At 71.8% G+C, this 55051-nt stretch carries 53 protein-coding genes and 1 tRNA gene (2 of these 54 running past the window's edge); 32 read left to right on the plus strand and 22 right to left on the minus strand.

From position 1 onward, the window contains the following. Window positions 1-335: the 3' end of a Ppx/GppA phosphatase family protein gene (locus ACZ6MA_RS23885; RefSeq protein WP_469435956.1), read on the plus strand. 631 nt of this gene lie to the left of the window's left edge; the window shows 335 of its 966 coding nt (coding positions 632-966); its start codon lies beyond the left edge, outside the window; the stop codon is at window positions 333-335. Window positions 336-424: 89 nt separating this feature from the next. Here the strand turns inward: ACZ6MA_RS23885 and ACZ6MA_RS23890 are convergent, their stop codons facing one another. Continuing rightward, window positions 425-1498: an alpha/beta hydrolase family protein gene (locus ACZ6MA_RS23890; RefSeq protein ID WP_469435957.1), complete on the minus strand. Its 1074-nt coding sequence runs from the start codon at window positions 1496-1498 to the stop codon at window positions 425-427. An 85-nt stretch (window positions 1499-1583) separates the two neighbouring features. On the opposite strand from ACZ6MA_RS23890, the gene ACZ6MA_RS23895 reads away from it, so the two are divergent. Continuing rightward, on the plus strand, window positions 1584-2555 hold the full coding sequence (locus ACZ6MA_RS23895; protein ID WP_469435958.1) for an ArsR/SmtB family transcription factor: 972 nt from the start codon (window positions 1584-1586) through the stop codon (window positions 2553-2555). 1 nt (window position 2556) lies between these two features. Here ACZ6MA_RS23895 and ACZ6MA_RS23900 read toward each other — a convergent pair whose 3' ends face one another. Then, window positions 2557-3288: a YqeB family protein gene (locus tag ACZ6MA_RS23900; protein WP_469435959.1), complete on the minus strand. Its 732-nt coding sequence runs from the start codon at window positions 3286-3288 to the stop codon at window positions 2557-2559. A 109-nt stretch (window positions 3289-3397) separates the two neighbouring features. Between ACZ6MA_RS23900 and ACZ6MA_RS23905 the strand changes: the two genes are divergently transcribed. Then, window positions 3398-4024 (plus strand): TetR/AcrR family transcriptional regulator, encoded by a 627-nt coding sequence (locus tag ACZ6MA_RS23905; RefSeq protein WP_469435960.1) that lies wholly within the window; start codon window positions 3398-3400, stop codon window positions 4022-4024. A gap of 50 nt (window positions 4025-4074) precedes the next feature. On the opposite strand, the gene ACZ6MA_RS23910 is transcribed toward ACZ6MA_RS23905, so the two are convergent. Both ACZ6MA_RS23910 and ACZ6MA_RS23915 read right to left on the minus strand, forming a co-directional pair. Beyond that, complete coding sequence (locus ACZ6MA_RS23910) at window positions 4075-4359, minus strand: DUF6255 family natural product biosynthesis protein (protein WP_469435961.1); 285 nt, start codon at window positions 4357-4359, stop codon at window positions 4075-4077. Continuing rightward, window positions 4350-4784: an ATP-binding protein gene (locus ACZ6MA_RS23915; protein WP_469436043.1), complete on the minus strand. Its 435-nt coding sequence runs from the start codon at window positions 4782-4784 to the stop codon at window positions 4350-4352. The genes ACZ6MA_RS23910 and ACZ6MA_RS23915 overlap by 10 nt, the downstream gene beginning before the upstream one ends. Window positions 4785-5030: 246 nt before the next feature. Here ACZ6MA_RS23915 and ACZ6MA_RS23920 point away from each other — a divergent pair, with 246 nt between their 5' ends. The 3 genes from ACZ6MA_RS23920 to ACZ6MA_RS23930 all read left to right on the plus strand — a co-directional run bounded on the left by ACZ6MA_RS23920 (window position 5031) and on the right by ACZ6MA_RS23930 (window position 6965). Then, the gene (locus tag ACZ6MA_RS23920; RefSeq protein ID WP_469435962.1) at window positions 5031-5891 is read left to right on the plus strand and encodes a helix-turn-helix domain-containing protein; all 861 of its coding nucleotides are present in this window, start codon (window positions 5031-5033) and stop codon (window positions 5889-5891) included. After that, window positions 5888-6100: a DUF397 domain-containing protein gene (locus tag ACZ6MA_RS23925; RefSeq protein ID WP_469435963.1), complete on the plus strand. Its 213-nt coding sequence runs from the start codon at window positions 5888-5890 to the stop codon at window positions 6098-6100. The genes ACZ6MA_RS23920 and ACZ6MA_RS23925 overlap by 4 nt, the downstream gene beginning before the upstream one ends. A 289-nt stretch (window positions 6101-6389) precedes the next feature. Continuing rightward, on the plus strand, window positions 6390-6965 hold the full coding sequence (locus tag ACZ6MA_RS23930) for an HD domain-containing protein (RefSeq protein WP_469435964.1): 576 nt from the start codon (window positions 6390-6392) through the stop codon (window positions 6963-6965). A gap of 154 nt (window positions 6966-7119) precedes the next feature. On the opposite strand, the gene ACZ6MA_RS23935 is transcribed toward ACZ6MA_RS23930, so the two are convergent. Beyond that, window positions 7120-7389: a type II toxin-antitoxin system RelE family toxin gene (locus tag ACZ6MA_RS23935; RefSeq protein WP_469435965.1), complete on the minus strand. Its 270-nt coding sequence runs from the start codon at window positions 7387-7389 to the stop codon at window positions 7120-7122. Then, window positions 7386-7655 carry a type II toxin-antitoxin system Phd/YefM family antitoxin gene (locus tag ACZ6MA_RS23940; protein WP_469435966.1) on the minus strand — a complete coding sequence of 90 codons (270 nt, stop codon included), beginning with the start codon at window positions 7653-7655 and terminating at the stop codon, window positions 7386-7388. Before ACZ6MA_RS23940 ends, ACZ6MA_RS23935 begins: the two co-directional genes overlap by 4 nt. A 462-nt stretch (window positions 7656-8117) precedes the next feature. On the opposite strand from ACZ6MA_RS23940, the gene ACZ6MA_RS23945 reads away from it, so the two are divergent. After that, complete coding sequence (locus tag ACZ6MA_RS23945; RefSeq protein WP_469435967.1) at window positions 8118-9500, plus strand: NAD(P)/FAD-dependent oxidoreductase; 1383 nt, start codon at window positions 8118-8120, stop codon at window positions 9498-9500. Window positions 9501-9697: 197 nt separating this feature from the next. Then, window positions 9698-11023 (plus strand): class I SAM-dependent methyltransferase, encoded by a 1326-nt coding sequence (locus tag ACZ6MA_RS23950; protein WP_469435968.1) that lies wholly within the window; start codon window positions 9698-9700, stop codon window positions 11021-11023. 142 nt (window positions 11024-11165) lie between these two features. Here ACZ6MA_RS23950 and ACZ6MA_RS23955 read toward each other — a convergent pair whose 3' ends face one another. After that, on the minus strand, window positions 11166-13685 hold the full coding sequence (locus ACZ6MA_RS23955) for an ABC transporter permease (RefSeq protein ID WP_469435969.1): 2520 nt from the start codon (window positions 13683-13685) through the stop codon (window positions 11166-11168). Between the two features lie 99 nt (window positions 13686-13784). Next, on the minus strand, window positions 13785-14567 hold the full coding sequence (locus tag ACZ6MA_RS23960; RefSeq protein WP_469435970.1) for an ABC transporter ATP-binding protein: 783 nt from the start codon (window positions 14565-14567) through the stop codon (window positions 13785-13787). A gap of 397 nt (window positions 14568-14964) precedes the next feature. Between ACZ6MA_RS23960 and ACZ6MA_RS23965 the strand changes: the two genes are divergently transcribed. Both ACZ6MA_RS23965 and ACZ6MA_RS23970 read left to right on the plus strand, forming a co-directional pair. Then, a tRNA-Leu gene (locus ACZ6MA_RS23965) sits at window positions 14965-15049 on the plus strand. Between the two features lie 226 nt (window positions 15050-15275). After that, window positions 15276-16148, plus strand: coding sequence for a Bax inhibitor-1/YccA family protein (locus ACZ6MA_RS23970; RefSeq protein ID WP_469435971.1), 873 nt, complete (start codon window positions 15276-15278; stop codon window positions 16146-16148). Between the two features lie 102 nt (window positions 16149-16250). On the opposite strand, the gene ACZ6MA_RS23975 is transcribed toward ACZ6MA_RS23970, so the two are convergent. Continuing rightward, window positions 16251-16481 carry a DUF4287 domain-containing protein gene (locus tag ACZ6MA_RS23975; RefSeq protein WP_130878224.1) on the minus strand — a complete coding sequence of 77 codons (231 nt, stop codon included), beginning with the start codon at window positions 16479-16481 and terminating at the stop codon, window positions 16251-16253. 98 nt (window positions 16482-16579) lie between these two features. Here ACZ6MA_RS23975 and ACZ6MA_RS23980 point away from each other — a divergent pair, with 98 nt between their 5' ends. Next, a complete protein-coding gene (locus ACZ6MA_RS23980; RefSeq protein WP_469435972.1) occupies window positions 16580-16918 on the plus strand; it encodes a hypothetical protein in 339 nt (112 codons plus the stop codon). An 84-nt stretch (window positions 16919-17002) separates the two neighbouring features. Here ACZ6MA_RS23980 and ACZ6MA_RS23985 read toward each other — a convergent pair whose 3' ends face one another. From ACZ6MA_RS23985 to ACZ6MA_RS23995, 3 genes are all read right to left on the minus strand, one after another. Then, window positions 17003-17848, minus strand: coding sequence for a hypothetical protein (locus ACZ6MA_RS23985; protein WP_469435973.1), 846 nt, complete (start codon window positions 17846-17848; stop codon window positions 17003-17005). 374 nt (window positions 17849-18222) lie between these two features. Continuing rightward, entirely contained in the window at window positions 18223-19443 is a 1221-nt protein-coding gene (locus ACZ6MA_RS23990; RefSeq protein ID WP_469435974.1) for an acetyl-CoA C-acetyltransferase, read from the minus strand. Between the two features lie 159 nt (window positions 19444-19602). Beyond that, window positions 19603-20631, minus strand: coding sequence for an SGNH/GDSL hydrolase family protein (locus ACZ6MA_RS23995; protein ID WP_469435975.1), 1029 nt, complete (start codon window positions 20629-20631; stop codon window positions 19603-19605). 171 nt (window positions 20632-20802) lie between these two features. Between ACZ6MA_RS23995 and ACZ6MA_RS24000 the strand changes: the two genes are divergently transcribed. After that, entirely contained in the window at window positions 20803-22188 is a 1386-nt protein-coding gene (locus ACZ6MA_RS24000) for a cystathionine beta-synthase (protein ID WP_469435976.1), read from the plus strand. Window positions 22189-22936: 748 nt separating this feature from the next. Here the strand turns inward: ACZ6MA_RS24000 and ACZ6MA_RS24005 are convergent. Continuing rightward, a complete protein-coding gene (locus ACZ6MA_RS24005) occupies window positions 22937-23365 on the minus strand; it encodes a hypothetical protein (RefSeq protein ID WP_469435977.1) in 429 nt (142 codons plus the stop codon). Window positions 23366-23474: 109 nt separating this feature from the next. Between ACZ6MA_RS24005 and ACZ6MA_RS24010 the strand changes: the two genes are divergently transcribed. Both ACZ6MA_RS24010 and ACZ6MA_RS24015 read left to right on the plus strand, forming a co-directional pair. Beyond that, entirely contained in the window at window positions 23475-24845 is a 1371-nt protein-coding gene (locus tag ACZ6MA_RS24010) for an acyl-CoA synthetase (protein ID WP_469435978.1), read from the plus strand. Window positions 24846-24953: 108 nt separating this feature from the next. Further along, complete coding sequence (locus ACZ6MA_RS24015; protein WP_469435979.1) at window positions 24954-25805, plus strand: MurR/RpiR family transcriptional regulator; 852 nt, start codon at window positions 24954-24956, stop codon at window positions 25803-25805. Between the two features lie 247 nt (window positions 25806-26052). On the opposite strand, the gene ACZ6MA_RS24020 is transcribed toward ACZ6MA_RS24015, so the two are convergent. Then, window positions 26053-27327 (minus strand): alpha/beta hydrolase family protein, encoded by a 1275-nt coding sequence (locus ACZ6MA_RS24020; protein ID WP_469435980.1) that lies wholly within the window; start codon window positions 27325-27327, stop codon window positions 26053-26055. Between the two features lie 192 nt (window positions 27328-27519). Between ACZ6MA_RS24020 and ACZ6MA_RS24025 the strand changes: the two genes are divergently transcribed. After that, entirely contained in the window at window positions 27520-28098 is a 579-nt protein-coding gene (locus ACZ6MA_RS24025) for a hypothetical protein (protein WP_469435981.1), read from the plus strand. A gap of 78 nt (window positions 28099-28176) precedes the next feature. Here ACZ6MA_RS24025 and ACZ6MA_RS24030 read toward each other — a convergent pair whose 3' ends face one another. After that, the gene (locus ACZ6MA_RS24030; RefSeq protein ID WP_469435982.1) at window positions 28177-29469 is read right to left on the minus strand and encodes a helix-turn-helix domain-containing protein; all 1293 of its coding nucleotides are present in this window, start codon (window positions 29467-29469) and stop codon (window positions 28177-28179) included. Window positions 29470-29749: 280 nt separating this feature from the next. Between ACZ6MA_RS24030 and ACZ6MA_RS24035 the strand changes: the two genes are divergently transcribed. From ACZ6MA_RS24035 to ACZ6MA_RS24050, 4 genes are read left to right on the plus strand one after another with little or no spacing between them, the layout of a single operon-like run. Then, window positions 29750-30718: a dTDP-glucose 4,6-dehydratase gene (locus tag ACZ6MA_RS24035; protein ID WP_469435983.1), complete on the plus strand. Its 969-nt coding sequence runs from the start codon at window positions 29750-29752 to the stop codon at window positions 30716-30718. Beyond that, window positions 30705-31685, plus strand: a complete 981-nt coding sequence (locus ACZ6MA_RS24040; protein ID WP_469435984.1) for an ATP-grasp domain-containing protein — start codon at window positions 30705-30707, stop codon at window positions 31683-31685. The genes ACZ6MA_RS24035 and ACZ6MA_RS24040 overlap by 14 nt, the downstream gene beginning before the upstream one ends. Beyond that, window positions 31682-32821 (plus strand): DegT/DnrJ/EryC1/StrS family aminotransferase, encoded by a 1140-nt coding sequence (locus tag ACZ6MA_RS24045; RefSeq protein ID WP_469435985.1) that lies wholly within the window; start codon window positions 31682-31684, stop codon window positions 32819-32821. The genes ACZ6MA_RS24040 and ACZ6MA_RS24045 overlap by 4 nt, the downstream gene beginning before the upstream one ends. Beyond that, a complete protein-coding gene (locus ACZ6MA_RS24050; protein WP_469435986.1) occupies window positions 32818-33249 on the plus strand; it encodes an arsenate reductase/protein-tyrosine-phosphatase family protein in 432 nt (143 codons plus the stop codon). Before ACZ6MA_RS24045 ends, ACZ6MA_RS24050 begins: the two co-directional genes overlap by 4 nt. 12 nt (window positions 33250-33261) lie before the next feature. On the opposite strand, the gene ACZ6MA_RS24055 is transcribed toward ACZ6MA_RS24050, so the two are convergent. Both ACZ6MA_RS24055 and ACZ6MA_RS24060 read right to left on the minus strand, forming a co-directional pair. Further along, on the minus strand, window positions 33262-34398 hold the full coding sequence (locus ACZ6MA_RS24055) for a UDP-N-acetylglucosamine--N-acetylmuramyl-(pentapeptide) pyrophosphoryl-undecaprenol N-acetylglucosamine transferase (protein ID WP_469436044.1): 1137 nt from the start codon (window positions 34396-34398) through the stop codon (window positions 33262-33264). Between the two features lie 94 nt (window positions 34399-34492). Next, a complete protein-coding gene (locus ACZ6MA_RS24060) occupies window positions 34493-35839 on the minus strand; it encodes a type III PLP-dependent enzyme domain-containing protein (protein WP_469435987.1) in 1347 nt (448 codons plus the stop codon). 180 nt (window positions 35840-36019) lie between these two features. Here ACZ6MA_RS24060 and hutU point away from each other — a divergent pair, with 180 nt between their 5' ends. From hutU to hutI, 4 genes are read left to right on the plus strand one after another with little or no spacing between them, the layout of a single operon-like run. Then, on the plus strand, window positions 36020-37684 hold the full coding sequence (gene hutU, locus ACZ6MA_RS24065) for a urocanate hydratase (protein WP_469435988.1): 1665 nt from the start codon (window positions 36020-36022) through the stop codon (window positions 37682-37684). A gap of 53 nt (window positions 37685-37737) precedes the next feature. After that, complete coding sequence (locus ACZ6MA_RS24070; RefSeq protein ID WP_469436045.1) at window positions 37738-38925, plus strand: allantoate amidohydrolase; 1188 nt, start codon at window positions 37738-37740, stop codon at window positions 38923-38925. Further along, on the plus strand, window positions 38916-40310 hold the full coding sequence (locus ACZ6MA_RS24075; RefSeq protein WP_469435989.1) for a formimidoylglutamate deiminase: 1395 nt from the start codon (window positions 38916-38918) through the stop codon (window positions 40308-40310). The genes ACZ6MA_RS24070 and ACZ6MA_RS24075 overlap by 10 nt, the downstream gene beginning before the upstream one ends. A 20-nt stretch (window positions 40311-40330) precedes the next feature. Next, a complete protein-coding gene (gene hutI / locus ACZ6MA_RS24080; protein ID WP_469435990.1) occupies window positions 40331-41554 on the plus strand; it encodes an imidazolonepropionase in 1224 nt (407 codons plus the stop codon). Between the two features lie 45 nt (window positions 41555-41599). Here hutI and ACZ6MA_RS24085 read toward each other — a convergent pair whose 3' ends face one another. Both ACZ6MA_RS24085 and ACZ6MA_RS24090 read right to left on the minus strand, forming a co-directional pair. Continuing rightward, window positions 41600-42256, minus strand: coding sequence for a cutinase family protein (locus tag ACZ6MA_RS24085; protein WP_469435991.1), 657 nt, complete (start codon window positions 42254-42256; stop codon window positions 41600-41602). Between the two features lie 149 nt (window positions 42257-42405). Next, entirely contained in the window at window positions 42406-42876 is a 471-nt protein-coding gene (locus tag ACZ6MA_RS24090; RefSeq protein WP_469435992.1) for a nitroreductase/quinone reductase family protein, read from the minus strand. A 59-nt stretch (window positions 42877-42935) separates the two neighbouring features. Here ACZ6MA_RS24090 and ACZ6MA_RS24095 point away from each other — a divergent pair, with 59 nt between their 5' ends. Further along, window positions 42936-43298 (plus strand): MerR family transcriptional regulator, encoded by a 363-nt coding sequence (locus ACZ6MA_RS24095; RefSeq protein ID WP_469435993.1) that lies wholly within the window; start codon window positions 42936-42938, stop codon window positions 43296-43298. Between the two features lie 56 nt (window positions 43299-43354). Here ACZ6MA_RS24095 and ACZ6MA_RS24100 read toward each other — a convergent pair whose 3' ends face one another. Next, window positions 43355-45070, minus strand: a complete 1716-nt coding sequence (locus tag ACZ6MA_RS24100; RefSeq protein WP_469435994.1) for an FG-GAP-like repeat-containing protein — start codon at window positions 45068-45070, stop codon at window positions 43355-43357. A gap of 151 nt (window positions 45071-45221) precedes the next feature. After that, window positions 45222-46112, minus strand: a complete 891-nt coding sequence (locus ACZ6MA_RS24105; RefSeq protein ID WP_469435995.1) for an RNA polymerase sigma factor SigF — start codon at window positions 46110-46112, stop codon at window positions 45222-45224. Window positions 46113-46372: 260 nt separating this feature from the next. Here ACZ6MA_RS24105 and ACZ6MA_RS24110 point away from each other — a divergent pair, with 260 nt between their 5' ends. The 6 genes from ACZ6MA_RS24110 to ACZ6MA_RS24135 all read left to right on the plus strand — a co-directional run bounded on the left by ACZ6MA_RS24110 (window position 46373) and on the right by ACZ6MA_RS24135 (window position 52151). After that, window positions 46373-46741 carry an STAS domain-containing protein gene (locus ACZ6MA_RS24110; RefSeq protein WP_469435996.1) on the plus strand — a complete coding sequence of 123 codons (369 nt, stop codon included), beginning with the start codon at window positions 46373-46375 and terminating at the stop codon, window positions 46739-46741. A gap of 205 nt (window positions 46742-46946) precedes the next feature. Then, window positions 46947-47441, plus strand: coding sequence for an ATP-binding protein (locus ACZ6MA_RS24115; protein WP_398048827.1), 495 nt, complete (start codon window positions 46947-46949; stop codon window positions 47439-47441). A 214-nt stretch (window positions 47442-47655) separates the two neighbouring features. Next, window positions 47656-48411, plus strand: a complete 756-nt coding sequence (locus ACZ6MA_RS24120) for a peptidase (protein ID WP_469435997.1) — start codon at window positions 47656-47658, stop codon at window positions 48409-48411. A gap of 40 nt (window positions 48412-48451) precedes the next feature. Next, a complete protein-coding gene (locus ACZ6MA_RS24125) occupies window positions 48452-49351 on the plus strand; it encodes a COG1470 family protein (RefSeq protein WP_469435998.1) in 900 nt (299 codons plus the stop codon). Then, window positions 49348-50757 (plus strand): hypothetical protein, encoded by a 1410-nt coding sequence (locus ACZ6MA_RS24130; RefSeq protein WP_469435999.1) that lies wholly within the window; start codon window positions 49348-49350, stop codon window positions 50755-50757. The genes ACZ6MA_RS24125 and ACZ6MA_RS24130 overlap by 4 nt, the downstream gene beginning before the upstream one ends. Before the next feature lie 38 nt (window positions 50758-50795). Beyond that, window positions 50796-52151, plus strand: a complete 1356-nt coding sequence (locus ACZ6MA_RS24135) for a hypothetical protein (protein ID WP_469436046.1) — start codon at window positions 50796-50798, stop codon at window positions 52149-52151. 69 nt (window positions 52152-52220) lie between these two features. Here the strand turns inward: ACZ6MA_RS24135 and ACZ6MA_RS24140 are convergent, their stop codons facing one another. After that, window positions 52221-53753, minus strand: a complete 1533-nt coding sequence (locus tag ACZ6MA_RS24140) for a peptide MFS transporter (RefSeq protein ID WP_469436000.1) — start codon at window positions 53751-53753, stop codon at window positions 52221-52223. Between the two features lie 466 nt (window positions 53754-54219). On the opposite strand from ACZ6MA_RS24140, the gene ACZ6MA_RS24145 reads away from it, so the two are divergent. Next, on the plus strand, window positions 54220-54900 hold the full coding sequence (locus ACZ6MA_RS24145) for a response regulator transcription factor (RefSeq protein WP_469139750.1): 681 nt from the start codon (window positions 54220-54222) through the stop codon (window positions 54898-54900). Between the two features lie 47 nt (window positions 54901-54947). Further along, window positions 54948-55051, plus strand: the beginning of a protein-coding gene (locus tag ACZ6MA_RS24150) for an ATP-binding protein (protein ID WP_469436001.1). It continues 1174 nt past the right edge of the window; 104 of the gene's 1278 nt are visible here — the first part of the coding sequence; the start codon lies at window positions 54948-54950; its stop codon lies beyond the right edge, outside the window.

The following is a 55051-nucleotide window of genomic DNA, read 5'->3' on the forward strand; positions in this document are numbered from 1 at the left end:
CCCGCACCCTCGTCGGCCTGGCCGGCTCGGTCACCACGGTCGCGGCGATCGCGCTGGGCCTGCCGGAGTACGACTGGTCCGCGATCCACCACGCCCGGATCTCCCTGGAGCAGGTCCAGGAGGTCACCGGCATGCTGCTGTCCTCGACGCACGACCAGCGCGCGGCGATCCCGGTGATGCACCCGGGGCGCGTCGACGTCATCGGCGCCGGGGCGCTCGTCCTGCAGACGGTGATGGAGCGGACCGGCGCGCGGGAGGTCGTGGTGAGCGAACACGACATCCTGGACGGCATCGCGTGGTCGGTGGCGACCGGGGACGCGACGACGTCGGCCTGACCTGCGCAAATGTGAAGATCACGGTGCCCCCGGCGGACTCTCCGGGGGCACCGCTGTGTGTGTGCGGGAGAGACGGCGGGCGGGGCCCGCTACACCCGGTGGCGGGCGAAGAAGGCCCCCACCTCGTGCCGTACCCGGGCGAGCGTCACCGCCGGGTCGCCGGTGCCGACGAGCGCGGCCCGCGCCGCCGCCGTGACGAGACCGGCGGCCCGCAGCCGTGCGACGAGCGAGCCGTAGTCGGTGAACGCCCAGTGGTTCGCGTCGGGGAGCAGCGCACGGCGGCCGGGAAGGCCCGCCCACGAGGACTCGATACGGGCGGCGCCCTCGAATCCTTCGCTGCGGAACAGCAGCAGCGGCCGGTCGGAGCCGGCCGGCGCCGGGTACAGGTCGAGATACCCCTCCAGGTTCGCCACCGCGCGGACCCGGCGGTCGCCACGGGCCGCGTACACCGCCGCCGTGCCGCCCGCCGAGTGCCCGTACAGCCCGACCCGGGCCGGGTCCATGACCGGGGCGAGCGGCAGGCCGCCGAGCCGGTCCAGCACCAGGCGGAGGTCCGCGATCCGTGTGTCCACCATCGTGCGGAAGGTCGCCGGATCCGGCGGTCCGGCCAGGGCGGTCGTCCGCATCCCCGTCGGCAGCTCCACCTGGGAGGCGTCACCGGGGTGGTCGACGAGGACGACCACCCGGCCGTGGCTCGCCAGGTCCTCGGCGAGGCTCGTGCCGAGCGTGCGGGAGTCGCCGCCGCCCGGTGAGTACACCAGCACCGGCCGCCGGCCGGGCAGCGGCGGCGCGCCCACGTACCCGTGGGTGCGGACCGCGCCCCAGTCCACCGCGCCCGGCCCCGGCAGCCCCGGGTGGACGCGCGGCGCGTACTGGGCGAACTCCTCGGCCTCGGCCGGGGTGAGCTGCGGGGCCCGGGGGAAGCCGCGCACCGACCGGGCCGGGTACAGGACGGTCAGCATCAACTCCCGCACACCGCCGACCCACGGGTCGGTACGGGCCGGGTCCGTCAGATGGACCGTCCGCAGGCCGACGGGGTACGGGCCGGCGGGCGCGGGCAGCCTCAGGCGCGGGTCACCGCCGGAGGCGGACGCGGCCGTGGGCAACAGGGCGGCGGCACTCCCGAATAGGGTGCCTTTCAGCAGAGCGCGTCGAGAAGTCATACGCACATCCTTGGGCGGGGGCCGTCACGACGCGAAGGTTCAGGCCCTTGCCGAAAGGATGGCCGGGAACGGGGAGTTGTGAGCCGTGCAGGCGCTGCGCATCCACTTCACCGCGGCGGACTTCGCCCGCGTCCGCTTCGCACCCCGCCCGGCGCCGCTCCAGGAACTGCACGCCGCCCTGACGACAGCCGTGACCCCGCGCGGCGCACCGCTGTTCACACCGTGGCGCGGCCGTGTCCTGCGCTCCCTCCCGGCTGCCGCCGACCCGCTCGCCGACCTGGTTCCCACGGGCCGCCCGCCCTCCTTCCTCGACGTCCTCGGCGACACCCTGGCCGACGGCTTCGCGCACATCCGTGCCACCGGCCCGGGCATCGTCCGTTCCGAACTGGAGCGGGTCTACGGGCCGGTGCCCGCGCCGCACTGGATCCGCGGCCTGCACGCGGGCGACGAGACGGCCTGGCGCACGCTGTACCGCGCCCAGCGGTCCGCGTACGAGACGGTCCTCGCCCCGGTCTGGCCCGTCGTGCAGGATCTGCACCGGGAGGAGTTCACCCGCTACGCGCTGGCCGTCGCCGAGCACGGCGTGGCCGCCGCGCTGACCGGTCTGGCCCCGGGCAGCCGGCTCCACGAGGGCGTGTGGGAGTGGCCCGGCGGGGCGCCGCCCCGGGACGTCCACCTCGACGGGCGCGGCCTGGTTCTGCTGCCGACCTTCCACCATCCGGCGGGCCCGCTGCTTCAGGACGCCCCGGGCCGTCCCGTGGTCCTGACGTACCCGGCCGGACCCGGGCTCCCGCCCACCGCGGAACACCGGGCCGTCCCCGCCGAGGCGCTGGCCGCCGTCCTGGGCCGCACCCGGCTCGAAGCCCTGCGCCTCCTCGCCGAGCCGCACACCACGTCATCCCTGGCCCGCGCCCTGCGCGTCAGTAACGCGACGGCCTCGTCCCACGCGGCGACGCTCAGATCTGCGGGCCTGGCGACGACGATTCGCACGGGCCGCTCGGTCACCCACCGGCGCACGGCTCTGGGCACTCTGGTCGCGGGCGGCGGGCCGCCGTAATTCACTCACCGGGGCCGGGGGTGGCCGGACCGGGCGTCCGGAACGTCCTCCAGTACTGGCGTCGCTTCTCGTCCCGCACGACGACGCCGAGTCGGGCCAGTTCCGCACGGAGTTCTTGAACGTCGTCGTCGGAGGAACCCTTCTTTTCCAACGACTGCTGGCGGGCTGCGAGGACGGCGTTCGCTCCCTCCGGGAGGCCCGGAGCGCCGGGGACCCAGCGGCGGAACTCGTCCCGGTGCGGATCGGCGTCCGCCCACCCGTAACCGTGCTCGGCAAAGGCGTCGGCAACGCGGCCGGCGTCGAGGTCGCACTCCTGGCGGGTGAGTTCGCCACCGTCGTGGCCGAGCAGGACGAGTTGCTTGCCGTCCCGGAACACCACGGAGACGGCGTCGCGCGAGAACCCCCGCTCACGCCCCTTGCGGGTGAGCACGACGCGGTCGTCCGACAGCCGGATCACCAACTGCTCGTACTGCGCGACCAGCCCGAGGACCAGCCCGGCCACCGCACCCACGGCGAGCAGCCACGGAGCGGGGACCGACGAGAGGAGTTCGGCCGGTCCCTGCAACGGTGCCCAGGGAAGCGTCACGAACCAGGCGGCCAGCAGGCCGGCCAGCCGGCCGACACCCGCTCCCATCAGCATGAAGACCACATAGACGCACACGGTGATCCACGCCGGCTGGCCGAGCACGGTGATCCGGCCGCCTCGCGGGCTTCGCTCAAGACTCTTGCGCATGCTCTTGTTCCCCCTCGCTCCTGCTGTTCCCGTAATAATAGACCGAGCGCTCGGTCTATTATTACGGGAAGGGTCGGAACGGCCCGCAGGCGACCAGAAAGGGACCACGATGAGGACAGTCGATCCGGCCAGGCACCAGGCCCGGCGCCGGCACATCGTCAACACCGCGGCCGGACTCTTCGCCGCCAAGGGCTTCGAGCGCACCACCACGGCGGAGATCTGCAAGGCCGCCGGCATGAGCGCGGGCAACCTGTTCCACTATTTCCCCAACAAGCGCGCGATCTTTTACGCCGTCTTCGAGGACGAGGAGCACGAGGGCGCCACCAAGGCCGAGCGTCTCGCCGCCGCCCGCGTCGCCGACGACCCGTGGACCGCCCTCCTCGACACCGTCGACCTCCTCGCCGCCCCGGCCACGGAACCCTTGGTTCCCGCCCTCGTGATGGAGGCGATGACCCAGGCCTACCGCGACCCCGAACTCGAAGCGCTGCTGAGCCGCGACAACGACGAGGAACGGTCCACCGTCACCACCCTCCTGCGGAGGGCGGCCGCGGCGGGCCGGATCGACCCCGCCCTGGACCCGGACGACACCGCGGCCTGGGTCATGGCCCTCATCGCCGCTCTCTACACCACCGCCGCCACGGACCCGTCCTTCGCCCCGGCCGCCCAACTCCCCACGTTGCGCCTGATCCTTGAGCGCTTCCTGCGGCCTGACGCGGAGCGGGAACCGGGGCGGTGAGCGGTGCCCGGTAGAGCCCAACGCGGCGGCAGAGGGGCCATCGTTTGGTGTCAACCGAGCCCAATGGGCAGAGACGTCTGGAGGTAGCCCTGCGGTATCCGCACCGCGCGGTAATCGGTGAAGCGGCGGACCGGGCAGCGGGGGCACTGCTCTGCGCCGTCATCATGACGCACCCACCCGACCGGGTGTCGGCACTGCCCGGCGGTGCGGCTGAAGACGGGCTTCGAAGTCGGTATCCGGGCTGTCGCGATCCGAACCGTCGCGGGAGGCACTCCCGTGTGGTCCCATACCGAGCGCCTGATCAGTGCCGAGTCGGCCGGGCTGGTCAGTGCCACGTGAGTTCCGCCCAAACGATCTTTCCGAGCGGCCGGTCCTCGACTCCCCAGATCTCGGCGAGATGTTCCACGATGAACAAGCCGCGCCCCCGCTGTCGCTCTTCGGACTCCGGTTTGAGGCACGGCCGACGACGGGTGGGGTCGTGCACCTCGACGCGCACACGGTTGGCCGAGGCCGAGACGGTCAGGGCGAGGCTGTCCCCGGGCTCGGTGCCGTACCGGAAGGCGTTGGTCACCAACTCGGAGACGACCAGCTGTACATCGGCTACGTGGTCCAGGGCGGTACCGGGTGCGCAGCGCTCGATGATCTCGCGGGCGTAGCTCCGGGCCTCACCGACCGATTCTGGGGTGCTCGGGAACGTGGTGTGCGACGGCGGGCCCACCGAAGGGCGGCGGGGGGACAGGGTCAGCGGACTCGGATGCATGAACACCGTGCAAATCCCCTCACGGGCAGTGTCGATCAGCGCCGATTCGTGTCACGACAGTGATCGCGCTATGACGTTTCGTAGTTTCAGAGTGCTCCTATGGACCTGCTCGTGCAACCAGTTCTCACGTAAGGATGAGAATTTGCATATTGCTCTGAGGTGGCGGTGGCCAAACGATCAGCACGGATGACATGGCCGGACGGCAGGCGGCAGACTGGCAGTCAGAACGCAATGACGGAGGGGCATGTGAGCACACCAACAGTGCGTCGACGCAGGCTGGGGGCGAAATTGCGCGCGCTCCGCGACGGCTTGGGGCTCACCCTCGAAGAGGTTGCGGCGAAGTCCGCAGGCAAGGTCACGGTAGCCAAACTGTCCCGGGTGGAGACGGCCCGCACTGCGGCGAAGCCCGCCGATGTCGAGTTGCTCCTCAATCTGTACGGCGTTGACAACCCCGAGCTTCAAGCGGCGCTACTGGCCCTCGCGAGCGAAGGCGCGCGCCGTGGTTGGTGGCACTCGTATCGTGGAGTCCTGTCCCCGGTCTACGAGGATCTGATCTCTCTCGAAGCCGATGCGGCATCGGCACGGTCTTGGCAGATCGGAGCCATTCCAGGCCTGTTGCAGACCGCCGAGTACGCTCGCGAGATCATCGCCAGCACGGCCATGTCGGCTGCGGTTGAAGAACGGGTGGACGCGCTGGTCGAGATCCGGCTCGCGCGCCAGGCGGTGCTCACTTCACGGGAGCGGCCTCTCGCTCTGAGCGTGATCATCGCCGAGAACGCGCTTCACACCCGGTGCCTGGGCGAGGGCGTGATGCACGACCAGCTCACGCGCTTGCACACACTGAGCCGTCGACCCAACATCACCATTCAAGTGATGCCACCGGACGCCCCGACCCACGTTGGGCAGATGGGTTCGTTCTCGATCCTCGGGTTCAACGATCACACCGACCTCGACGTCGTCCATGTGGAAAGCCTGACCTCGGCGCTCTACGTCGAGGATGGCGAACAGGTCGGCGTCTATCAGGACGCCTTCGAGCGATTGCGTGCCGCCGCGCTCCCGGCTGACGCGTCCGCTGACCGCATCGCAGAGATAAGGAAGATGGCATGAGCCACATACACGATGCCTCGACTCTCCCCGTGAGCTGGTGGAAAGCGACGGCATCCGGCGCGGTGTCCGACTGCGTCGAGTTCGGCATCGTCAACGAGCGGGTCGTCGCGGTCCGGGACAGCAAGAACCCGACGGGGCCGGCCCTGCTGCTGAGCTATGGGCAGGTGCACGGCCTCGTCGCAGCGGTCCGCGACGGCAGACTCGAGTAAGAGCGGGCGCTCCTGAGCAGCAAGAGGGCCCGTTCCGTGGGATTTGGGGGGCAGGTCACCTACTGTCTCCGTACAGGCGGATCGTTCCCCACCGATCGGCAGGAACATCGCACGTCACGCAGTGCGGAACGCGCCTGTTGCATGGTCGAGTTGGCCGGTGCGGGGAGTCGTGGTGCGGGCCGTACCAAGGGAAGCGGACAGGCAGTACCGGCGGAACGGGCGGGCGGCTCGACGTCGTGCACTACGGTCTGGCCAGAGCCGCCCCGGGACCGCCTGGAAGGACGAACGCATGACTGACGATCAGTACGCCAAGGGGTCCGTGTGCTACCTGATGGAAATGGGCCTGCTGAAGCGCGCCAAGCGCACCGGCTGGTGGATCGTGGGGGTGAAGGACCCCGAGTCGATCGCGGAGCACAGCTTCCGTACCGCCGTCATCGGGTCGGTGCTGGCGATGATGGAAGGGGCCGACCCGGCCAAGGTCGCGTTGCTCTGCACCTTCCATGACACCCAGGAGACCCGGATCGGTGACATCCCCTGGGTCGGCCGCCGTTACCTCACGGCGGCCGACAACGAGAAGGTCACCGCTGACCAGGTGTCCCAGGCCCATCCCGCTGTGGCGGCGGGGGTGCGAGCGGTGGTTCACGAGTACGAGAACGGTGACTCCCTCGACGTCATGGTCGCGCGCGACGCGGACAAGCTGGAGTGCATGATCCAGGGGCTGGAGTACCTGGAACAGGGCTACGGCAAGGCCCAGGAGTGGGTCGACAGCACACGGGCCAAGCTGAAGACGCCGTCGGCGATCGCCCTGGCCGACGCCGCGCAGGGCATGTCGTCGCTGGAGTGGCAGCGCGTCTACCTGCCGTAGCTCACGGGAAGAGGTGCGCCGTCACGCTCCGGTCGCGTCCACCGGCCGCATCGCGGTGGCAGGCACGTGCCCGTCCCGCTTCCGGCCGTCGGTGCCGGAGCAGCCAGTGCCGGAACAAGACAGCCGTCCCGGGCCGGCGGCTGGCAGGCCCCACTCAGACGTTGCGGTAGACGTCGCGACGGTCGCCGACCTTGACGACCAGGATGACGAGTTCGCCGTCCTCGACCCGGTAGGCGACCCGGTAATCGCCGACCCGGAGCCGGTACAGGCCCGACGGGCCCGAGAGTTTCTTGATGTCGGCGTCCTCGCGGTACGGGTCGTCGCCGAGTGCGGTCAGCGCGGCCAGGACGCGCATGGCGGCGGGCCGGTCGATGGCCCGCAGCTGCCGCTGTGCCTCCGCCGTGAACCGGAACGCGTACTTCACGCCGCGCCTTCGCCGCGCTCGGTGAACAGGTCCGCCAGCAGCTCGGCCATCGTCACCGTGGGGCCCCCTTCGGCCAGGACCGCCTCGGCCTCCCGGGCGAGCAGCTCGTCGGCCGCTGCTTCCAGGGCGTCGAAGTCCGCGATCGGTACGAGGGCGGCCACCGGGGCCCCATTGCGCGTGATGACCGTCGGCGTTCCCTGCTCGGCACGGTTGATGTGGTCCGCGAGGTGTGCGCGGGCTTCCCGCACGGTCACGTTTTCCGCCATACACGCAGTGTACGCAATGGTGTGTACACGGGCAGGGGTCGACAACCTCCGCGCCGAGCCCAGGGCGCGGACGGCAGCGCCCGGAAGCGTCCCGCGAGGCGCTCCGGAACCCCTCCGCGAAAAAGGTTCGTGAAATCCTTCACATGAAAAAGTGGCTCGACGGGCACCCACAGCGGCCTTCCGGCCCTCTTTCGGGGCCCGACAGGCCCTGGCGGTCGGAAACCGTCCGGTTTCATGCGGGTTAAAGGAACGTTTATGCAGGCGCTTCGAGCGCACTGGTTCAGCGCCCGCGAACCGCGCAAGGCCAGTTCAGCAGGGGTGAACAACGCATGTGACCGGTGAGTGGTTCCCTTGCGGGAGTATGGCGTGGGTCACGAGGGCGGCGGAGTGTAGCAGATGGTCCATCAGACCTTGTGAAGGGGCTCACGAGCACCCCTCCCGAGAGTGCTGGATACTCGAAACATGAGCACCACGGAGCGTCCACGGATCCTCGTAGTAGGCGGTGGGTACGTCGGCCTGTACGCGGCGCGCCGCATCCTTAAGAAGATGCGGTACGCGGAGGCGACCGTCACGGTCGTCGACCCGCGCTCGTACATGACCTACCAGCCCTTCCTGCCCGAAGCAGCTGCCGGCAGCATCTCCCCCCGCCACGTCGTGGTGCCGCTGCGACGCGTGCTCCCCAAGGCGGAGGTCCTCACCGGCCGCGTCACCACGATCGACCATGACCGGAAGGTCGCCACCGTCGCGCCGCTCGTCGGCGAGGCGTACGAGCTGCCCTTCGATTACCTGGTCATCGCGCTCGGCGCCGTCTCCCGTACCTTCCCGATCCCCGGCCTCGCCGAGAACGGCATCGGCATGAAGGGCATCGAGGAGGCCATCGGCCTGCGCAACCACGTCCTGGAGCAGCTCGACAAGGCTGATTCCACGACCGACGAGGAGATCCGCCGCAAGGCGCTGACCTTCGTCTTCATCGGCGGTGGCTTCGCGGGCGCGGAGACCATCGGCGAGGTCGAGGACATGGCGCGCGACGCCGCCAAGTACTACCCGACGGTCAAGCGCGAGGACATGCGCTTCGTCCTCGTCGACGCCGCCGACAAGATCCTTCCCGAGGTCGGCCCGAAGCTCGGCGAATACGGCAAGAAGCACCTCGAGAGCCGGGGTGTCGAGATCTACCTCTCCACCTCGATGGACTCGTGCGTCGACGGCCACGTCGTGCTGAAGAACGGCCTTGAGGTCGACTCCAACACGATCGTGTGGACCGCCGGCGTGAAGCCGAACCCGGCGCTGGCCCGCTTCGGCCTGCCGCTCGGCCCGCGCGGCCACGTCGACACCTCCGAGACCCTCCAGGTCCAGGGCACGGACTACATCTGGGCCGCCGGCGACAACGCCCAGGTCCCGGACGTGGTCGGCCGCAACGCCGGCAACCCGAACGCCTGGTGCCCGCCGAACGCCCAGCACGCGCTGCGTCAGGCGAAGGTCCTCGGTGACAACGTCATCTCCGGCATGCGCGGCTTCCCGCAGAAGACGTACTCGCACGCCAACAAGGGCGCCGTCGCGGGCCTCGGCCTGCACAAGGGCGTCGCGATGATCGTCATGGGCAAGATGAAGATCAAGCTCAAGGGCCGTCTCGCCTGGTACATGCACCGTGGCTACCACGGCATGGCGATGCCGACCTTCAACCGGAAGATCCGCGTCCTGGCCGACTGGACGCTGGGCATGTTCCTCAAGCGCGAGGTCGTCTCGCTCGGCGCCATGGAGAACCCCCGCGAGGAGTTCTACGAGGCCGCCAAGCCGGCCCCGCAGGCGAAGGCCGACTCCCCGGCCGAGAAGGCCAAGGCCTCCTAGCGGCAGCCGCACGAAACACGGCCCGAAGGGCGTCCATCTTCCGTGGGATGGGCGCCCTTCGGCATGCCCGGCGCCCCGCGCAGGTTTAGCGGTGGGGAAGTCGACCAAGTCTCAGGGGACGGGAGTACAGCGCGACCCGTAAGTGTTTAGGTGTCAGATGAATCTTTTCCTGGCGCTTCATCACGGAGGTGTGCGACATGGCCGACGCCGCTGGACGGCTCACCGCGCTCGCGGAGAAGGTACTGGGAGCCCCGCTCCCGGTGCGGATCCGCGCCTGGGACCACAGCGAGTCCGGCCCGCCGGGGGCCCCCGGCACCCCTGTTCTCGTCGTCCGCCGTCGTCGTGCCCTGCGTCGGCTGCTGTGGAAGCCGGGCGAGCTGGGCCTGGCCCGCGCCTGGGTCGCCGGTGACCTCGACGTCGAGGGCGATCTCTACGAAGCCCTCGACCTGCTCTCCGGCTCGCTCTGGGAGCGCGGTGAGGACGCGGGCCGCCCGTCCGGGCCCGCCGTCCTGCTGCGGACCCTGCGCGACCCGGAGCTGCGCGCCGCGGGCACCGAGCTGCTCAAGCTCGCCGGACCCGGGCTGCCGCCGCCCCCGCCGCCCGAGGAGGCGGCCCGCACCCGCGGCGGCCCGCTGCACACCCCCCGCCGCGACAAGGCGGCCGTCAGCCACCACTACGACGTGGGCAACACCTTCTACGAGCGGGTCCTCGGCCCCTCGATGGTCTACTCCTGCGCCTACTGGGAGAGCCCCGGCTCCACCCTCGAAGAGGCCCAGCGCGCCAAGCTGGACCTCGTCTGCCGCAAGCTCGCCCTGGAACCCGGCCAGCGGCTGCTGGACGTCGGCTGCGGCTGGGGCTCGATGGTGCTGCACGCCGCCCGCGAGTACGGGGTGAGCGCGGTGGGCATCACGCTCTCCGAGGAGCAGGCCGTCTACGCCCGCAAGCGGATCGCCGAGGCGGGGCTGGCGGACCGGGTCGAGATCCGCGTCCAGGACTACCGGGAGACTGCCGACGGCCCCTTCGACGCCATTTCCTCCATCGGCATGGCCGAGCACGTCGGCTCCGCGCGCTACGCGGAGTACGCCGCCGAGCTGTACGGGCTGCTGCGGCCCGGAGGCCGGCTGCTCAACCACCAGATCGCCCGCCGGCCGCTGACCGACGAAGGGGCCTACGAGGTCGACGAGTTCATCGACCGCTACGTCTTTCCCGACGGGGAGCTGGCGCCCGTCGGCCGGACCGTCGGGCAGTTGGAGCGGGCCGGGTTCGAGGTCCGCGACGTTGAGGCGCTGCGCGAGCACTACGCCCTGACGCTGCGCCGCTGGGTGGCGAATCTGGAGGCCCACTGGGACGAGGCCGTCAGGCTCAGCTCGCCCGGCCGTGCCCGTGTCTGGCGGCTCTACATGGCCGCGTCCGCGTTGTCCTTCGAGCGCAACCGGATAGGGGTCAATCAGGTACTGGCGGTCCGCACCCCGGACTCCGGGGCTTCCGGTCTGCCGCTGCGGACCCGGGAGTGGCGGGGCTGAGCCCGCACGGGGAAGCCCGCCGCCTGCAGGCGAAGGCCCCCGCACGCGAAAGCCCGGCCCGCGCGACGGAATGTCGCGCGGGCCGGGCCTTGCCGGAGGGCGGCACGGTCGGATTCGGGCCGACCGGGCCGCCCCCCGCCCGCTACTCGGCCTTGATGGCCGAGAGCATGTTCAGCCGGGCCGCCCGGCGGGCGGGCCACAGCGCGGCCAGCACGCCCACCACGGCGGCCAGCAGCAGGAAGATCCCCATGCGGCCCCACGGGAGCACCAGCTCGTAGGTGGTCAGGGCGTTGCCGATCAGCTCGCCGGCCGCCCAGCCGAAGAAGACACCGAGGCCGATGCCGAGCACACCGCCGAAGAGCGAGATGACCAGCGACTCCAGCCGCACCATCCGCTTGATGCCCTTGCGGTCCAGGCCGATGGCACGCAGCATGCCGATCTCCTGCGACCGCTCGAAGACGGACATCGCGAGGGTGTTGACGACGCCGAGCACCGCGACGATCACGGCCATCGCGAGCAGCCCGTAGAGCATGTTCAGCATCAGGTTGATGGCACCGGCGATGCTTTCGGAGACGTCCTTCTTGGTCTGGATCAAGATGGCCGGGTTGTCACCGAGGGCCTTGCGCAGCGACTCCTCGGACGCCTCGCTCGTACCGCCCCTGGTCTTGACCATGACCTGCTGGTCGGTGATCTCGCTCTGGTGCGGGGCGAGGGTCCTGGTGTCGACCGTGATGCCGCGCATCAGCTCGTTGCCCTGGTAGACGCCCGAGACGGTGAGCTTGCCCCGCTTGCCGTCCTCGTAGGTGGTGTCGAGGGTCGAGCCGAGCTTCCAGCCGTGGCTACGGGCGGTCTTGTCGTCGACGACGGCCTTGCCGCCGGAGAGGCCGGCGAACGAACCCTTGGTGAAGTCGAGCTGGGTGAGGTCGGCGATGGTCTTGCCGTTGACCCCGACGAGCTGCTGGAAGTCGCCGTCGATCCGGGAGGGGGACTGGCGCAGCGGGGTGGAGGCGGTGACCTCGTCCAGCGTGGAGAGCTTCTTCTCGACGTCCGGGGAGAGCGGGGTCTGGCTCGCCATGGAGACGATGTAGTCGGCCTTGATGGCGTCCGTGGCCATCTTGTCGATGGCCTTGGACACGCTGCCCGCGATCACGGTCAGGCCGGTGATCAGGGTGAGGCCGATCATCAGGGCCGAGGCGGTCGCGGCGGTGCGGCGCGGGTTGCGGACCGCGTTCTGCCGGGCGAGCTTGCCGGGCATTCCGAAGACGCGCAGCACGGGGGCCGCGGCGGCGATCAGCGGCCGGGACAGCAGCGGGGTCAGGACGAAGACGCCGACGAGCAGCAGCGCGGCGCCGATGCCGAGGGTCGACTGGGTCTTCGAGGCGAGGACGAGCGCGACACCGGCGGCGGCGAAGACGGCGCCGATGGAGTTGCGGACCACCAGCGACCGGGTGGTGGCCACGGCGTGCACGCTGTTCATGGCGGCGACCGGCGGGATCTTCGCGGCGCGGCGGCCGGGCAGCCAGGCGGCGAGCATCGTCACGACGATGCCGACGACCAGCGAACTGACGATCGCGGACGGCGGGATCACGAGCGGTCCGTCGGGGACGGTGGCCCCGGTGCCGTTCATCAGGGCGCGCAGCCCGGCGCCGATGCCGATGCCGGCCACGAGGCCCGCGACGGCGGCGACCGCGCCGACGACGAACGCCTCGATGAGCACGGAGCGGGTGACCTGGCGGCGGCTTGCGCCGACCGCGCGCATCAGCGCCAGCTCCTTGGTGCGCTGCGAGACCAGCATGGTGAAGGTGTTGGCGATGATGAAGATGCCCACGAAGAGGGAGATGCCCGCGAAGATCAGCAGGGCGTCCTTCATGCCGTCCATGCCGGTGGCGATGATCTTCGCCTGGTCGTCGGCGAGCTTCTTGCCGGTGGTGGCCTCGGCGTCGCGCGGCAGGATCTTGTCCAGCTCGGCCTTGAGCGCGGTCTGCGAGGTGCCGGGCGCGGCCTTCACGTCGATCTCGCTGAACCGGCCGGGCTTGGCGTAGAGCCGCTGCGCGGTCGGGGTGTCGAAGAGGGCGAGGCTGCCGCCGGCGGCGACGTTGCCGTCGTCGGTGGTGAAGATGCCGGTGACCTTCTGCGGCAGCACCGGGCCGTCGACGGAGACCCGGACGGTGTCGCCGACCTTGTAGCCCGCGCGGTCGGCGGTGGTGGCGTCGAGGGCGATCTCGCCCTTGGCCCGCGGCGCGCGGCCGCTCTTCATCGGGTAGCGGGGGTCCTTGCCGCCGGCGCCCGGGTAGTAGTTGGCACCGGCGGAGGTGAAGCCCTCACCGATGAGTTTGCCCTTCTTGTCGGATATCGCGGCGAAGCCGTTGACGGAGCCGGTGGCCGAGGCGGCGCCCGGTACCTTCGCGGCCCGGTCCAGCAGGCCCTGGCCGAGGTCGGGCGCGGCACCGGGCTTGCCCTTGTCGCCGTCCTCCCGGTGGGGCTGGATGGCGACGTCGACGCCGGTGAAGCCCTTCTGGGAGCTCTTCTGGTAGGCGTCCGAGATGGTCGAGGTGAAGACCAGGGTGCCGGAGACGAAGGACACGCCGAGCATGACGGCGAGGACGGTCATCAGCAGCCGGGCCTTGTGCGCGAGCACATTGCGCAAGGCGGTACGGAACATGGTCAGTCCTGAGTGGGGTTCCCTCGTCCCTGTGACGGGTGAGGGGCGAGGGGGACGAGAGGAAAGGGCTACGGGTGTCGGTCCGGGGCTGCCCGGACCTCAGCTCGTGCGGCCCTTGGCGTCGAAGCGCTTCATGCGGTCGAGGACGGCGTCGGCGGTGGGCTCGCGCAGCTCGTCGACGATGCGGCCGTCGGCGAGGAAGACGACGCGGTCGGCGTAGGAGGCGGCGACGGGGTCGTGGGTGACCATGACCACGGTCTGGCCCAGCTCGCGCACCGAGTTGCGCAGGAAGCCGAGCACCTCGGCGCCGGAGCGGGAGTCGAGGTTTCCGGTCGGCTCGTCGGCGAACATGATCTCGGGGCGGCCGGCCAGGGCGCGGGCCACGGCGACGCGCTGCTGCTGGCCGCCGGAGAGCTGGTTGGGCCGGTGCTTGAGCCGCCCGGAGAGGCCGACGGTGTCGACGACCATGTCCAGCCACTGCTTGTCGGGCTTGCGGCCCGCGATGTCCATGGGAAGCGTGATGTTCTCCAGGGCGTTCAGCGTCGGGAGCAGGTTGAACGCCTGGAAGATGAAGCCGATCTTGTCGCGGCGCAGCCGGGTGAGCTTCTTGTCGTTCAGCGAGGTGAGTTCGGTGTCGCCGATCCGGGCGGAGCCGCGGGAGACCGAGTCGAGGCCCGCCATGCAGTGCATGAGGGTCGACTTGCCGGAGCCGGACGGACCCATGATCGCGGTGAACTCGGCCTGACGGAATTCCACGGACACGGCGTCCAGGGCGACCACCTGGGTCTCGCCCTGTCCGTAGACCTTGGTGAGATCCGTGGCGCGGGCCGCCACCGCGGTGGTGCGGACGGCGGTCTGGGCGCCGAAGGGGGTGGTGGTCACGGTGGAGCACTCCTGTCGGGACGAGGGCGGAACGTCTTTCCATCGTCCTGTGCGGATACGCCGCCGGGATCAGACCCAGCTCCGGTTCCCGGGACAGACTCAAGGGGTAGCCGCCGGGAGGTTCGTCATCCTTTGGTAGGAGGGCGCCCCTGAGAGCCGAAGACGAGATTGCGACAATTGCGGACGGCGCGAGGGGCGGGGGCGGGAACGGGGGAGATCGGCCTCTGGCATGTGCCAATGGCGTCATCCCTGCACTGATAGGCCCTCAGTTGCCAATAAAATAAGACAACCTCGGGTCATGGTTCCGCTGTTTGGGGGGCGCTCCCCGGATAGGCTCGTCCTGCTCTCTTCTGATGAGGCGCGCGCGCCTCCCAGTCCGTGACGGCCCGAGAGCTCTGCCCGGATGGTGGAATGCAGACACGGCGAGCTTAAACCTCGCTGGCCTTACGGCCGTGCCGGTTCGAGTCCGGTTCCGGGCACCACCGCGCACGCGTGCTGTATCCCCACGCGGGCGCGCTCTCCGCCGGAAACGGAATACACTCCGCCGTTTCTTGGTGTGCGGTGGGTCACGGGGAACCGGCGGGCTTCGGTTCGCGTTGTGAGGGAAGACGTGCGAAGAAAAAGATCGTCCCCAAGCAGGAGGGTCATTTCTTTGCCTACCTATTACCCTTGTCGCAAGGCCGCGCAGGGTGGCCATGGAGGAGTGAAATGAGGAGCAGCAACCCGGTCTTCTCGCGACGGGGGTTCAGCCGCGACAACGGCGGCTACGCGGGCTTCAACGCGGGGCCGCAGGCCGGGGCCGCGACCCAGGGCAACCCCTACGCGAGCAACCCGTACGCCGAGCCCACCAACCCGTACGCGGCGAACCCGTACGCCACCGGTGGTCCCGATCTGCAGCACGGTGCCCCGCAGGCCCCGGCGCAGCCCGGCCGGATGACCATGGACGACGTCGTCTCGCGCACCGGCATCACGCTGGGTGCGGTCGTCGTCGCCGCCGGTCTGGCCTGGGCGCTCGAGCTGCCCGCGGCCCTCGGCTTCGGTGCCGGTCTCGTCGCGATGGTGCTCGGCCTCGTCCAGGCGTTCAGGGCCAAGCCCGTCCCTGCCCTGATCCTCGGCTACGCCGTCTTCGAGGGCCTGTTCCTCGGTGTGATCAGCCAGGCGTACAACAACGTCGCCCAGGGCGCCCCGATGCAGGCGGTGCTCGGTACGACCGCCGTCTTCGTGGGTGTCCTGCTCGCCTACAAGACCCGCCTCATCCGGGTCGACCGCAGGTTCGTCCGCTTCGTGATGGCGGCCGCGATCGGCTTCGTGCTGCTGATGGCCGTCAACATGCTGTTCGCCGTCTTCGGCGGCGGTGACGGCCTCGGCTTCCGCACCGGCGGTCTGGGCATCGTCGTCGGCATCGTCGGCGTGCTGCTCGGCGCCGCGTTCCTCGCGCTGGACTTCAAGCAGATCGAGGACGGCGTCCGCTACGGCGCTCCCCGCGAGGAGTCCTGGCTGGCGGCCTTCGGCCTGACGCTCTCGCTCGTGTGGATCTACACGGAGATGCTGCGGCTGATCTCGCTGCTGAGCAACGACTAGTCCCCCAAGCGACTGGTCCCCGAAAGACCGGAAGGGCCCGGGAAGGCATTCGCCTTCCCGGGCCCTTCGTCGTCTGTCGGGGGTCGTTCGCCGGGTGTGCGGCTATCCCAGCTTCCGCGCCGCCCGCCGGAGGTCGTACTCGTGGACGATCGCCTTGGCGTGGCCGTACGCGAGGTCGTGCTCTCCCCGCAGCCAGCTGACCTTCTCCTCGAAGCGGAAGAGGGAGGGTCCTTCGTCGACCGTGCGCAGCCAGTCGGCGATCTCGCGGCCGGTGCAATGGGGGATTCGGGAGAGCAGATTCCGGTGGGTCTCGTCGGAGAAGACGTGGGTCATCGGCGCCTCCGGACGCGTCGGATGATGGTCCTTCATGTCACCGTGCCTGAGTGTTCAGGCGTTGGCAACAGTCGGTGGACGGCGCATAGGCTCGCGGCGTGGATGATGTGACGCCTCTTCTGGCCGCTGTGGACGCCTTCGCCGACCGGCTGCGTGCCCTGCCGCAGTCCCGACTGAGCAGGGGGGCGGCGGCGGAAGCGCTGGCCCTGGCCCGAGACCTGGCCGCCTGGACGCAAGCCGTCGAGGAGCCGGGGACGGCCGCCGCCCGGGAGATGCCGGAAGCCGGCATGTTCGCGGTCGCCGACCAAGTGGCCGTGGCCGGCCACGATTTGGCCGAAGCACTGGCCGTCGGTGGTGGGGATCAGGCCGCGACGGGCCCGTCAGTGGCCGAGGCCGTGGCCCTCGTCGAGGCCGCGGCGAAGCGCTGCGGCCTGTAAACGCCGCACGGGGGCGGCGGGACGAGCCCCGGCGCCCCGTGGGCGGCCGGGAGCCCGCGCGGCCGCTGAGCGGCCCGTGAGGGGCTACAGGGAGGCGATGACGCGGTCGGCGAGGACGTAGACGTTCCCCGACGCGCAGCCGAACGTCAGGGCGTAGGCGCCGGAGACCCCGGAGCCGCCCAGCAGCACGGGGGAGTCACCGGTGCGCAGCGCGTCCGCCAGCCGCTCGGCGGTCTCGCGGTGGCCGGGGGTCATGCAGAGGGTGGTGCCGTCGGCGAAGACGTACACGTCGAGGGTGCCGAGCGGGCCCGGGCGGACGTCGGCCAGCGGCATCCCGATCTCCGCCAGCTCGGCGAGGCGCTCGACGGTGCGCTCGTGGTCGTCGGTCGCCGGGAACGGCGAGAAGTCCGGGTGCGAGGGGTGGCGGCGGCGCGCGGCGGTCAGCTCGGGCGACTCGGCGGCCTCCGCGTCGGCGACGGCCTCGGCCGCCTCCGTCAGCGGGTCGGTGCCCGGCAGCGGCTCCAGACCGGCCAGGTCCGCCTGGCGGGGCACGAAGAGCCCGCCGTAGGGGCCGTCGGGCGTCAGCAGATCGTCACCGAGGCCGGACAGGCCGCCCAGCAGGGACGGGGCGTCGGCGGCGTCCCGGGCCTCCTGCGCCGCCCAGAAGGCACGGGCCTCGGCCAGCTCCCGCTCGCGCTCCTCGGCGAGCGCGTCGGCGACGGCCGCGCGTATCTCGGACAGCTCCGCCACGGGGGCGGTACGGGCGGCGGGCACCGGCGCGTGGGCCCGGCGGTCCGCGGTGGCGGCCGCCAGCTCGGTGCGCAGGGCGGTGATCTGCCGGCGCAGACCGCGGGTGGTGTGGAGGGCGGCGGCGCCCGCCGCCGTCGCGGTGGCAGCGGCAAGCAGCAGGGCAAGGGACATGGCGCTCACTGACGTACTCCCGGTTGCAATAGATCCCCCGAATTCCTACCTCAGCTTCGCGCGCGATGCCCCCGGAGCGTAGTGCGAAACGTCATGAAACGGACGGGACCAAGGGCCCGGACGTTGTTCCTTCAACATCCCTGACCTGGGGAAACGAATCGCCCCCGGGACATTGGTCACATCCTGGGGGAGATTCGGTCACGTTCCCGCACGGCCACGCCGAAGGCCGATATGGGGTCAGATGTGCGTCGAGCGCGAGACCTCGCAGGTCAGCTCAGGCGACGTGCTTTTCTGTCGCGTCTGCGCTGAGCCCCCGTTGCGGCTCAGCTCAGCCGCCCGTGCTTTTCTGGCGCGCCTGAACTGAGCCTCCGCTGCGCTGCGGCTCAGCTCAGGCGCTCGATCACCATCGCCATGCCCTGGCCGCCGCCCACGCACATCGTCTCCAGGCCGAACTGCTTGTCGTGGAACTGCAGCGAGTTGATGAGCGTGCCGGTGATGCGCGCGCCCGTCATGCCGAAGGGGTGGCCCACCGCGATGGCGCCGCCATTGACGTTCAGGCGGTCCAGGTCGATGCCGAGGTCCCGGTACGAGGGGATGACCTGCGCCGCGAACGCCTCGTTGATCTCGACCAGGTCGATGTCGCCGATGCCCAGCCCGGCGCGCTTCAGCGCCTGCTTGCTGGCCTCTACCGGCCCATAGCCCATGATCTCGGGCGACAGGCCCGAGACGCCGGTCGACACGATCCGGGCGAGCGGGGTCAGGCCCAGCTCGCGTGCCTTGGTGTCGGACATGATCACCAGGGCGGCGGCGCCGTCGTTGAGCGGGCAGCAGTTGCCCGCCGTGATCAGACCGTCCGGGCGGAAGGCCGGCTTCAGGCCCGAGACGCCCTCCAGGGTCACGCCCGCGCGCGGGCCGTCGTCCGTCGAGACGACCGTGCCGTCCGGCGTGGTGACCGGGGTGATCTCCCGCGCCCAGAAACCGTTCTTGATGGCTTCCTCGGCGAGGTTCTGCGACCGCACGCCGAACTCGTCCATGTCCCGGCGGGTGACGCCCTTGAGGCGGGCCAGGTTCTCGGCCGTCTGCCCCATCGCGATGTACGCGTCCGGTACGAGGCCGTCCTCGCGCGGGTCGTGCCAGTCGGTGCCCTCCTGCCCGGCCCGGTCGGCGGTGCGGGCCTCGGCGTCCGCGAAGAGCGGGTTGTGGGTGCCGGGCATGCCGTCGGACGAGCCGTTGACGGACCGGGAGACCATCTCGACGCCCGCCGAGATGAAGACGTCGCCCTCGCCCGCCTTGATGGCGTGCAGCGCCATCCGCGAGGTCTGCAGCGAGGAGGAGCAGTACCGGGTGATCGTGCAGCCCGGCAGGTGGTCCATGCCCATCTGCACGGCCACGATCCGGCCCAGGTTGTGGCCCTGCTCGCCGCCGGGCAGACCGCAGCCGAGCATCAGGTCGTCGATGTCGCGCGGGTCCAGCTCGGGGACCTTGGCGAGCGCCGCCTGGATGATCGTGGCGGTCAGATCGTCGGGGCGCAGGTCCTTCAGCGAGCCCTTGAAGGCGCGGCCGATGGGGGAGCGGGCGGTTGAGACGATCACGGCTTCGGGCATCACGGCTCCAGGGGGCGCGAAAGGGCTGACTCTGCTGGAAGTTACCCGCACGTAGCGCCATGGTCACCGACTCCGCGCTGTGATGCGGGCCTCTTTTCTAAGCGGCTGCTCAGGCAGCGGGTACCCGCCGCCCGCTCAGGCAAGCGGGTGCCCGCCCGCTCAGGTCTCCCGCCGCGCCCGGGACCAGACGTGGTGGGGCGTGGGCTCCGTGTGCGCCGGCAGCCGCCGCCGCTTGCGGTGCTTGAGCAGGGCCCACCGGCCGCGCGCCGCCGTGACCTCCGTGCCGCCCTCGGCCGCCGCCTGCGCGGCCGCCCGGGCCACGGGCAGGATGCCCTCGCGGCGGGTGACGTCCGGCCGCTCCTCGTCCTCCGGCCAGCAGCCCAGCGCCGCGCACAGCGTCGGCAGCACCGCCATGGCCGCCGTCGCGTACCCCTCGGCCGAGGGGTGGTAGTTGTCCGGCCCGAACAGCTCCCGCGGGTTCTGCTCGAACTCCGGACCCAGCAGGGCGCCCAGCGAGACCGTGCGCCCGCCCGCCTCCAGCACCCCTATGGTCTGCGCCGCCGCCAGCTGGCGGCTCAGCTTCCGGGCCAGCCAGCGCAGCGGCTGGTACACCGGCTCGAGCGTGCCCAGGTCGGGGCAGGTGCCCACGACCACCTCGCAGCCCGCCTCGCGCAGTCTGCGCACCGCGTCGGAGAGCAGCCGCACGGACCGGGCGAAGGGCATCCGGTGGGTGACGTCGTTCGCCCCGATCATGATCACGCAGACGTCGGGGACCCGGGCCGGGTCGGACAGCAGCATGGTGACCTGCCGCTCCAGGTCGTGCGACTGCGCGCCCGACAGTGCCACGTTGCGCAGCTCGACGGGCCGCTCCGCGACCGCGGCGAGCCCCGAGGCCAGCAGGGCCCCCGGGGTCTGCCGGGGGCGGTGGACGCCCTGCCCGGCGGCCGTGGAGTCGCCGAGCACGCCCAGCAGCAGCGGCTCGTGCCCCAGCCGGTGGACGAAGGAGGACCCGTAGCGGCCGTCCGCACGCGGCGGTGTGTCGTTGTTCCCGCCGACCACCCGCCTGGCCAGCGCGACCTCCGTGAGGAGGACCCCCAGCGCCGCCCCACCCAGCAGCCCCACCCCGCCGCCGCCGTACGCGGCGGCGGCCGCGATCCGCCGTGCGACCCTCGCCCTCGACATGGACATAGGCCCGGGCCTCCTCCCGATCCACCGCCGCGCACCCTTGCCCGACCGTGTTAACAGCTTGTTGCCCCGAGCGCCCGCCCGCGCAACGCGCCGCTAGTGCACTCGGCGGCGCAATAGGCTGGATGTACGGGTACGCGATGACCGCTAGTACCCCCGACCGCGGAGATCACCGTGCAGTATCACGATTCGATGATTGAGCTCGTTGGCAACACCCCGCTCGTGAAGCTCAACAGCGTGACCGAAGGCCTTCAAGCCACCGTGCTTGCCAAGATCGAGTACTTCAACCCCGGCGGCTCGGTGAAGGACCGTATCGCCGTGCGGATGATCGAGGCCGCCGAGAAGTCCGGAGAGCTGAAGCCCGGCGGCACGATCGTCGAGCCGACGTCCGGCAACACCGGGGTGGGCCTCGCGATCGTGGCTCAGCAGAAGGGTTACAAGTGCATCTTCGTCTGCCCGGACAAGGTCTCCACTGACAAGATCAATGTGCTGCGGGCGTACGGCGCGGAGGTCGTGGTCTGCCCGACCGCGGTGGACCCCGAGCACCCGGATTCCTACTACAACGTTTCCGACCGGCTCGTCGCGGAGACCCCCAACGCCTGGAAGCCAGACCAGTACAGCAACCCGAACAACCCCCTCTCCCACTACGAGACCACCGGCCCCGAGCTGTGGGAGCAGACGGCGGGGAAGATCACCCACTTCGTCGCGGGCGTCGGCACCGGCGGCACGATCAGCGGCACCGGCCGCTACCTCAAGGAGATCAGCGGCGGCCGGGTCAAGGTCATCGGCTCGGACCCGGAGGGCTCGGTCTACAGCGGCGGCTCCGGCCGCCCGTACCTGATCGAGGGCGTCGGTGAGGACTTCTGGCCGACCGCCTACGACGGCACGGTGACGGACGAGATCATCGCGGTCTCCGACAAGGACGCCTTCCAGATGACCCGCCGCCTCGCCAAGGAGGAGGGCCTGCTCGTCGGCGGCTCCTGCGGCATGGCGGTCGTCAGCGCCCTGCGCGCCGCCGAGGGGCTCGGCCCGGACGACGTGGTCGTCGTCCTGCTGCCCGACAGCGGCCGCGGCTACCTCAGCAAGATCTTCAACGACGAGTGGATGGCGGACTACGGTTTCCTGGAGGAAGCCGGTGACGCCGCGCGCGTCGCCGACGTGCTGCGCCGCAAGGAGGGCGACATGCCCTCGCTGGTGCACATGCACCCCGAGGAGACCGTCGGTGAGGCCATCGAGGTGCTCCGCGAGTACGGCGTCTCGCAGATGCCCATCGTGAAGCCGGGAGCGGGGCACCCCGATGTGATGGCCGCCGAGGTCATCGGTTCGGTCGTGGAGAGGGAGCTGCTGGACGCCCTGTTCGCCCAGCGCGCCTCCCTCTCCGACCCGCTGGAGAAGCACATGTGCCCGCCGCTGCCGCAGGTCGGCGCCGGTGAGCCGGTCGCCGACCTGATGGCCGTGCTCGGCCAGGCCGACGCGGCGGTCGTCATCACCGAGGGCAAGCCGACCGGTGTGGTGAGCCGTCAGGACCTGCTGGCCTTCCTGGCGGAGGGCACCAAGTAGGCCTGCGGCCCGCGTTGGTGGTCTGCGGGCTGCGGCTGCGGTTTGCTGCGGCTTGCGGGGCGGCAAAGGTGCGTGCACGTACACGTCATGTGCTCGCAGCACGGGCTTAACAACGGACCGGCATGGTGGAGGGGTGTCGGCACGGACGTACGCGTCCGGGCCGGCGCGCCTCAGCGGCGGTGGGAATTCCGGAGCGGCTCCCGGACTCCTGGGCCGGCGCGTTTGGTGGGGACCGCCGTTGTCCCGACTCTGGCCTCCGGCCGGGGTGCGGCGGTCCCCCTTTTTTTGGACTCGTTCGCCTCCGGGCGCTCTGATCCCCTGTCGACACTCCTCGACACGGCGCTTTGTCGCTCGTTCCTCGCTCCGACGCTTGGTCTCGTCGCTTTCGACAGGGGCGCGCCCTTTGGCTCACTCGTACCGGAAACGGGGGCGCCGCTCAAGCGGAGTCGAAGCGCCCTCTCGCGTTCGCACATGGCCGAGCCCTCAACCGCCGCCGAACGGCCTCGACGTGCCATTTCCTCAATCGCCGGACGGGCTGGATGTGCTGTGCCCTCAACCGCCGGACGGGCTTGATGAGGATGAGCCCAGCCACATCCAGCCCGTCCGGCGATTGAGGACACCGCCGCGCAGCGGTGGTGCACACGCCACGCGCCGCGGCGGCAAAGACGGCCCCGCGGCCGAACATCCGCCCGGCGCGAGCCGCCCACGCGAAGGCGGAAACGGGGTGCCCGGAAGCGTTTTCGGTCCCCTACTCCCAGTCCGCCGGTTCCTTCTTCCGGGCGTGGCGCCAGGGGAAACCTCCCGCCGACTGCGCCACGTTGACGCCGACGATGCCCGCCCAGCTCACCAGCAGGCCGGACAGGCCCGCGTTGGTCACGGCTATGGCGGACAGGGGGATCGCCAGGAACAGGGAGAGCGCGACGAAGCCGAAGCGCTCGCCGAAGGCGCCCGGTGCGGAGCCGCCGGGGCGGCCGCCGCGGGCGAGCGTCATCTGCTGTTCGGCCAGGTGCCGTCGCACGCGCTTGTCGACCGTGCCGTCGAGCTTCCGCTCGACGGCACGGTCGACCTTCTCCAGGAACGACTCGATGAGTTCCGACTCGTACTCCGACCCCAGTTCCTTGCGGGTCTGGAGGGTCGCGTCGAGTTCCTTCTTCAGCTCGGGGTCGCGGGCCGTCATGCCCGTAACGGTACGGTCACTGAGGCCCCGCGGTCAGGGGGGCCAGCACCCGTATCCGCAGTAGGGAAAGTCCCCGTCACACCGGGGACCCCCGTGGAAGGAGCAGTCCGTGCCCGTACCTCTGCTGTCGTCCCTCGCCGGACCCGGGGCCGTCGACCGGGCGGACGCCCTCACCGTCGCCGGGCAGGCCCTCTCCCGGGAGGAACTCCTCGGTGCCGCGGGCGCGGTGGCGCACCGGATCGCCGGGGCGGCCTCCGTGGCCGTCCGGGCCGAGGCGGCCGTGTCCACCGTCGTGGCCGTCGTGGGCGGCCTGCTCGCCGGCGTGCCCGTGGTGCCGCTGCCGCCCGACGCCGGACCGGCCGAGCGGGAGCACATCCTGCGCGACTCCGGCGCCGAACTCGTCCTGGGCGGCGGCGAGGACGCCGACGTGCCGGTGGATCCGGGCGAGCGCGCCGACTTCACGGCCGTGGCCGAGGATCCCGGGGCGACCGCGCTGATCCTCTACACCTCCGGGACGACCGGGGCGCCCAAGGGGGCGCTGATCCCGCGCGGTGCGGTGGCCGCGGGGCTGGACGGGCTCGCGGAGGCCTGGCAGTGGACGGAAGAGGACACCCTCGTGCACGGGCTGCCGCTCTTCCACGTGCACGGCCTCGTGCTGGGCGTCCTGGGCGCGCTGCGCACCGGATGCCGCCTGGTGCACACCGGCAGGCCGACCCCGCAGGCGTACGCGGCGGCCGGCGGCAGCCTGTACTTCGGGGTGCCGACCGTGTGGTCCCGCGTCGTGCGCGAACCGGACGCCGCGCGGGCGCTGAGCGGGGCGCGGCTGCTGGTGTCGGGCAGCGCGGCGCTGCCCGCGCCCGTCTTCCGGGACCTGGAACGGCTGACCGGGCAGCGGCCCGTCGAGCGGTACGGCATGACCGAGACCCTGATCACCATTTCCGCGCGGGCCGACGGGGAGCGCCGGCCGGGTTCGGTCGGGCTGCCGCTGACCGGGGTGCGCACCCGCGTGGTGGCGGAGAACGGCGCGGAGATCGGCGAGCTGGAGGTGTGCGGGCCGACGCTGTTCAGCGGCTACCTGGGCCGCCCGGAGGCGACGGCCGCCGCGTACACGGACGACGGGTGGTTCCGCACCGGCGACATCGCGGCCATCGAGCCGGACGGCTCGCACCGCATCGTGGGCCGGGCCTCCACCGACCTGATCAAGTCGGGTGGCTACCGGGTCGGGGCGGGCGAGGTGGAGAACGCGCTGCTCGACCACCCGGCGGTGCGCGAGGCGGCCGTCGTCGGGGCCCCGCACGACGATCTGGGGCAGGAGATCGTCGCCTATGTCGTGGCCGACGAGGTGAGCGAGAAGGCACTGATCGACTTCGTGGCCGGGCATCTGTCCGTCCACAAACGGCCGCGCCGCATCCGCTTCCTGGAGGCGTTGCCGCGCAACGCGATGGGCAAGCCGCAGAAGAAACTGCTGCCGCCGCTGTAGGGCGCCGCAGTGGACGGCGGCAGCGCGCTGCATATATTCATGCAGAGTCAGGGCCATCTGAATGGAGGTCCGAGGTCGAGTGAACCGTCGAACACCATGGAGGGCCCGATGACGGAGACCGGGGGCGAACCGGAAGCCACCGCACGCCTGCAGAAGCTCTTCGAGGGGCACCGGCTGACGCCGACCCAGCGCCGCATCGCCCACTGCATGGTGCGGCGGGCGGCCGACGCGCCCTTCCTCTCCAGCGTCGAGCTGGCCGAGCTGGCGGGCGTCAGCCAGCCGTCCGTGACCCGCTTCGCGGTCGCCCTCGGCTTCGACGGCTACCCGGCCCTGCGCCGCCATCTGCGCGATGTGGTGCCCGCCGCCGAGGCGCCCGGCGAGGGCTCGTACAACGAGTACCAGCAGGCCGTTTACGCCGAGATCGACAACCTGCGCCATCTCGCCTCGCTGCTCGCCGACCCGGCCCCCGTCGCCCGGGCCGGCCGGCTGCTCGCCGCGTCGCGGCCGTTGCCCGTGCTCGGTCTGCGCGCGGCGGCCGCCCAGGCGGGCGGCTTCGTCTACTTCGCCCGCAAGGTGCACCCCGACGTCCGGCTCCTCGACGAGGGCGGCACCCTGCTCGCCGACCGCGTCGACGCGGCCGTCCGGGCCGGGGCGAGCGCCCTGCTGTGCTTCGCGCTGCCCCGCCATCCGCGCGAGGTGGTCGAGGCACTGGAGTACGCGCGGGACGCGGGGCTGACCGTCGTCACCGTCGCCGACTCCACCTTCGCCCCCGTCGCGGGCCACACCGACCACCTGCTCCCCGCCGCCGTCGGCACCGGCCTCGCCTTCGACACCGCGTGCGCGCCGATGCTGCTGGGGCGGGTGCTGCTGGAAGCGATGTGCGACGCCCTGCCGGACGCGCAGGCGCGGCTGGAGGAGTTCGACTCGAAGGCGCTGGCGCGCGGGCTGTTCGTGGAGTGAAGCGGTCTGGCCGTCCGGCCGGGGTTGGGTGGGCGGCCAGACCGCCGTTTCGTCCTCAATCGCCGGACGGGCTGTTTTGGCTGAGCCCAGCCACATCAAGCCCGTCCGGCGATTGAGGACGCGCCCGCAGGGAGCCAAGCCGCCGCAGGCGGCAGGGACCGGCCGATAGCCGGGAACCGCCGGCCAGGCGAGAGGCGGCAGGGACATCGGCCTCCGGCCGTTCCGGCAGAGACCGGTCCCAAACGCCCTACCGGGCGAACCGCATTTCGGGGAAGCGGGGCGACGGCCCGTCGAGCAGGTGGTCGTCGCGGCCCTTGAGGAACCGGTCGAAGAACGCGGCGACATACGCCCGGCCCGCCGCCACCGCGCGCTCCGGCCGCACCGTCCCGAGCTGCTCCCGGACGGTCTCCGGCGGCACCGCGCCCCGCTCGGCGAGGGACGGCAGCAGGGCGGAGGCGTCGGTGAGGGAACCGTGCCGCGAGCCGCGCAGCGTCACATCGCCGCGCCAGCCCGTCGAGTTCTTCCACAGGGCCGTCCACGACGGCTGCCGGTGGTAGTCCCCGGAGTCCGGGGACTCCGTGCCCATCAGCAGGAACGGCCGGTCCAGGCCGTCGCGGGCCACCGTGCCCGGTTCGCTTCCCGAGCCGTCCGGGCCGGGGAACTCCAGCGTCCCGTCCATGTTGATCCCCGCCCGGATCCGACGGTCGTCGTGCATGGTCTGGAGGGCGGTGAACCCTCCCGCGGAGTGCCCGGCCATGCCGACGCGCCGCAGGTCCATGACGTTCGTGAGGCCCGGCGGGAGGGCGACGCGCCGCTTGGCGCCCCCGAGGGTGTCGAGGACGAAGCGGGTGTCGTCGACCCGGGCCCGCATCGCCTTGCGCAGCACCGCGCCGATGTCGGTGCCGGGCTTTCGGGCCAGCCCGGGGAGGACGGACGTCGCCAGCCGCCCGCCGGGCAGGGCCACTTCGGAGGAGTCGTAGGTGTGGTCGACGGTCACGACCACATAGCCGCGCGAGGCCAGGTCCTCCACCAGGCCGGTGTTCCAGGTCCGCGGGTCGCCCAGCCCCGCCGAGTACAGCACGACCGGCAGCTTGCCCGGGCACCGGGCGACGGGCGCGTCCACGCGTGCGTGCGTGCGCGTGGCGGCCCAGTCGGCCCGGTCGGCCGGCACGCCGTAGTTGAGCGCGCCCGCGCCGGTGGCGGAGCCGAAGTGGGCCGCCGCGCGCTCGTCCATGTGACGGGCCGTCCGGCCGCCGTGACCCCGTTCGGCCGGGTACCAGAAGCTCACCATCACCTCGCGCGGCCCGGGCCGCCAGGGATCCCGCCGCGCGTCGTCGGTCAGGTGCCGGGTGGTGGTGCCCACGGCGTACGGGCCGGTGGGGGCCGGCAGGTGCCCGTACGGGCGGCCCGCGCTCTCGTGCGCGTCCGCCCGGGGTGCGGTCACGCCCAGCAGGCCCGTCACGGTCAGTGCCGCCGCCGCGATGACCGCCCGTCGCCGCAGACCACGCTCGTATGCGGGCATCCCGGACTCCTTCCGATCGGCTGATGAGCCGACCTTAGGGAACGAACGGGTGCCCAGGCGTCATACGTCGGAGCCAACTTGCGGGGGATACCGGGGTATGACGTCGGTGGGCGCGGGTTCTCAGCCGGTCCTCATCTTGGTCGGTTACCGTGCCGCGCGGCACGTGAAGGACGCGTGAGAAGGAGGTCTGCCGTGGGGCGCGGGGTGTATGCGCTGGCGCGGGTGGCGGTGGTCGTACGGGCCCCCGCCGGTCCGCTGTGGTGGCTGGGTGTGGTGAGTGCCGGCGTCGGGTTGCTGGTGCCGGGGCTCACCGGGCGCCGGATCGGTGTGCTCGCCGGGGCGGCGCTGTTCCTGCTCGCGGCGTGCGGGGCGTTCGTGGCCCGCCGCGGACGGTACGCGGAGCTGGCGCTCGGCGCGTCGCGGGCGGGCAGGTCCGTCATCCTCCAGGACCGTGCCGTGACGCTACGCGCCTGGCGGCGCCACCGGCGCTGGTGGCTCGCGGGGGCGTTCCTCGCCGCCGTGGCCGCCTCCTTCGCGGTCCCGGCCGCGCCGGGGATGGCGATGGCCGGGCTGGGCACCGGCCTGTGGGCGAAGGCGCTGTGGCTGGGCGGCCTGGAGCGCGCCGGCGACGTACTGCTCTGGGTCCGCCCGGAGGCGGCGCGCGGCAGCGCCGCCGGGAAGACCGTGGGCGGCTACCAGACGACCGGGCTCTCGGCGGGCGACGCTGCACCGGGCGGCGCGAGGCGGGTCCGCGCGGGGGCGCGGGGCTGACCGGTGCGCCGGGCTCCGACTCTTCCGGGGGGCAAGCGCCCCCGGACCGCGCTCCTGGGCGGAGCCCCAGGGTTCAGCTCAGGTAACCAGCGCCCCGGTACGGATCGCGAACTCACGAAGCCCCTGTACGCGAGCGGGCCCGTACAGCAGATCTGACGTCAGTGCCCGCAGCGCCGGGCGCCGTACTTCCTGGGGCGCCTCCTGCTCCACCCGCCGTAGCGCCGTGAACGTCTGTGGCCCATCACCCAAGGCGTGCCACATGCGGGCAATGTCCGTCCAGGCCCGGGCGCGTCGCTCCGGCGTCGGCATGAAGTCGATGTTCAGCCCGGATGCGACCTGCACGCCCTCGTCCGGTGTCCCGAGCGCGTTGAGGGCCCCGATGCGATAGACGTCGACCTGGGTCCGGGTCGCCTCCACGGTGAAGAGGCCCTGGACCTCCGGCAGGCGCTTGGTGTCCTCCTCCGCCTCGTCGAGCAGAGCGAGCGCCGCAGAGCGGTCGCCACCCGTAGCCGCCGAATACGCGGCGGTCAGCAGCAGAGTGGTCCGTACGGCCCTGGTGCGTTCCTTGGATGGGTCCAATTCGGCCGCCTCGCGGGTGAGGAGGTTCACTGCAGGCGACCAGCGACCGGAGCGGCGCATCGTGATTGCCAGTACCCGGGACGCCTCCCCGACCGGCACCGGGGACCCGCTGGACCGGGCGGCGGACAGGGCCCGGTCGGCAGCGACCCACGCGGCGTCGGAGTGCTGCTTCGATGCGAGTTCTGCGGTGAGCACGTAGGCCCGGGCCAGCACAGCGGCGGCCTGCTGCCGGGCACGCCCGGTCGCAGCGTGCCGGGTCGCCTCGGCCGCAGCGAGCAGCTCCGGCAGCGAGGTGCCGAGTTCGCTGTAGCGCGCGGCCCGGAATGTCTGCCGTGCCGCAGACGTCTGCGTGGTCAGGACCGCAAGCGGCACCGCTTCGGCGGCCGGAAGCCGGAATAGGGCATCCTCCAGAGCGGCGGTCAGGTCCTCGGATACCACGGCTGCCGATGCCGTCTCCGCGCCTACGACGGCCGTCGCCCCAGCGGCGAGCGCCCCGGCCAGCAGTTCCCTACGACGCACCGCATCCTCCTCGTCCGACGGCCACTCGCCCGCCACCGTAGCGACCGCCGACCCGTGTGGCACTGCGGGACCACACAGCCGCTCGGGTGGGATGCCCAACGCCTCGGCCATGAGGAGCATCGCGGAGGGCTCCGGACGCAGCTTGTTGCCCTCGATCCGGGAGATCGCCGACGCCGAGTAGCCGCAGCTTGCACCTAACTGCCCTTGCGTCAGCCTGGCAGCAGCGCGGGCACCGCGAACGACGGCCCCGAGATCTTCCGTTCTGTGACCCATGGGCACCTCCTGTGCACCGACGGGGCGGACGACGCTAGCGCTGGTCCTCACGAGGAGGTAGGGCGCACGGATGCACATCGGGTGCCGGTTCCGCACACCGTGTGCGAAAGCGCCCCTGGCCCGCCCGTCCCTGACCGACCGCCGCGCCGCCATGGTGGTCCCGCAGACGGGCGACGTCCCCCGTCGTTTCGCTGCTCGCGCTCCTACCGGAGGCAACCATGGAGAAAGTGCTCGTCACTGGCGGGCCGGGTTCATCGGCTCGCACTTCGTCAAGCGCATCTTGCGTGCTGACGACGTCGCCAAGGTGACCGTTCTCGACGCGCTCACGTACGCGGGGCACGCCGAAAATCTCGGTAAGGCCTTCCTCAGCCCAAAGCTGCGGTTTGTCCACGGCAACATCATCGACGCCAAGTTGGTCGACGACCTGGTGCAGCAGCACACGGCGATCGTCCACTTCGCCGCCGAGTCCCACGTCGACCGCTCGTTCTTCGCAGCCAGCACCTTCCTGTCCACGAACGTGCTCGGCACCCAGACGCTCGCGGACGCTGCCATGCGCTACGGCATCAAGCGGTTCGTCCACGTCTCCACGGACGAGGTCTACGGGCCCTTGACCGAAGGGGCTGCCATCGAGGAAGACCCGGTCCGGCCGACCGTGCCCTACGCCGCGTCGAAGGCCGCCAGCGACTTCGTGGCGTTGAGCTACTTCCACACCTACGACGTCCCGGTGTGCGTCACGCGCAGCTCGAACAACTATGGGCCATACCAGCACCCCGAGAAAGTCATCCCGCTGTTCGTCACCCGGCTGTTCCAGGGCGACAAAGTCACCATCCACGGCCAGGGCCAGCATGTCCGCAACTGGCTGCACGTCGAAGACAACTGCGCCGGCATCGAGCTGGTCCTGCGCGGTGGCGTACCTGGCGAGGTCTACAACATCGGCGGCGGCACGGATCTCACCACCGTGGAACTCACCGACACCCTCCTGCGCATGTGCGGCGCCGACTGGGACTCGGTGGTGTACGTGTCCGACCGGCGGTCGAACGACATCCGGTACTCGATGAACTGGGACAAGATCGCCACTCAGCTCGGCTACCGGCCCGCCCGCGTCTTCGGGGACGGCCTTGCCGCCGCTGTGGAGTGGTACCAGTGCAACCCCGACCGGTGGGCTCCGCTAATGCGCAACCCTTACGCGCCGATGCCCAGGGCCGAAATCGCGGTTGCCGTCGAGGAGACCGCGCGTGTCGTCCACTGACGTGCAGAAGCGCCGTATCCTCGTGACCGGCGTCGGGGGAGCCCCCGGGTTCGACCTCGCACGGAGCCTGCTCAGGCTCGGTTGCGACATCATCGCGGCGGACTCCCACCCGCTGGCCGTCGGTCTCCGGCTGCCGAATGTCACGCCGCGCACCACAGCCCCAGCCGCCGATGTCTCCTACCGGTCCAGCCTCCTGCGCTTGTGCGCCGAGCTCCGGCCACACGCGATCCTGTCCACCGTCGAGCACGAGCTCGGCAAGCTCGCCGCACTGCGGCGCCCTCTGTCCGACCTCGGCGTGACGACGTGGCTGCCGGACCCGGCCGCGATCGAAGCGTGCACCGACAAGGCCGCGTTCCACACGGCGCTCAGCAAGAACGACGTCCCCACGCCGCGCACCTTCCTGCCCCACGAACTGGGCCGAGCCCCTGACGGCACCCCGCTGGTCGTCAAGCCCCGGCGTGGGCAGGGTGCCCAGAACGTGCACCTCTGCCACACCAGGGATCAGGCGCGCGTGCTGTGCGAACTCGTCCCCGACCCGATTGTCCAGGAACGCGTGAACGGAGCCGAGTTCACCGCGGACTGCCTCGTCGACCGCTCCGGCCAGGCGTCGGTGATTCTGCGATACCGGCTCCTCGTCAAGGGCGGGCTTGCCGTCGTGAGCCGCACGTTCCACGACCGGGAGGTGGCCGAGCTCGTCCAGGAAACCTTGGCCGCCGTCGGCGCGGTCGGCGCCTGCTGTGCCCAGGGCTTCATCAGCGACGGCCCGGAGCGGGTCGTCATGACCGAGGTCAACGCCCGGGTCGCCGGGGGATTCCCAGCGAGCGAGGCGGCCGGGGCCGATCTCACCGGCCAGCTCCTCGCCGGCCTGTTCGAGAACCCCGTCGACCACGACCGGCTCCAGTACAAGCCGGACGTGTGCCTCACCAAGTACACCGAGACGTTGATCGTCGAGGAGGGCCAACGATGACCACAACTATGGTGGCGGGCGCGGCCTACAACGCGCGTCCGTTCCTCTACGGCCCCGAAGAGACCGCGCTCGCCGGGGTCCTGCGCAGCGGGCACTACGGCCACACCGGCGTCACCGACCAGTTCGAGGCCGACGTCGCCGCCTTCCTGGGCGTCCCCGAGACGGTCGCGGTCGCCTCCGGCACGTCCGCGCTCCACGTCGCCCTGCTCGCCGCCGGGATCGGCCCGGGCCATGAGGTGCTCGTCCCGTCCCTCACCTTCTGCGCCACGATTCAGGCGATCCTCGCCGTCGGCGCCCGGCCCCGGTTCGTCGAGGTCAATCCGCTCACCGCGTGTGTCGGCAGCGCGGAAGTGCTGGACGCCGTCACCGCGGACACCCGCGCGGTCATGCCCGTGCTGTACGGCGGCCGGGCCGTCGACCTGTCCGAGGCGCAGCCGGTGTTCGCCGAGCAAGGCATCACCGTCATCGAGGACGCGGCCCACGCCTTCGGCTCCTACGCCGGCGCGCGGCGCGTCGGAGCCACTGGTGCGCTGACCTGTTTCAGCTTCGGGCCGATCAAGAACCTCACCTGCGGGCAGGGCGGCATGATCGTCCCGCGGGATGCGCTGGAAGCGGCGGCTTGCCGCAAGCTGCGCGGGCTCGGGATCGTCGAGTCGGCGGCCTGGCGCGCGGAGGCGACCGGCTACACCGTCGAAGGCTTCGGGCTGCGGGTACAGATGTCGTCAATCAACGCGGCGATCGGCTCCGCACAGCTCAGCTGTTTCCCGGAGGCCGAGGCCAAGCGCAAGTCCCTGTGGCGGGCGTACGCGACCGCTCTGCAGTGCGTCGAGGACGTCACCGTTGTGGACGTCGACGTGCAACGGTCCGTACCCCACCTGTGCGCGGTGCTTGTCCACGCGGACCGCGACCAGGTGTTCCGGACGCTGCGAGCCCGGGGTGTCGGCGTCGGCACGCACTACCCGCCGAACCACCAGCAGCCGGCCTTCGCCCCGTGGTGCCGGTCCCTGCCGGTGACCGAGCGGGTTGGCCGCCAGATCATGACCCTGCCATTCCACCAGCACCTGGCGGAGGCCGACGTGGAACGCGTCGCCTCCGAGGTCGTGAAGGCCGCCACCGAGACGGCAGCCGTCGGATGACCGCCCGGCCACAACGCATATTGACGGTCTGCCTCGGCAACCACTGCCGCTCCCCGCTCGCCGCCGTCATCCTTGCCCAGCTCGGCGGGGACGCGGTCGAGGTGAGGTCGGCGGGCACCGTGGGTAAGTGGGCCGGCAAGCCCGCCCACGCCGAGATGGTCGCCGCCGCGGCGGCGCGAGGGTATGACATGAGTCCCCACCTCGGCGTGCACATCAACAGGGAATTGTTGGAGTGGGCCGACGTCGTCCTCGCCATGGACGAGGGTAACCTCGCCGCGCTCCGGGAACTGGCCGACGAGCGCACCGCTCCGAAGCTGGCCCTCTACCTGGAGGACCGCGACGTCCCAGACCCGTGGGGCAAGGAAGCCGCCTTCTTCGCCGACGTCGTCACCCTCGTCGAGGACGGTGCCGCCCGGCACCTTCCGTAGGACCCGCGCCGGTCAGCCGGACGCGGCGGACAGGAGCACGTCCACGAGCCTGTCCGCCGCGTCCGGCCGTCCGTGCGCCCGGGCCCGTTCCGCCATCGCCTCCCGCCGTGCGGGATCGGTGAGGAGCGGGTCCAGCGCGTCCCGCAGGCTCCCACCGGTCACCTCACCGAGCAGCGCGACGGCGGCCCCGGCGTCCTCCAGATGCCGCGCGTTGTGCGCCTGCTCGTTCCCGGCCGAGGAGGCGAGCGGGATGAACACCGCCGGTCTGCCCAGCGCGGTCAGTTCGGCGAGGGTCCCGGCGCCGCTCCGGGAGACCACGACGTCTGCCAGCGCCAGTACGTCGGGCAGCTCCGGGCCGACGAAGCCGGCGAGGTAGTACCGGCCCGACAGCTCCAACGGCAGGGCTGCCGCGTGCTGCCGAAGCCCTTCGAGGTTGGCCGGCCCGCACTGGTGGATCACGTTCGCACGCCCCAGCAGCCACGGCAGCGCATCCCGTACGACGCCGTTGATCTGCTGGGAGCCCTGCGCGCCGCCGGTGACGTACACGGTCGGCAGACGCCGGTCGAAGCCGTACAGCCCCAGCGCCTCGACGGCCTTGTCCGGATGCCCGGTCAGCACCTCGGGGCGGATCGGGTTGCCGGTGACGACCGCGGAACCCCGCACCGACTCCGGCAGGAGCGGCAGCGACGACTCCGACGACACCGCGATCCTCGTCGCCGAGCTCGCCAGCTTCCGGTTGGCCAGGCCCAGGCGCACCGTCTGCTCGTGGAGCACCAACGGACGGCGGCACATGCGGGCGGCCAGTCCGGCGGGGACGGCCACGTACCCGCCCGTGGCGAGCACCACGTCCGGCTGGAAGTCGGAGACGATCTTCCGTGCCTGGGCCACACCGAGCGGTACCCGGGCCATGTCCCGGACGTTCGCCGGACTCACCATCTTGAGCGGGTTGCTGGAGCGGCGGATCTTGCCCGTGGCCACGGTCGTGAAGGCGATGCCCTCGGCCGGTGCCACCCGGGCCTCCAGGCCGTCCGCCGTGCCGATCCACAGGACGTCGAGCGCCCTGCCATCAGCCGCCAGCCGATGCTGGAGCGCGCGGATCGCGGTCAACGCGGGATAGGTGTGGCCCCCGGTACCTCCACCCGTGACGATCAGGCGGAAGCTGGCCGGGAGGCGAGAAGCACTATTCACTCGGCGCACCCTACTGCGCCGCCTCCCCACCCGGTCCGGGGCGGAGCCCCGGGGTTCAGCGCAGAGCCGTCAGGTCACCGGCGTGCGCCGCGCCGCTTTCGGCGACCAGGTCCTCCAGGGTCTGCGGGGCGCGTACGGGAGCGAACCGCACGGCGCCGGCGTCACCCTCGCCTTCTGCGAGCGCGTAGCCGTAAACCCCCGGGCGGAGCAGCGAGTTGTACGCGAAGTGGTTCGAGAAGTAGTACGCGCCCGTGTCGAGCAGGGCGACGTGGTCCCCGGCCTCCAGGAGGGGCAGCGGCCGGTCCACGGCGACGAGGTCGCCCGCGAAGCAGCACGGCCCGGCGATGTCCTGCGGCACCGGCTCGGTCGTCTTCGGCCGCCCCAGCCCGTCGAACACCGCCACCCGCAGCGGCCAGGACGCCGGCGCGAACACCGTGCGGGTGGCGACCTGGGCGCCCGCGTGCGTCACCGCGATCCGGCGGCCCCCGGCGGACTTGGTGTACTCCACCCGGGCCAGCACCGTGCCGCTCTTGGCCAGCAGCGACCGGCCGAACTCGGTCACCAGCCCGTAGCGCCCGTCGAACAGCCCCGGGACGGTCCCGGCCAGGAGCCGGGCGTAGTCCCGGAACGTGGGCGTGACCTCGTCGGACGTGAAGTTCACGGGCAGCCCGCCGCCGATGTCCAGGGTGTCGATCTGTTGCCGGCCGACGACCTGGTTGATCTCCTCGGCCAGCTCGTAGATGATCCGTACGCCCTCGGCCATCAGCTCCAGGGGGCAGCCCTGGGAGCCCACGTGGGCGTGCATCCGGGTCAGCCACGGCCGCTCGGAGTAGGCGCGGACCAGCCAGTCGCGGGCCCCCGCGTCACGCAGCGCCACCCCGAACTTCGAGGTCTCCGTGGCCGTGCTGAGCGCGTCGATGCTGCCGCCGCCGACCTGCGGATTGACCCGTACGCCCAGGGCCGCGCCGGTCGGCGCGGACCGCACCAGCGCGTCCAGCCGGGACAGCTCCTCGCGGCTGTCGGCGTTGACGGTGATGCCGAGCGCCAGCGCCTCGCGCAGCTCCGCGCCGGTCTTCGCGGGCGAGTCCAGCACGGTGTGCCCCGGCGGGACACCGGCCGCGCGGGCCAGCGCCAGCTCCCCGGGGCTGGCGACCTCGCAGCCCAGCCCCTCGTCGGCCAGCAGCCGCAGCACGGGCACCAGGGCGGCGGCCTTCACGGCGAAGGCGTGCAGCACCTCCGCCCGCCCGACCTCCGCGAACGCGGCCCGCAACGCGGCGGCGCCCTCGCGGATGCCCCGCACGTCCAGCAACCCGGCCACGGGGTGCGCCGGCCCCACGACCCCCTGCCCCACGGCGGCCGACACGGCCGCCGTCCGCCTGTCGTCCGCGCTCCGCCCGCTCATGCCCCCACTCCACCACCCGCGGCCGCGGTCCGGGAGGGTGCGCGGCGCAACCCGGCGTGTCCCGCCCCGCGCGTCTCCGCGCCCCGGGAGGCCGCCCGGCTTCCCACCGACCTGTTGACTAGCGCTATTCAGCGGCCCAAGATGTGCAGTGTTCTATTCAGAGCCAGGGAGGCAGGGCCCATGTCAGGACCGCGACCCGTGCGAGCGCCGCGAGGAACCGAGCTGACCGCCCGGGGGTGGCAGCAGGAAGCCGCGCTGCGGATGCTGCAGAACAACCTCGACCCCGAGGTCGCCGAGCACCCGGACAAGCTCGTCGTCTACGGCGGCACCGGCAAGGCCGCCCGCGACTGGCGCTCCTTCGACGCCATGGTCCGCACCCTGACCACCCTCAAGCAGGACGAGACGATGCTCGTCCAGTCCGGCCGCCCGGTCGGCGTGATGCAGACGCACGAATGGGCCCCCCGCGTCCTCATCGCCAACTCCAACCTGGTCGGCGACTGGGCCAACTGGGAGGAGTTCCGGCGCCTGGAGGCCCTCGGCCTCACCATGTACGGGCAGATGACCGCCGGTTCGTGGATCTACATCGGCACCCAGGGCATCCTCCAGGGCACCTACGAGACCTTCGCCGCCGTCGCCGCCAAGAAGTTCAACGGCACCCTGGCCGGGACGATCACCCTCACCGCCGGGCTCGGCGGCATGGGCGGCGCCCAGCCGCTCGCCGTCACCATGAACGACGGCGTCGCCATCTGTATCGACTGCGACCCGCGCGCCATCGACCGCCGTATCGAGCACCGCTACCTGGACGTGAAGGCCGACTCGCTCGACCACGCCCTCCAGCTGGCCACCGAGGCCCGCGACGCCCGCCGCCCGCTGTCCATCGGCGTCCTCGGCAACGCCGCCGAGCTGCTTCCGCAGCTCCTGGCGATGAACGCCCCCATCGACATCGTCACCGACCAGACGAGCGCCCACGACCCGCTCGCCTACCTGCCCGTCGGCGTCGACTTCGACGAGATGGCCTCCTACGCGGCCGAGAAGCCCGCCGACTTCACCCAGCGGGCCCGGGAGTCGATGGCCCGGCACGTCGAGGCCATGGTCGGCTTCATGGACGCCGGCGCCGAGGTCTTCGACTACGGCAACTCCATCCGCGGCGAGGCCCAGCTCGCGGGCTACGCCCGCGCCTTCGACTTCCCCGGCTTCGTGCCCGCCTACATCCGCCCCCTCTTCTGCGAGGGCAAGGGCCCCTTCCGCTGGGCGGCGCTCTCCGGCGACCCGGCCGACATCCACAAGACCGACAAGGCGATGCTCGAACTCTTCCCCGAGAACGAGTCCCTCGCCCGCTGGATCAAGATGGCCGGGGAGCGGGTCCACTTCCAGGGCCTGCCCGCCCGGATCTGCTGGCTCGGCTACGGCGAGCGCGACAAGGCCGGCGAGCGCTTCAACGAGATGGTCGCCGACGGCACGCTCGCCGCGCCGCTGGCCATCGGCCGCGACCACCTCGACTGCGGCTCGGTCGCCTCCCCGTACCGCGAGACCGAGGCCATGCTCGACGGCTCCGACGCGATCGCCGACTGGCCGCTGCTCAACGCCATGGTCAACGTCGCCTCCGGTGCCTCCTGGGTCTCCCTCCACCACGGCGGCGGCGTCGGCATGGGCCGCTCCATCCACGCGGGCCAGGTCACCGTCGCCGACGGCACCGCGCTGGCGGGCGAGAAGATCCGCCGCGTGCTGACGAACGACCCGGGCATGGGCGTGATCCGGCACGTCGACGCGGGCTACGACATCGCGGAGTCGGTGGCGGCGGAGAAGGACGTGCGGATCCCGATGCGCGAGGACGACGCGTCGTGACCGAGGCCGAACAGCCCGGCCCGCGTGCGCGCACCGGGCCTTCGTTCCACGAGATGTGGCGCGATCTGCTGCCCATCGGCCGCGACGCGGCCTCGGGCGGCTACCGCCGCTACGCCTGGACGGGCGCCGACACCGACTGCCGCGACTGGTTCCGCGCCCAGGCCGAGACCCGCGGCCTGACCTACGAGCAGGACCGCAACGGCAACCAGTGGGCCTGGCTCGGCGACCCCGCCGCCGGGGACGCCGTCGTCACCGGCTCCCACCTGGACTCCGTCCCGGACGGCGGGGCCTTCGACGGCCCCCTCGGCGTCGTGTCGTCCTTCGCCGCCCTCGACGAGCTGCGCGCCCGTGGCGCCCGGCCCACCCGCCCGCTCGCCATCGTCAACTTCGGCGACGAGGAGGGCGCCCGCTTCGGGCTCGCCTGCGTCGGCTCCCGGCTCACCGCCGGGCAGCTCACCCTCGACAAGGCCCACGCGCTGCGCGACGCCGACGGCGTCGCGCTCCCGCAGGCCATGGAACGCGCCGGGTACGACCCGGAGACCGTCGGGGCGGACCCCGAGCGCCTCGCCCGGATCGGCGCGTTCGTCGAACTGCACGTCGAGCAGGGCCGCGCCCTCGCGCACACCGACCACGCCGTCGGCGTCGCGTCCGCCATCTGGCCGCACGGGCGCTGGCGGTTCGACTTCCACGGCGAGGCCAATCACGCCGGCACCACCCGCATCGAGGACCGCCGCGACCCGATGCTCACCTACGCCAACACGGTGCTGGCCGCCCGGAAGAAGGCCCGGACCGCCGGTGCCCTCGCCACCTTCGGCAAGGTCAGCGTCGAGCCGAACGGCGTGAACGCCATCGCCTCCCTGGTCCGCGGCTGGCTGGACTCCCGCGCCGCCGACGAGGAGACCCTCGCCGCCGTCGTCGAGGACATCGAACGCGCGGCGGCCGAGCGCGGCGCCCGCGACGGCGTCGACGTCCGCGTCACCCGGGAATCGTTCACCCCGGTGGTGGAATTCGCCCACGACCTCCGCGACGAACTGGCGAAGCTGCTGGGCGATGTGCCCGTGTTGCCGACGGGAGCGGGCCACGACGCGGGTATTTTGTCCGGCGTCATCCCCACCGCCATGCTGTTCGTGCGGAACCCGACCGGTGTCTCCCACTCACCCGCCGAAACGGCGGCCGAGGACGACTGCCTGGCCGGGGTGACCGCTCTCGCCGACGTACTGGAGGGTCTCGCGTGCAGGTGACTTACTGGGCGGAGCACGCCTGGCTCGGTGACCGCGTCGAGCACGGCGTGGCCATCGAGACGAGGGACGGGCGGATCACGGCCGTCCGCACCGAGGTCCCGCTGCCGCCGCCCGGCGCCACGACCCTGCGCGGGCTGACCCTCCCCGGGCTCGCGAACGCCCACAGCCACGCCTTCCACCGCGCCCTGCGCGGCGTCGTCCAGGCCGCACCCGGCCAGGCGCTGCCGGGCGCGGGCGACGACCGGCCCGCCGCCGGGGCGGACCGGGCGCCGGACTCCTTCTGGACCTGGCGCGAGGTCATGTACGGCGTCGCCGACCGGCTCACCCCCGAGAGCTACTTCGCGCTCGCGCGGGCGACCTACGCCGAGATGGCCCTCGCCGGCATCACCGCCGTCGGCGAATTCCACTACCTCCACCACGCCCCCGGCGGCGGCGCCTACGACAACCCCAACGCCATGGGCGAGGCCCTGATCGCGGCCGCCGCCGAGGCCGGCATCCGCATCACCCTTCTCGACACCTGCTACCTCTCCGCCGGATTCGGCGCTCAGCCCAACCGGCACCAGCTCCGCTTCAGCGACGGAACCGCCGCCCGCTGGGCCGAGCGCGCCGACGCCCTCAAGGCCGACGCGAACACCCGGATCGGCGCGGCCATCCACTCCGTACGGGCCGTGCCCGTCGACCAGCTGGCCACGGTCGCCGCCTGGGCACAGGACCGCACCGCCCCGCTGCACGTCCACCTCTCCGAGCAGACCGCCGAGAACGACGCCTGCGTCGAGGCCCACGGCTTCACCCCCACCACGCTGCTGGCCGACCACGGCGTCCTGGGACCGCACACCACGGCCGTCCACGCCACCCACCTCACCCACGGCGACATGCGGCTCCTGGGCCGCTCCGGCACCGGTGTGTGCATGTGCCCCACCACCGAACGGGACCTGGCCGACGGCATCGGCCCCGCCCTGCAGCTCCAGCGCGGCGGCTCCCCGCTCTCCCTCGGCAGCGACAGCCACGCCGTCATCGACATCCTCGAAGAGGCCCGCGCCATGGAGCTGGACGAACGGCTGCACAGCCGCGCCCGCGGCCACTGGTCGGCGGCCGAGCTGCTGCGCGCCGCCACCACCGACGGCCACGCGGCCCTCGGCTGGGACGAGGCGGGCCGCATCGAGACCGGCGCGCTCGCCGACCTCACCACGATCGCGCTGGACACCGTCCGTACGGCGGGGCCACCGCCCCGGCTCGCCGCCGAGGCGGCCGTATTCGCGGCGACCAGCGCCGACGTCCGGCACACCGTGGTCGGCGGCCGGCACATCGTGCGCGACGGAGTGCACCAGAGCGTGCCCGACGTGCCGTCAGCCCTGGCCGACAGCATCGCCGCGCTGCGCGGCTGACGAAGGAGAACCTCCCCCAGATGAGCCCCGAGACGATCCCCGGCGCCACCCCCGACCCGGCGGACGGGAAGAAGAGGGCCGACACGACGGCCATCACCGACATCGCCACCCTCGTCACCAACGACCCCTCCCTCGGCTCGGGCCCCCTCGGACTGATCCAGGACGCGGCGATCGTCATCGACGGCGACCGCATCGCCTGGGTCGGTCCGTCCAGCAAAGCACCCGCCACTGACAACCGCCTCGACGCGAGCGGCCGCGCGGTCATCCCGGGCTTCGTCGACTCCCACTCCCACCTGGTCTTCGCCGGCGACCGCACCGCCGAGTTCAACGCCAGGATGTCCGGGCGGAGCTACTCGGCCGGCGGCATCCGCACCACCGTCGCCGCCACCCGCGCCGCCTCGAACAACGAGCTGAACGCCAACGTCGCCCGCTACGTCGCGGAAGCGCGGCGGCAAGGCACCACCACCATCGAGATCAAGTCCGGCTACGGCCTCACCACCGAGGACGAGGCCCGCGCCCTGACCATCGCCTCCGTCCACACCGACGAGGTGACCTACCTCGGCGCCCACATCGTCGCCCCCGAGTTCGCCGACCGCCCCGAGGCGTACGTCGACCTGGTCACCGGCCCGATGCTCGACGCCTGCGCCCCGCACGCCCGCTGGATCGACGTCTTCTGCGAGCGCGGCGCCTTCGACGGCGACCAGGCCCGCACGATCCTCACCGCCGGCAAGCGCGCGGGCCTGCTGCCGCGCGTCCACGCCAACCAGCTCACCCACGGCCCCGGCGTCCAGCTCGCCGTCGAACTCGACGCCGCCTCCGCCGACCACTGCACCCATCTCACGGACGCCGACGTCGACGCCCTCGCGAACGGCTCCACGGTCGCCACGCTGCTCCCCGGCGCCGAGTTCTCCACCCGCGCCCCGTGGCCCGACGCCCGCCGTCTCCTCGACGCGGGCGTCGTCGTCGCCCTCTCCACGGACTGCAACCCCGGCTCGTCCTTCACCAGCTCGATGCCGTTCTGCGTGGCTCTGGCCGTACGGGACATGGGCATGACCCCGGACGAGGCCCTCTGGTCCGCCACCGCCGGCGGCGCGGCGGCCCTGCGCCGCACCGACGTCGGCCGCCTCGCCCCGGGCGCCCGCGCCAACCTCGCCCTCCTCGACGCGCCCAGCCACGTGCACCTCGCCTACCGCCCCGGTGTCCCCCTGGTCGCGGCGGTCTGGCAGGACGGCGAACTGGTCTGACCATGTCCGCCCGGAGGGCCCGGCCGGTGGCTTCCGACCCGCGTGTTACCAGGGGTACCAGGCGCCGTTGTACCACTGCTCGTTGGCGTCGTCGTTGTGGTGGTCCATGTTGAAGTCCGGCCAGTAGTTGTCGTTGTGGTTCTTCGGGTAGGTCCCGATGCCGGCGGACTCGTCGCAGATGTAGTCCCAGTAGCAGATCGACTTGACCGGCACGTTGCCGAAGTTCCGGTCGGTGCCCGCGAGCGGGGCGCCGATGATGCCGCCGAACGGCGTGGCACTGCCGTGGGTGCCGGGAGGGCCCTGACGCTTGGGGTCCGCGAGGAGAACGGCGTTGACGTTGCCGAACGTTCTCCAGTTCTCGCTGATCCACACGTGCACCACCGCGGCACCCATGGAGTACCCGCCCATCTTGACGTGCTGGTCCGGGCACACGGCACGTTGCTCCCGGACCAGCCGGTTCAGCTCACCGACGCCCTGCCGGACGCTCGGCCCGCTGGGGACCTGGCTGAAGTAGCTCACGTGCTGCTGGATGTTGCCGGTGAACCGGTCGTTGTCCCACGTGCTCCACGTGCCCCCGACAACGATCGTGTAGGTGCCCTCGCACGGAGCCGTCACCGCCTGTGCCGGGGGTCCCTGCGCCAGTGAGAGCCCGGATGTCACCAGGAGAGCGGCCGACGCAGCCGCGATCTTTCCTTTTCGCATGCGGTTCTCCCCATGTAGTGGGCTACGCGTCCGCCGTCCGATGCGGTGCACGGCCGGCCGAGCGCACTGGGACGACAGTGGCAGTGGCCGATGAAATCCCGGTGGAACCCGTGGGCACCGGGCCTCCCGGCGCGCACCCGGGCGTGCTCCTATCCGACCCGTTCCAGTGCCACCAGGGGGATGTCCCGCCCGGCCGCCAGGGCCCGGCGGCGGAAGTCCGCGAACGCGGGCTCGGCCGCGATCTGCCGCTCCCAGACCGCCTCGCGAGCGAAGTCCTCGACGAGGCGGGCCCGGACGGGATAGCGCTCGGTGCCCACCTCGACGACGGCCTCCGGCGAGGCGGTCAGATTGTGGAACCAGCCCGGCGCGGCGGGCGCGCCACCGTTCGACGCGAACACGATCAGCCGCTCCCCGTCCGGGAGATGGACCAGCGGCGTCGTCCGCGACAGCCCGCTGCGGGCGCCGCGCGTGGTGAGCAACAACAGCCGCGTTCCGGCGAACTGCCCGCCGACGCGGCCCGCGTTGGCCCGGAACTCCTCGATGACGCGCAGATTGAAGGGGTTGCCGTTGTGGGGGTCCGGGGCCGGGGAATGGGTCGCGGCGGTCGCTGTGTTCGTCATGGACGCAACGCTAAATTCTCACACCCGTGTGAGATTCAAGCTTCTGTGAGGCAAGCCATATGAAGATCGGTGAGCTGGCGCGCGAGACCGGTGTGAGCGTGCGGCTCCTGCGCTACTACGAGGAACAGGGCCTGCTCACCACCCACCGCCCCGGCGGCGGCCACCGCCGCTACGCCCCCGACGCCCCCGAGACGGTCCGCCGCATCCGCACCCTCCTGGCGGCCGGGCTCCCCACCCGCGTCATCCGCGAGATCCTGCCCTGCGTCCAGGGCGCGGGCGCGGACTTCGACCCGTGCGTGACGACGCATCTGCGCACCCGCCTGAGCGAACTCGACGCCCACATCGCCGGCCTCCGCGCGACCCGCTCCGCACTCGCCGGCCTGCTGGCCGCCACGGCGGGCCCGGAGGGCCCCGGCACATGAAGAACGGGCCGTACGGGAGGTGGTCTCCCGTACGGCCCGCCCGTGTCGCGCGGAGGTCAGCTGATGGAGCGGATCGTGTTCCAGCCGCTCATGCCGACCGTGGTGCGGTCGCCGTCGACCGGGTTGCCCGCCGCGTTCGTCTCGCCGGCGTAGAACATCAGCGTGCCGGTGCCCTCGTCGGTGGTGGTCCACAGGTCCGCCGTGCCGTTGCCGTCCGCGTCGGCGGCGCCGGCGAGGAGGGGGCGGTTGGCCGGGCCGTAGCCGTGGCCGTAGTCGGTGCGGTTGTCGAAGGTGCCGTCCGGGCGGCCGCGGTAGAGCCACAGCCGGCCGTCGCGGGTGTCGCGCGCGAGCAGGTCGGGGAGGCCGTCGTGGTCGGCGTCACCCATGGCGGTCAGGGTCATGGGGGACCAGCCGCCGCTGCCGATCTGCCGTGCGGGCTTGACGGCGGGCTTCGCGGCCGGATCGCCCGCGTACAGCCACAGCTTGTCGTCGTAGGAGGCCACGACGTCCGGGTAGGCGTCACCCGTGAGGTCGCCGACGCTCACGACCTGGGCGCCGGTGGGCAGTGCGGCGAGGCGGACCGGGTCGGCCAGCGAGCCGTCACCGCGGTTGGGGTAGACGCGCAGTTCGCCGCCGACCCGGGCCACGACGTCCTCGGTGCCGTCACCGGTGAGGTCGCCGCGGTGCGACACCGAGGCGCCGGACCAGCCGCTGCCGCCGATGACGGTGGGGCTGCCGGTGACGCCGCCGTTGCCCTGGCCGGGGTAGAGCCGGAGCTTGCCCGCGTCGTCGACGGCGACAAGGTCGGGCTTGCCGTCCCCGTTCAGGTCACCGGGCACCGGGGTGCCGCGCAGCCGGGCGATGATCGGCGCGTGGTCCGAGACGCCGCTGGGCGGGCCGCTGTCCGGCTCGTTCTCCGTGGTGTCCATCCGCTTCTTGTCGACGGCGCACGAGGCGAACCGGCTGTTGCCCACGGCCTTGGTCGCGTAGAAGTGGTCCAGCGAGTGGTAGCTGTGCTGCTTGGTGTCCGATTCCCAGCCGTGGTACGTGGTCTCGTTGACGCACCGGTCGAGGGCGGTGTTCATCGGACGCAGCACGGCCGCGTCGCCGTTGCGGTTGAAGTCGGCGCCCAGCACGAAGCCGTTCGCACCGCCGTGCTTCTCGGCGAACGCCTTGACGTTCTTGAGCTGAGCCGCGGCCCGTGTGTCGTCCCCCACGACGATGTGCGTCGTGCAGGGGGTGGTGGTCCAGCCGGCCACCGTCGCGCAGAGGACCGGCAGGGTCTGCTTGGAGGCCCCCGTCGGGTCCGCCGGGAGGGCGTTCTCCGACCAGGAGCCGGTGATCGTGCCCTTGACCGCCAGCACGATGCCCAGCTGCCCCTTGAGGCCCGCGCGGCAGTCGGTACGGCCGTCGGGGCGGGCCCCGGCGGCGTGCCGCAGGGACCACTTGTCGCCCAGGGCGGCCTGGAGCATGTCCATGTGGCTGCCGGGGGCCTCCCCGCAGGCCTCCTGGAGCATCACGACATCGGCGCGCTGCTCGTCCACCACCTGCTTGATCTGTTCGATCTTCTTGGCCGGTTCGTCGCGGTCCGGACAGAAGCCCGCCATGCCGCGGTCTCCCCCCGCCTCGCCGCAGATGTTCCACGACACGACGTTGATCCCCGGTGCGCCGGCCACCGCGCCCGCCGCCTGGGCGGGTGTGGCGCCCAGGGCCGTGGCCATCGCCGACGCGGCGACGGTCGCGACCGCCAGGGCTCTGACGGATCGATTCATTTCCCCTCCAAATGAACATGTCACTCAAGACGCTTGATGATCACACAGGGGAGTGACACGGTCGTTTGCGGGGCACGCGCACCCCAAACGCCGCGCGCCGCCCGGGAGATCCGGGCGGCGCGCGGCGATGGGGGAGGGGTGGAACCGGAGGCTAATCCTCCGTCAGCAGCCCCTTGCGGAGGCGCCCCAGCGTCCGCCCCAGCAGACGTGAGACGTGCATCTGGGAGATCCCGAGTTCTTCCCCGATCTCCGACTGCGTCATGTTCGCCACGAAGCGCAGGGAGAGGATCTGCCGGTCGCGCGGGCGCAGCTCGGCGATCAGGGGCTTGAGCGACTCGACGTACTCGATGCCTTCGAGCCCGTGGTCCTCGTAGCCGATGCGGTCCGACAGCGCGCCCTCGGTGTCGTCCTCGTCGGCCTGGGCGTCCAGCGAGGTCGCGGTGTAGGCGTTGCTCGCGGCCATGCCCTCGACGACCTCCTCGCGGGTGAGGCCGAGCCGCTCGGCCAGCTCGCCGACGGTGGGTGCGCGGTCGAGCTGCTGCGCCATCTCGTCCCCGGCCTTGGCCAGGTCGATGCGCAGCTCCTGGAGCCGGCGCGGGACGCGGACCGACCAGCTGGTGTCGCGGAAGAAGCGCTTGATCTCACCGATGATCGTCGGCATCGCGAAGGTCGGGAACTCGACGCCGCGGCTCAGTTCGAACCGGTCGATGGCCTTGATCAGGCCGATCGTGCCGACCTGGATGATGTCCTCCATCGGCTCGCTGCGGGAGCGGAACCGGGAGGCGGCGAACTTCACCAGGGCGAGGTTCAGCTCGACCAGGGTGTTGCGCACGTAGGAGTACTCGTGAGTGCCCTCTTCGAGCGACTCCAGGCGCGCGAAGAGCGTCTTGGACAGCGCCCGCGCGTCGACCGCTCCGATCTCGCCGTGGGGCGGGATCGTGGGGAGACCGAGATTTTCGGGCTCGATCTGCTCGGGCGGGGTTGTCGACGAGGCGGTCTCCCGAGAAGATTCGGTGCGCGGTTCGTCGAGCAGGGGTGACATGGGGGTCCTCCATCATTCTCGGCGTATGGCTGCCGATGCCGTGACCTCTTGCTGCGGTGTGCGGCGCCTCCAAAGCCGTCCGTGGTGGATGTACCTATCTAGCCCTACCGGTCTTCACCTCCACATGGCAAGTCCACGTTGTCCGTTTATATACGAAAATGCCGGATGTTCGGCTTCCGGCCTGCGTATCGAAGGCGTACTCTTCTCGCAGCGCCACGCAGGTACAGCAACAGCACGCAGCACACCGAGAAGGGACGCGCATGGACCGCGGGATGGTCGGCAGTGCGAGCAGAGGCCGGCTGAATGTAGAGGTCCGGCGGCAGGGGGCGAGCGCGATCGTCAGACCTGCGGGTGAGCTCGATCACCATACGGCCGAATTGCTGCGCGAGCCCCTTGAGGCGTGCGCCGAGGAGGCCGGGGTCCGGGTGATCGTGGACTGCTCCGAACTGGCGTTCTGTGACTCCACCGGCTTGAACGTGCTGCTCGGGGCCCGGCTCAAGGCCGAGGCCGTCGGTGGCGCCATCCATTTGGCCGCCATGCAGCCGGTGGTCGCCAGGGTCTTCGAGATCACCGGGGCCGAGGCCGTCTTCGCCGTGCACGACACGGTCGACGCGGCGCTCTCCGGCTGATCCTCCGGTCCGGCCCGGCCCCGTTCGGCCCGTCCACTTCGGCCCGCTACCTGTGGTGCTCCTCACGCGTTGTCCGAGTCACGGGAACCGCGCCGAAGAAAGTGGGTGTTCTCACGGTCCGGTCGGGCAGGAGTCTGCTGAATCCATTTCAATGTGCCAGGTATCCAACTTTTCTCAATCGGTGAATCGGTGAGGTGAAGCGCTGATGAGCACCACCCGGCCGTACCCGCCGCCGGGCGACCGCGGTCCGGAGGCGGACGGCGCTGCCTCGGCCGGTCCGCCCCGGCCGAGCGGGCAGGTCCGCAGGCTCCACCTGGTGGGAGTCAGCGGTGCCGTGCCGCGGTCCCGCGACTTCACCCGGCAGGCGCTGTACGACTGGGGCTGGCTCCCCGCGGCCTCCGCCGATCACCGGGCCGCCGCCGAGGACGTCCTGCTCGTCGTCTCCGAGCTGGTCACCAACGCCTGTCTGCATGCGAACGGCCCCGACGAACTGCGGGTGGCCTTCGCGGGCAAGGTGCTGCGGCTTGAGGTCGTCGACCTCGGCAGCGGTACGCCCACCCCCCGCAACCCGCACCGCGCGGGCCGCCCCGGCGGCCACGGCATGTTCATCGTGGAGCGGCTCTGCCTGGACTGGGGCGTCGTCCGCAACGAGGGGGGCAACGGCAAGACGGTGTGGGCCGAGCTGGCCGCACCCGCGTGACCACGGGCCGGCCGGTCCCCCTGCCCGGCTGACCTGCTCCTTCCGCTTCTCCCCGGCCCCAGGGGCCGGGCCGGTGCACCACCGCACGCGCCGCCGGGCACCACGGCGGCGTGTTCTGCGTCTTCCCTCGGCACGGTCCCCGGCGTACTGTCGGCGCCCGATCTGATGTGTCGTCAGTGATTTTCGGTACGGCACCGGACGAGAGGGGAACGAGGTGTCCCACCCCCAGCGCCACCCCCGACGGCCCATCCGCCATGCCCCCGCGCGCCGCGCCGCCGCGCTGACCCTGGCCACGGCCCTCGCCGGCGGGTCGGCGCTGCTGCTCGCCCCGGCCGCGCACGCCGAGACGATCGACGTCAACTACCAGTGCAAGACGCCGATCGGGGACAAGAGCGCCGTATCGCCCATCGACATCAAGGGAGTGGCGAGCGGCTCGGCCTACCGACTCACCATGTCCTTCCAGAAGGGCGTCTCCTCCAGCCCCGTCGAACTCGGCAAGGGCGCGATGAAGCCGAGCGCGCTCATCAAGCTCGGCGGTGCGGAGAACGGGACGGTGGCCGTCGCCGGGCCCCCCAACGACGCGCCGGTTCCGGCCAACACCCCCATAAAGATCAGCGACTTGTCGGGCACGTACACCCCGAAGAAGAGCGGCAAGGTCACCTTCACCGCCGGCACCCTCACGATCGCCGCGCTGGGCACGACGACCACGTGCACGCCCGCCAACGCCCCCAAGCCGTCGCTGACCCTCGACGTGAAGGGCCCGGGCGGCTCCGACGGTACGAGCGGTGGGACGGGCGGTACGGGGGGCACGGGCGGTTCCCCGGGCTCCACCGGCGGCGGTGAGCTGCCACGGACCGGACCGGCGGATTCCGCCGTCGCCCTCGGCACCCTCGGCGGCACCGTGCTCCTCGCCGGAATCGCCGGCACCCTCTGGCTGACCCGGCGTCAGCGCACCGGCTCCGCCCGGTAGCGCGGCCACGAGGCCCGACCGCGTCCGCAGGGAGCCGCCGATGCCGTCCCGGACCACCCGCACCCGCAGTACCTGCCGTCTCCGCCGTCTCCGCACGTTCGGCCGTGCCGTCGTCCCCGCCGCCGTCGTCGCCGCGCTGTGCGCGCTGTCCGCCGCGCCCGCCACGGCGGACGCCCCGCCCTGGTCGGCGGCGCCCGCGCCGGGCGGCTCCCGGGGGCCGGGCGCGGAGGACCGTTCCTCCTTCTTCCTGGAGGGCGGCCCGGGCACGGTGATCGAGGACCGGCTCACGGTCGTCAACCCCGGCGACCGGGCCCGCACGGTGGCACTGCGCGGCACCGGCCCGTGGATCGCCCTCGCCACGCGGCGGGTGCGGGTCCCGCCGCGCACCCGCGCCGATGTGCCGCTCACCGTCACGGTCCCGGCCGGCACCGGGCCCGGCGACCACCACGCGGCGGTCGTCGCCACCGGGGACGGCCTCCGGGCCCGGGTACCGATGGCGGTGCGCGTGAGCGGCACCGCGCTGCCCGCCCTGTCGGTCGAAAACGTGCGGATCAGCGGCACGGGCGGCACCGCGGTGATCCGGTACGCCCTGGTCAACCGCGGCAACACCACCCTCGCCCCGCGCCTGACGATCCGCGCGAAGGGCCACTTCGGCGAGGTGCTCAACCGCGCCGCGCGCGACGTCCCCGCAGCGCTGGCGCCGGGCAGCGCCGTCCGGTTGACGGAGAAGTGGCCGGACGCCCCACGGGTGGACCCGGTCGAGGTCCGGATCACCGCACAGGCCCCGGGCGCCGCACGGGCCACCGCCTCCGGCTCGTACACCCCGCTGCCGTGGCTCGTACCGACCGCCCTGGCCGGGCTCGGGGCGGCGGTCGCGGTCGTCGTCGGCCGGCGCCTCGTGCGCCGCCGTCGCCGTCCCGGCGCGGGAGGCCCGGCGTGAGCCGCCGCCCGTGGTGGTCCGGGGCGCTGGCGGCCGCGCTGCTCGCCTCGACCGCGTTCGTGCCGCCGTCGGCCGGCCGGGCGGCGGCGGAGGGCCCCACGGCAGCCGTGGACCGCCCCGAGGCGGGCAAGGGCGGCAGCGTCACCGTGACCGGCACGGGGTGGCGGCCGGGGGACCTCCTCACGCTGCTGCTGTGCGGGCGGAACATGACGGGCGGCACCAACGACTGCGCCAACGCGGACGGCCGGACCGTCCGCGTCGGCGACGACGGCCGGTTCGCCCGGAAGATCCCCGTCGTCGAGCCGCCCAAGCCGTGCCCGTGCGTCGTGCACGTCACGACCGTCACGGGGGAGCGGGCCGCCGCCGACGCCCCCTTCCGCGTCGCGGGCCACCCCGTCGAGCCGCTGCCCCCGCAGACCGGCCGGGAGCGGCTGAGCGTGCTCGGAGCCCGTCTGGAGGGCTCGAGCACACTGCTGACCTGGTTCGGCGCACCCCCACGGCGCGAACTCGTCGTCACCGTCGGCAACCTCGGCCCCACCCCGGCCCGGAACCCGGTCTTCCGCGTCGGCACCGCGCACGGCGTGCTGGCCCCGGCCTGGGAGGAACAACGCTGGCGCGGCACGGTCGCCGCCGGGGCGAAGGCGCGGGTCGCGCTGGACGTGGAACTGGCGGCCGGGGCCCACGGCGACTACGTCGTCTCACTCGAATACGGCGGCAGACTGCTGGTCGAGCAGCCGTGGAACGTCCCCCGGCCGTGGGGCGTGACGCTGTTCTGGGCCCTGCTGTGCGTGGTCGTCCCGGCGGCGGTCTTCCGAGCGGCGATGGCGGCGGCGAAGGCGACGGCGGCCCGCCGCCACCGGTTGGTACGGGCACCCCGGGGCTGGTCCCGGGCCCCGTCCCGCCCACCGGCGAGGGCGCCCGGGGCCGTGGGCCCCGGCCCGGGAGCGGACGCGCCCCTCGGCCCGGCCACGGGCCCCGACCTTGCCGTCGCCGGGAGCCCCCGCCCAGGGGCGGGCCGCGACCCCGGCGGGGGGACGCTTCCCGGCCCTGCCGCCGCCACGCGGGCCCACCCGAGCGGCAACGCCGCCCGGGACGCGGGCACGACCACTGCCGCCGCCCCGGGCCCCGGGCCCGACTTCTGCCCCGCCACGGGCTCGGGTGCCGTGCCGGGGCCTGGTGCCGGTGGCAGCGCACCGGGGGGCAACGCGGGTGAGGTCCCCGCTCCCGGCACGGGCACCGGCGCCGGAGGCCCGGGCGTCAGCGCGGGTGAAGTCCCCGCTCCCGGCACGGGGCCCGGTGGCGGTACGGGCAGTGCCGCCCGCACGGGCCTCCCGTGGTTCGCCGCGGGGGCGCAGCCACAGGTTTCCGCACCATCCGACGACAGACCGACGGAGGGAACGACGTGAGTACGCGACGGAGAGCACGCGCGGCAGGGCTCGCGCTGATGCTGGGGGGTGCGGGGACGCTGCTGGCCGCGGGGCCTGTGCAGGCCGCCGAGGTGTCGTACGCGACCGAGTGCGTACCGCCCCCGATCTCGCAGCTGCCGCCCGTGCAGGGCACCACGCGGGCGGACATCACCGCCCCGGCGACGGCGAAGGTCGGCGACGAGATCGAGATCGTGTGGAAGACGGTCCAGGCCGCCGCCAAGAACCCCGACATCCTCGATCTGGACAAGGACACCGTCAAACCGACCGGGAAGATATCCCTCGGCGGCGCGCAGACCGGTGAGCTGGCCGTGGAGGGACCGCGGCAGAACCCGCCCATCCCCAAGAACAGCGCCATGCTCCTGCCCGACATGAAGGCGAAGGTGAAGCTGACGAAGGCGGGCGAGGTGACACTCACCCCCGGCGCCTACGCGATCAACGTCAGCAAGCCGCTGTCCACCGACACCAAGTGCTCACCGAAGGAAGCGGTGAAGCCCGCCGCCACGATCAAGGTGACGAGCGGCTCGTCCGACACCAGCGGTGGCACGACGACAACCGGTGGTACGACCACGACCGGCGGCACCACCGGCGGGACGACCACCTCCGGAGGTACCACCGGTGGAGGCGACCCCGGTGACGGGCCCCTCACGGGCAAGGAGGTGAACGTCGACTACCGGTGCAAGTCGCCCATCGGTGACAAGAACGCCACCTCGCCCGTCCAGATCAACGCCCTCCGCAAGGGCGGCAGCTTCGATCTGACCGTGAAGTTCGCCAAGTCCGTCATGAACAGCCCCGCCGAGATTCCCGCGAAGTCCGTCTTCCCGTCCATGGCGGTCACCGTCGGCGGCGCCGACAAGGGCAAGGTCGAGGTCGTCGGCGAGCCCAACAAGGGGCCGATCAAGACCAACGAGCCCATCGTCATCCCCGACCTCAAGGGCACGTACAAGCCCGGCGCCGACGGCAAGGCGACCCTCACCCCCGGTGTCCTCACGATCAAGGCCCTCGGCACCATCACCGTCTGCACTCCGGCCAAGGACCCCGGCGTGTCCCTCGTAGTGGAGACCAAGCAACAGCCCGGCGGCACCACCGGCACCACGGGTTCCACGGGTACGACAGGCACCACGGGTACGACAGGAACAACCGGAACTACCGGAACCACCGGAGGTACCGGCACCACCGCCACCGGCGGATCCACAAGCGGCACCACCGGCGGCACCACGAGCGGCACCACGAGCGGCAGCGGCAACGGCAGCGGCGGTCTCGCCTCGACCGGTGCGAGTGGCCCTCTGAAGGCGCTCGCCCTCGCCGCCGGGACGCTCGTCCTCCTCGGCGGGGCTGTCCTCACCTTCGTCCCCGGACGCCGGCCGCGTCGCTGAGACGCGGTCGCACGCGAAGGGCCCCGGCGCGGAGATCCGCGCCGGGGCCCTGTCACAGCCTTCTGGGGTTTACCGCACGTCGCCCATCAGGGCTTCGATCTTCTTGCGGTACATCCACACCGCGAAACCGGCGAGGGCCGCCAGCGTCGCCTGCAGCAGGATCATGCCGGTGCCGTTGAGGTCCACGCCCGCGATGGACAGCAGACCCGTGGTGCAGTCACCGGCGGTCACGGCGAGGAACCACACGCCCATCATCTGGCTCGCGTACTTCTGCGGCGCCATCTTGGTGGTGAGCGACAGACCCACCGGGGAGAGGCACAGCTCGCCCATCGTCTGGATCATGTAGATCGACAGCAGCCACATCGGGCTGACCTTGGTGCCGTCACCGGCCATCGCCATCGGGACGGCGAAGACGAAGAACGAGGCACCGATGACGACCATGGCCATCGCGAACTTCACCGTGGTGCTCGGCTCGCGGTCGCGGCGGGCGAGCCACATCCACAGCCAGGCGAAGACCGGGGCCAGCGCCATGACCCACAGCGGGTTGACCGACTGGAACCAGGTGGAGGGGAACTCGATCCCGAAGACGTTGTCCGCGGTCTTCTTCTCGGCGAAGGTCGACATCGTCGAGCCCGCCTGGTCGAAGATCATCCAGAACACGGCGGCGGCGACGAAGAACCAGATGTAGCCGCTGACCTTGGTCTGCTCGGTCGCCGAGAGTTCCTTGTCGCGCTTGATGCGGGCCAGGACGGTGACCGGGATGATCAGACCGGCGAGGGTGATCGGGATCAGCGCCCAGTTGAGCGTGAAGTGACCGGTGCCACCGACGACGCCGTAGAAGGCGGCCGCGACGGCGAGCCAGACCAGGCCCTTGGTGAGCGTCGACTTCTTCTCGGCCGCCGTCAGCGGCTTCGGGACGACGCTGCTCTTCGCGTCCAGGTGTCGGGTGCCCCAGAGGAAGAACGCCAGGCCGATCGCCATGCCGACGGCGGCGATGGTGAAGCCCAGGTGCCAGTTGTACTTCTGGCCGACGGTGCCGATGACCAGCGGGGAGAAGAAGGCGCCGAGGTTGATGCCCATGTAGAAGACGGTGAAGCCACCGTCGCGGCGCGGGTCCTGCGGGCCGTCGTAGAGGTGGCCGACCATCGTGGAGATGTTGGCCTTCAGCAAACCGGAACCGAGCGCGACGAGCGCCAGACCCACGAAGAACGGGGGCTTGCCGGGGATCGCCAGTGCCAGGTGGCCGACCATGATGGTGGCGGCCGCGATGGTGACGGTCTTGCGCGGACCCCAGACGCGGTCGCCGAACCAGCCGCCGGGCATGGCGAGCAGGTAGACCATCGCCACGTAGACGGAGTAGATCGCCACCGCGTTGGCCTCGGGCATCGCCAGACCGCCGCCCTGGCTGTCGGGCTTGGCGTCCGGGCCGCCGGCGATCAGGTAGACGACGAGAAGGGCGCGCATTCCGTAATAGCTGAAGCGCTCCCACATCTCCGTCATGAAGAGGGGGGCCAGGCCGCGGGGGTGGCCGAAGAACGTCTTGCCGGAGCCCGGAGAGGTCTTCTCCTGCTCGGCTGTGCCCTTCGTCAGGCTGGACGCCATGGTCAGTCCTTGAGTGCTCGGGACGCGCGTGGAGCTGTTGCGCGCCCGGGTGGGGGTTTGGCCGGCACCGGGCACCGCACTGCCCGTCCCCACGCCCCAGGGGTTCGACGCACCTCTGTAGAGGAGATCGGCAGGACAGCCGTGCACCGGGATCCACGCCCCCGCGCACCTTCGCGCGGCGGACCCGGCCTTCAGGTCATTCTCTGTGACGGGGCTGGTGGACCAGCCCTGTGCACAACAGGGACCCCCGGCGTGTTGGACATGCCGAAGGCCCCCGGTAGTGCTACAGACTTCCCGTCACCATACGTCAGACCCTGCCCGGAAAAGGAAGGAGTTGAGACATGGATCACAGGCGACTGTGGAACTGTTTGCCCACATTCAATGGTCCAGACCGGCCGGCGGCGGTGTTGCCGCAGGTAGCCCCATCCCCCTCCTGACATGCGGTCCAGCGGACTACCATCACTCCATGACCCGAGTACTGCTCGCCGAGGATGACGCTTCGATCTCGGAGCCGCTCGCACGCGCGCTGCGCCGCGAGGGGTACGAGGTGGAGGTGCGTGAAGACGGCCCCACGGCGCTGGACGCCGGCCTCCAGGGAGGGGTGGACCTCCTCGTTCTCGACCTCGGCCTGCCGGGCATGGACGGCCTGGAGGTCTGCCGGCGGCTGCGCACCGAGGGTCACGGCTTCCCCGTGCTCGTGCTCACCGCCCGCGCCGACGAGGTCGACACCGTGGTCGGCCTGGACGCCGGTGCCGACGACTACGTCACCAAGCCCTTCCGGCTGGCCGAGCTGCTCGCCCGGGTGCGGGCCCTGCTGCGGCGCGGCACGGTCGAGGCCGCGCAGCAGCCGCCCACCACCCACGGCGTGCGGATCGACGTCGAGTCGCACCGCGCCTGGATGGGCGACGACGAACTCCAGCTCACCGCGAAGGAGTTCGATCTGCTGCGGGTGCTCGTCCGCGACGCGGGCCGGGTCGTCACCCGTGACCAGCTGATGCGCGAGGTGTGGGACACCACCTGGTGGTCGTCCACCAAGACGCTCGACATGCACATCTCCTGGCTGCGCAAGAAGCTCGGGGACGACGCCGCGAACCCGCGCTACATCGCCACCGTCCGAGGCGTCGGCTTCCGCTTCGAAAAGAGCTGACCGGCCTCCGCCGGGCCGTCTTCGTACCACCCCGCCCGGAGGGCACCGTGCGCCGCCGACTGATCAACTCCACCCTCGCCGTCGTGCTCGTCGTGATCGCCGTGTTCGGGATCTCGCTCGTCATCGTCGAGACCCGCACGATCGAGAGCAG

Source organism: Streptomyces sp. NPDC042259, from assembly GCF_055582085.1.

What these genes read in the sequence shown, in the direction of transcription:
- ACZ6MA_RS24135 (WP_469436046.1), top strand. Translation starts at nt 50,796, where the DNA reads ATGCTGGGGGGTGCGGGGACGCTGCTGGCCGCGGGGCCTGTGCAGGCC.
- ACZ6MA_RS24005 (WP_469435977.1), bottom strand. Translation starts at nt 23,365, where the DNA reads ATGACGGCCCGCGACCCCGAGCTGAAGAAGGAACTCGACGCGACCCTC.
- ACZ6MA_RS24110 (WP_469435996.1), top strand. Translation starts at nt 46,373, where the DNA reads ATGGACCGCGGGATGGTCGGCAGTGCGAGCAGAGGCCGGCTGAATGTA.
- ACZ6MA_RS23930 (WP_469435964.1), top strand. Translation starts at nt 6,390, where the DNA reads ATGACTGACGATCAGTACGCCAAGGGGTCCGTGTGCTACCTGATGGAA.
- ACZ6MA_RS24100 (WP_469435994.1), bottom strand. Translation starts at nt 45,070, where the DNA reads ATGAATCGATCCGTCAGAGCCCTGGCGGTCGCGACCGTCGCCGCGTCG.
- ACZ6MA_RS24060 (WP_469435987.1), bottom strand. Translation starts at nt 35,839, where the DNA reads ATGAGCGGGCGGAGCGCGGACGACAGGCGGACGGCGGCCGTGTCGGCC.
- ACZ6MA_RS23925 (WP_469435963.1), top strand. Translation starts at nt 5,888, where the DNA reads ATGAGCCACATACACGATGCCTCGACTCTCCCCGTGAGCTGGTGGAAA.
- ACZ6MA_RS24030 (WP_469435982.1), bottom strand. Translation starts at nt 29,469, where the DNA reads ATGGGTCACAGAACGGAAGATCTCGGGGCCGTCGTTCGCGGTGCCCGC.
- ACZ6MA_RS24145 (WP_469139750.1), top strand. Translation starts at nt 54,220, where the DNA reads ATGACCCGAGTACTGCTCGCCGAGGATGACGCTTCGATCTCGGAGCCG.
- ACZ6MA_RS23915 (WP_469436043.1), bottom strand. Translation starts at nt 4,784, where the DNA reads ATGCATCCGAGTCCGCTGACCCTGTCCCCCCGCCGCCCTTCGGTGGGC.
- ACZ6MA_RS24115 (WP_398048827.1), top strand. Translation starts at nt 46,947, where the DNA reads ATGAGCACCACCCGGCCGTACCCGCCGCCGGGCGACCGCGGTCCGGAG.
- ACZ6MA_RS23890 (WP_469435957.1), bottom strand. Translation starts at nt 1,498, where the DNA reads ATGACTTCTCGACGCGCTCTGCTGAAAGGCACCCTATTCGGGAGTGCC.
- hutU (WP_469435988.1), top strand. Translation starts at nt 36,020, where the DNA reads ATGTCAGGACCGCGACCCGTGCGAGCGCCGCGAGGAACCGAGCTGACC.
- ACZ6MA_RS23950 (WP_469435968.1), top strand. Translation starts at nt 9,698, where the DNA reads ATGGCCGACGCCGCTGGACGGCTCACCGCGCTCGCGGAGAAGGTACTG.
- ACZ6MA_RS24095 (WP_469435993.1), top strand. Translation starts at nt 42,936, where the DNA reads ATGAAGATCGGTGAGCTGGCGCGCGAGACCGGTGTGAGCGTGCGGCTC.
- ACZ6MA_RS23970 (WP_469435971.1), top strand. Translation starts at nt 15,276, where the DNA reads ATGAGGAGCAGCAACCCGGTCTTCTCGCGACGGGGGTTCAGCCGCGAC.
- ACZ6MA_RS23955 (WP_469435969.1), bottom strand. Translation starts at nt 13,685, where the DNA reads ATGTTCCGTACCGCCTTGCGCAATGTGCTCGCGCACAAGGCCCGGCTG.
- ACZ6MA_RS24085 (WP_469435991.1), bottom strand. Translation starts at nt 42,256, where the DNA reads ATGCGAAAAGGAAAGATCGCGGCTGCGTCGGCCGCTCTCCTGGTGACA.
- ACZ6MA_RS24125 (WP_469435998.1), top strand. Translation starts at nt 48,452, where the DNA reads ATGCCGTCCCGGACCACCCGCACCCGCAGTACCTGCCGTCTCCGCCGT.
- ACZ6MA_RS24050 (WP_469435986.1), top strand. Translation starts at nt 32,818, where the DNA reads ATGACCGCCCGGCCACAACGCATATTGACGGTCTGCCTCGGCAACCAC.
- ACZ6MA_RS24090 (WP_469435992.1), bottom strand. Translation starts at nt 42,876, where the DNA reads ATGACGAACACAGCGACCGCCGCGACCCATTCCCCGGCCCCGGACCCC.
- hutI (WP_469435990.1), top strand. Translation starts at nt 40,331, where the DNA reads ATGAGCCCCGAGACGATCCCCGGCGCCACCCCCGACCCGGCGGACGGG.
- ACZ6MA_RS23905 (WP_469435960.1), top strand. Translation starts at nt 3,398, where the DNA reads ATGAGGACAGTCGATCCGGCCAGGCACCAGGCCCGGCGCCGGCACATC.
- ACZ6MA_RS23900 (WP_469435959.1), bottom strand. Translation starts at nt 3,288, where the DNA reads ATGCGCAAGAGTCTTGAGCGAAGCCCGCGAGGCGGCCGGATCACCGTG.
- ACZ6MA_RS23940 (WP_469435966.1), bottom strand. Translation starts at nt 7,655, where the DNA reads ATGGCGGAAAACGTGACCGTGCGGGAAGCCCGCGCACACCTCGCGGAC.
- ACZ6MA_RS23995 (WP_469435975.1), bottom strand. Translation starts at nt 20,631, where the DNA reads ATGTCCATGTCGAGGGCGAGGGTCGCACGGCGGATCGCGGCCGCCGCC.
- ACZ6MA_RS24140 (WP_469436000.1), bottom strand. Translation starts at nt 53,753, where the DNA reads ATGGCGTCCAGCCTGACGAAGGGCACAGCCGAGCAGGAGAAGACCTCT.
- ACZ6MA_RS24070 (WP_469436045.1), top strand. Translation starts at nt 37,738, where the DNA reads ATGTGGCGCGATCTGCTGCCCATCGGCCGCGACGCGGCCTCGGGCGGC.
- ACZ6MA_RS23975 (WP_130878224.1), bottom strand. Translation starts at nt 16,481, where the DNA reads ATGACCCACGTCTTCTCCGACGAGACCCACCGGAATCTGCTCTCCCGA.
- ACZ6MA_RS24105 (WP_469435995.1), bottom strand. Translation starts at nt 46,112, where the DNA reads ATGTCACCCCTGCTCGACGAACCGCGCACCGAATCTTCTCGGGAGACC.
- ACZ6MA_RS24045 (WP_469435985.1), top strand. Translation starts at nt 31,682, where the DNA reads ATGACCACAACTATGGTGGCGGGCGCGGCCTACAACGCGCGTCCGTTC.
- ACZ6MA_RS23990 (WP_469435974.1), bottom strand. Translation starts at nt 19,443, where the DNA reads ATGCCCGAAGCCGTGATCGTCTCAACCGCCCGCTCCCCCATCGGCCGC.
- ACZ6MA_RS23945 (WP_469435967.1), top strand. Translation starts at nt 8,118, where the DNA reads ATGAGCACCACGGAGCGTCCACGGATCCTCGTAGTAGGCGGTGGGTAC.
- ACZ6MA_RS24020 (WP_469435980.1), bottom strand. Translation starts at nt 27,327, where the DNA reads ATGCCCGCATACGAGCGTGGTCTGCGGCGACGGGCGGTCATCGCGGCG.
- ACZ6MA_RS24015 (WP_469435979.1), top strand. Translation starts at nt 24,954, where the DNA reads ATGACGGAGACCGGGGGCGAACCGGAAGCCACCGCACGCCTGCAGAAG.